Origin of the sequence: Bradyrhizobium niftali (assembly GCF_004571025.1) — a bacterium.
GTDB classification, from domain to species: domain Bacteria; phylum Pseudomonadota; class Alphaproteobacteria; order Rhizobiales; family Xanthobacteraceae; genus Bradyrhizobium; species Bradyrhizobium niftali.
Genome location: NZ_SPQT01000002.1, coordinates 616,123 through 673,793, shown reverse-complemented (window position 1 = coordinate 673,793; position 57,671 = coordinate 616,123). Strand labels below are relative to the sequence as shown.

Genomic DNA, 57,671 nt, shown 5'->3' with positions numbered 1-57,671 from the left:
CCGGGATCGGCAAGTGGAGCGCGGACGACTTCTACAAGACCATGCACAACGGCCGCTTCCCGGATGGCGGGCTGATCTATCCGGCGATGCCGTTTGCGTCCTACACAAAGGTCACGCGCGCCGACAGCGACGCGATTTTCGCCTATCTGCGCTCGATCCCGCCGGTCAGCCAGAAGAACAGGCCGCACGAGCTGCGCTTTCCCTATGACAACCGTCAGCTGATCCTCGGCTGGCGCACGCTGTTCTTCAGCGAGGGCGAGTTCAAGCCGGACCCCAAGAAATCGGCGGAATGGAATCGTGGCGCCTACCTGGTCGAGGGGCTCGGCCATTGCGGCATGTGCCATTCGCCGATCAACGCGCTCGGCGGCACCTCGCAATCGGACGCCTTCAAGGGCGGCCTGATCCCGATGCAGAACTGGTACGCACCCTCGCTCACGTCCAACCGCGAGGCAGGTCTCGGCGACTGGAGCATCAAAGACATCACTGATCTGCTCCAGACCGGCGTTTCGGCGCGCGGTGTCGTCTACGGCCCGATGGCCGAAGTCGTGCACAACAGCCTGCAATATCTTGATGATGCGGACACCAAGGCTATGGCGGTGTACCTCAAGGGCATCTCGGAGCCCTCCCCTCCGCCGCCAGCGAGCTCGGCGCTGCCGACCACCGAGAGCAGCCTGCTGATCAGCCTCGGCAAGACCGTCTACGACAAGAACTGCGCGAGCTGTCACGGCACGCAGGGCGAAGGCAAGCCGCCGCACTGGCCGCCGCTCGCCAACAACCAGTCGATCGAGATGCAATCGGCGGTCAACCCGATCCGCATGGTGCTCAACGGCGGCTATCCGCCGGGCACCAAGGGCAATCCGATGCCATATGGGATGCCGCCGTTCGCCGGCCTGCTCTCCGACAACGAGGTCGCCGCCGTCGTCTCCTACATCCGCACCGCCTGGGGCAATCGCGGCACGCCGGTCTCGGCCCGCGAGGCCAACGAGCTGCGCTCCGCACCGCTGAACTGAGGACGCCAGAGATCCGTCATGATCAATTCCGATCCGCCGACCAGCCCAGCCGCCGCCGACCAGGCCGTCGAGGAGGTCGTCGCGCAAGGCCCGTCCGGCGCGATCGTGCTCGCCGGTATCGCCACGGCCTGCGTGGTCGCGATGTGGCTCGCCTTCTATCTGTTCGTCTTCCTGCCGCGCGGATCGCTGCAATGAGCGCAGAGGACACCCATGGCAGCGCCGAGGTCGCAGCCCGCGTCGAGCGGCGCTGGGCGACTATTGCCGTGATCATCATCGTGGGCATGGCGCTGCTGGCGGCCTTCGCCGGCATCCATCGCGCAACCATGCCGCAGCCGCGCGTCGAGACCACCGATCCCTCGCGCATTCATCTTTCGGGCGAATTCGTCGAAAGCAATCTCGGCAGCGTGCTCGAGGCCAACGGCAACGTCACGGTACGCGCGATCGGCCAGCAATATTCCTTCACGCCGGCCTGCATCGTGGTGCCCGTGGATACGCCGATCACGCTCCGCGCCACCAGCGCCGACGTCGTGCACGGCATCCTGGTCCAGGGCACCAACGTCAACACCATGCTGGTGCCGGGCTACATCTCCGAGCAGCTGATGCGCTTTACCAGGACCGGCGACTATCTGATGCCCTGCCAGGAGTTCTGCTCCTTTGGCCATGAGGGCATGTGGGGCAAGGTCCAGGTGATCGACAAGACCGACTTTGCCAATCGTGCGAAGGGCGGCGGGAGGCTGAGCTGTGTTGGCCAATAGGAAGCTCATCCTCGCCCATTTCTGGTTCGCCTTCGCCGTGTTCGGCGTCGCGCTCACGCTCGGCGCCTGGCAGATGTTCATCCGCAGCCCGATCGGCACCTGGCTCTCCAACCCCGAGCTCTATTATCGCTCGCTGACCGCGCACGGCACGGTGATGGGCTACGTGTTCCCGACCCTGGTCGCGATGGGCTTTGGCTACGCCATCAGCGAGTCCGCGCTGGAGCAGCGCCTGGTCGGCGTGCGCTGGGCCTGGGCCGGATTCTGGCTGATCGTTGCCGGCAGCATCATGGCCGTGATCCCGATCGCGCTCGGGCGCGCCTCGGTGCTCTACACGTTCTATCCGCCGCTGATCGGCAACGTCTTCTACTATCTCGGCGTCGTCCTGGTCGTGGTCGGCTCGTGGGTCTGGGTCGCGCTGATGGCGGTCAATCTGCGCGTCTGGCGAAAGGCCCATCCCGGCGCGCCGGTGCCGCTCGCCATGTTCGCCAATGTCGCCGGCTCCTATTTGTGGGCGTGGACCGCGGTCGGCGCGGCGCTCGAGCTGCTGCTCCAGATCATTCCGGTTGCGGCGGGGCTGAAGGCGACGATCGACGCCGGTCTTGCCCGTGTCTTCTTCTCCTGGACGCTGCACGCCATCGTCTATTTCTGGCTGATGCCGACCTACATTGCCTACTACGCTATCGTGCCGCGCGCGATCGGCGGCCGGGTCTATTCCGACACCATGGCGCGGATCTCATTCATCCTGTTCCTGGTGGTGGCGATGCCGATCGGCATGCACCACACCTTCGCCGATCCGCAAGTCGGCGCCGGCTTCAAGTTCATCCATTCGGCCTTCACCGCGCTGGTCGCGCTGCCGACGCTGCTGACCGTGTTCACGATCTGCGCCTCGGTCGAAATCGCCGCGCGGCTGCGCGGCGGGCGCGGCCTGTTCGGCTGGATCAGGGCGCTGCCCTGGGACAACCCGATGATGCTGGCGCTCGCCTTCTCGTTCGTCATGCTCGGCTTCGGCGGTGCCGGCGGCCTCATCAACATGAGCTATCAGCTCGACGCATCGATCCACAACACGCAGTGGATCACGGGCCACTTCCACCTGATCTTCGGCGGCGCCATCGTGATCATGTATTTCGCGATCGCCTATGATCTGTGGCCGCACCTCACCGGGCGCGAGCTGACCGACCTTCGCCTGATCCGCACCCAGCTCTGGCTGTGGTTCGTCGGCATGATCGTCACCACATTCCCCTGGCACTGGGTCGGCATCCTGGGCATGCCGCGCCGAATGGCCTATTTCGACTTCGGCGATCCCGCGATCGCGCCGCAGGCGCTCTCCGTCACGTTCTCCGCGATTGGCGGTTTCATCCTGCTGACCTCAGGCATCATATTCCTGGTCATTCTGGCCCGAGGGATGCGTGCGCCACAGGCTGACGCCGGCCCCTATCGCTTTGCGCTGGCCGTGCACCAGCCGGCGACGGTGCCGGTCGCGCTCAACACCCACGCGCTGTGGGTGGCGCTGATGATCGCGCTGACCATCACCAATTACGGCTATCCGATCCTGACGCTGGCACTGACCGAGGGCACGTCGGTGCCGGCCGTCTATGTGGGAGCGCAGTGATGAGCACGCGCGACCTCTTCACCTTCCGTAACGGCCATTTCAAGATTGGCGTCGGCATCACTGCTGTGATGCTCGTCGTGACGGCGATTGCCGGATTCATCGTGCTGCCCTTCGCGCAGCCCTGGGTGCAGTTCGCCAATGTCTGGGATGCGATCTGTAGCGCCGCCGGCGTGCCGCGGCGCGCGGCAAGCGTGACGGCGCCCGAGCAGAGCAAGCGTCTTTCGGATGTCGTGCTCACCTCGCACACGCTGTCGCGTCCGAGCCAGGAGGCGATTGGCCGCGGCGCCACGCTCGCGCAGCGCTGCGCGATCTGCCACGGCCCGACCGGCATCAGTCGCGCGGACTCGCCCAACCTCGCCGGTCAGTATGCGGCCGTGATCTACAAGGAGCTGCACGATTTCCGTTCCGGCGCGCGCACCAATGCCGTGATGTCGCCATTCGCCGTCAACCTGACCGACCAGGAGATCGCCGACCTCTCGAACTACTACGCCTATCTGCCGCGGCTGCCGGCCTATCACCCGACGCCGCTTCTGCCGAAACCCAACATCGTCATCTACGGCGCGCCGATCCGCGGCATCGCGCCGTGCGGCGCCTGCCATGGCAGCCTCGACAACAAGACCGGCAGCCCATGGCTCGAAGGCCAGTCCGAGGCCTACATGAAGGCCCAGCTCCAGGCCTTCGCCTCAGGCGAACGGCGCAACGACATCAGCCAGCAGATGCGCAACATCGCGCGCGCAATGACGCCACAGGAGATCGAGCAGGCCGCGGCCTACTACGCCTCGCAGCCGCCGGATGTTGTCAAAGCGGTGGATTGAGCCCCACTGTCATTGCGAGCGCAGCGAAGCAATCCAGAATCCCTCCGCGGAATGACTCTGGATTGCTTCGTCGCAAGGGCTCCTCGCAATGACGGCGGAAAGAGTGTGCCCAGCCTAGGCTACGTCGACGCCAGCTTCGGCCGTCCGTAGATCGCATCCGCGCGTTTCTCGAATGCAGTGGAGAAGCGTGCGAAGGCGGCATCGAACATCGATCCCATCAGCATCGCCAGCATGCGGCTCTTGAACTCGTAGGCGAGGAAGAAGCCGACGTCGCAGACGCCCTCACCCTTGGGCTCGAACGTCCAGCGGTTTTCCAGATTACGGAACGGGCCTTGCAGATACTCGACCAGAATTTTCAGGTTGGCGCGGTCGAGCGTCACGCGGCTGGTGAAGGACTCCTTGACCAGCTTGAACGACACCGTCATGTCGGCGACCAGCACCTCGGTGCCGTCGGGCTTCGCCATCCGCTGCCGCACCTTCAGCGCGCTGCACAGCGGCACGAATTCCGGATAGCGCTCGACATCGGCGACCAGATCAAACATCTCGGACGCACTGTGGTTGACGCGGTGCTTGCTCGAAACTCGATGCATGGTACGTCAGCGGGCTTGAGCTGCCCGCGCAGCCTTCAGTCTCGCGAAATCCTCGCCGGCATGATGCGACGAGCGGGTGAGCGGGCTCGCCGACACCATCAGGAAGCCCTTGGTGTAGGCGACCTTTTCATAGGACGAAAACTCGTCCGGCGGCACGTAGCGCATGACCGCGTGATGCTTGCGGGTCGGCTGGAGATATTGCCCGATGGTCAGGAAGTCGACGTCAGCCGAGCGCAGATCATCCATCACCTGCTGCACCTCGTGACGCTCTTCACCCAGGCCCACCATGATGCCGGACTTGCTGAAGATGGACGCATCGAGCTCCTTGACCCGCTGCAACAGCCGGATCGAATGGAAGTAGCGCGCGCCGGGCCGCACCGTGAGATAGCGCGACGGCACGGTCTCGAGATTGTGGTTGAACACGTCGGGCCTGGCCGCGACGACGATCTCGAGCGCTCCGTCCTTGCGCAGGAAGTCGGGCGTCAGGATCTCGATCGTGGTCGAAGGGCACGCGGCCCGGATCGCACGGATGGTCTGGGCGAAATGCTCGGCGCCACCATCGGCAAGATCGTCCCGGTCGACGGAGGTGATGACGACGTGGGCAAGACCGAGCTTGGCAACGGCCTCGGCAACGTTCTGCGGCTCGGCCGCATCCAGCGCGTTGGGCAGGCCGGTCTTGACGTTGCAGAAGGCGCAGGCTCGGGTGCAGGTGTCACCCATGATCATGAAGGTCGCGTGCTTCTTGTCCCAGCACTCGCCGATGTTCGGGCAGCCCGCCTCCTCGCACACCGTGTGCAGGCCGTTGGCGCGCACGATGTTGCGGGTGTCGGCATAGCCGCGCGTGTTGGGCGCGCGCACGCGGATCCAGTCCGGCTTCGGCGGCGAAGCGGAATCGGGGCGATTCACCTTTTCGGGGTGGCGCGGGCGCAGCGGGTTCGAGATGGTATCGACAATAACGACCATGGGGTGTCCGGTCTGTTCAGGTCCTACCTAGTCGGTCTCGCCCGGCATCGCAACCCGGCTCGCACCGCTTCAGGGAACATGGCAGATATGGGCAATATCCTGCTCAGTTCTCAGGCGATTCTCACCTCGAATGGCTCCAACCTCGAAGACTTCTACGCCGCGGCTCGGCAAGGCCCTGAAGCGCGCCTTTTTTGGCCGCAACGTCCGCGAGGTCGCCCATGACCTGATCGGTGCCACCATGCTGCTGGACGGCGTCGGCGGCCGCATCGTCGAGGTCGAGGCCTATCATCATACCGAGCCGGCGGCGCACTCCTACAATGGCCCGACGCCGCGGAACCAGGTCATGTTCGGCCCGCCGGGCTTTGCCTATGTCTACCGCTCCTACGGCATCCACTGGTGCGTCAATTTCGTCTGCGAGGCGGAAGGCTCGGCCGCCGCTGTGCTGATCCGCGCGCTGGAGCCGACACACGGCATCGCCGCCATGCGCCGCCGCCGTCATCTCCAGGACGTGCACGCGCTGTGCTCGGGCCCGGGCAAGCTGACCGAGGCGCTCGGCATCACCATCGCGCACAACGCCCTGCCGCTGGACCGGCCGCCGATCGCGCTGCATGCGCGGACGGAGGATTTCGAGGTGGCGACAGGCATCCGGATCGGCATCACAAAGGCCGTCGAGCTGCCCTGGCGCTATGGCGTCAGGGGCTCGAAGTTTCTGAGCAAGCCGTTTCCGAAATGACTGTCATTCCGGGATGGTCCGAAGGACCAGACCGCAGGTGCGCAATTGCGCACCGGGGAATCTCGCGATTCCGGGTTCGATGCTACGCATCGCCCCGGAATGACGGGCGTCTCACGACGCCAGCTTCAGCCGCTCCAGCGCCTCGAGCAGCTTGGCCTTGCGGGCCAGCGCCGCCTCGCGCTTTTCGCGCTCCTCCTCGACGACCTCCTCGGCCGCGTTGGCGACGAATTTCTCGTTCGCCAGCTTGGACTCGGCGCGCTTGATGTCCGCGTCGGCCTTCCCGATCTCCTTGTCGAGGCGCGTGCGCTCGGCGGCGACGTCGATCACGCCCTTCAGCGGCAGCGCGGCCACTTCGCCGCGCACCAGCAGCTGAACCGCGCCGTCAGGTGCGCGATCGGCGAAGGAGATGTCAGAGAGCCGCGCCATGCGCTTGATGACGTCGGTCCAGCGCGGCGCGCGTTCCCTGGTCTCGGCCGAGGCGCCGACGAGCACCAGGGCGGTCAGCGTCGCCGGCGCAATGTTCATCTCGGCGCGCACCGAGCGGATCTGCGTGATCAGGTCGATCACCCAGCCGATCTCGGCTTCCGCCTTGGGATCGGTGAAGTCGGCATGGTCGAAGATCGGCATGATCAGGGCCGGCGAGATCAACGGATCGGTCGGACCGGCGGCTGCCGCGAGCATCACGAGTTGCTCCGGTGTCGGGGCGGAGGGCTTCAGCGGCCATTGCGCCAGTGCAAGCAGGCCGTCGCGCTTGGCCGTCACCTCCCACAACTCTTCGGTGATGAAGGGCATGAAGGGGTGGAGCAGCTTCAAAATCTCGTCGCGCGCCCAGGCGACCATGGCGCGGGTCTCGTCCTTGGCGGGGCTGTCCGGGCCGAGCAGCACGGGCTTTGCGAGCTCGACATACCAGTCGCAATAGACGTTCCAGACGAAGCGGTAGATCGCGCCGGCGGCATCGTTGAAGCGATAGGCCTCGATCGCCTCGGTCACCTCGCGCGTGGTGTGCGCGCTCTCATGCGCGATCCAGCGATTCAGCGTCTCCTTGGCCTTTGCCGGTTCGAAACCGTCGGGCACGGCGCAGTGGTTCATCTCCGCGAAGCGGGACGCATTCCAGAGCTTGGTCGCGAAATTGCGGTAGCCCTCGACGCGGCTGGTGGCGAGCTTGATGTCGCGCCCCTGCGCCGCCATCGCGGCCAGCGTGAAGCGCAGCGCATCCGCACCGTATTCGTCGATCAGGTTGAGCGGATCGATGACGTTGCCCTTCGACTTCGACATCTTGGCCCCCTTCTCGTCGCGGACGAGGGCGTGGATGTAGATCGTCGAGAACGGCACCTCCTTCATGAAGTGCAGGCCCATCATCATCATGCGGGCGACCCAGAAGAAGATGATGTCGAAGCCGGTCACCAGCGCGTTGGTCGGGTAATAGCGCCGCACCTCGGGTGCATCTTCGGGCCAGCCGAGCGTCGAGAACGGCCACAGCGCCGAGGAGAACCAGGTGTCGAGCACGTCTTCATCACGCGTGATGAAGCCTTCGCGCTTGTTGCGGTCGAGCGCCATCTCGCGCCCCTGCTCGGCCGTGATGACCTCCTGCTCGACGTAGTAGCCGAGCGCGTGGCTGACGGCCTCCTCCTCGGTCTCGGCGACGAACACCTTCCCGTCAGGCCCGTACCAGGCGGGGATCTGGTGGCCCCACCAGAGCTGGCGCGAGATGCACCAGGGCTGGATGTTCTCCATCCACTCGTAATAGGTCTTTTCCCAGTTTTTCGGCACGAAGCTGGTTTCGCCCGAACGCACCGCCGCGATCGCGGGTTTTGCGAGTGTCTTGGCGTCGACGTACCACTGGTCGGTGAGATAGGGCTCGATCACGCTGTTCGAGCGGTCGCCGTGCGGCACCATGTGGGTGTGCGGCTCGATCCGCTCGACGAAGCCGAACGATTCCAGCCGGTCGACGATGCGCTTGCGCGCAACGAAGCGATCGACCTTGTTGAACTCCTCGGCGAATTGCGAGGCGCCTTCCGGCAGGTCGCGCAGATAGTCCTCGTTGTCGAGGAGATCGAGGCAACCTTCCTTGTCGAGCACGCTGATCCGGCGCAGGCCGTGGCGATTGCCGACCTCGAAGTCGTTGAAGTCGTGCGCCGGCGTCACCTTCACCGCGCCCGAGCCCTTCTCCGGATCGGAATAGTCGTCGGCGACGATCTGGATCTTGCGGCCGACCAGCGGCAGGATGACGTTCTTGCCGACCAGCTTCTGATAGCGCTCGTCATCGGGATGCACGGCGACACCGGTATCGCCGAGCATGGTCTCCGGGCGCGTCGTGGCGACGACGATGAAGCTCGAGGGATCCTCAGGGCTGAACGTCTTGCCCTCGATCGGATAGCGCAGATACCAGAGGCTGCCCTTGACCTCGGTCTGCTGCACTTCGAGATCGGAGATCGCGGTCAAGAGCTTGGTGTCCCAGTTCACCAGCCGCTTGTCCTTGTAGATCAGGCCGTCGCGGTGCAGCTCGACGAACACCTTGATGACAGCCTTGGACAGGCCCTCATCCATGGTGAAGCGTTCGCGCGACCAGTCGCAGGACGCGCCGAGCCGCTTGAGCTGGTTGATGATGGTGTCGCCGCTCTCGGCCTTCCACTGCCAGACCCGCTCCAGGAACTTCTCGCGGCCCATCTCGCGGCGGCCGGGCTGCTGGCGCTCCATCAGCTGCCGCTCGACCACCATCTGGGTGGCGATGCCGGCGTGGTCGGTGCCGGGCTGCCACAGCACGTCGCGGCCGCGCATGCGCTCGAACCGGCACAGGATGTCCTGGAGCGTGTTGTTGAGGGCGTGGCCCATGTGCAGCGAGCCCGTCACGTTCGGCGGGGGGATCACGATGGTAAAGGGCACTGCGTCGCGGCGGTCCGGGCGGCCGGCCTTGAAGGCACGGCTGTCCTCCCACACCACGGACATGCGGGTTTCGATATCGGCGGGCTGGTAATTTTTCTCGATCATGGGGCTGCTAGAAAGCCGCGCGCGGGGGGCAAGTCAACGAAAAGGTCAACGAAAGCTCAGCGGCAAACGGGCTTTCCGGCCCGGTCGGCGGACCGAATGTGACGCACAAGCGGGGCTTTATCAGGGCTCCGCGGCCTGCTCTACCGGCCGCCGCGCGAGACCCGCTCGATTTCGGCCTTCACGATGCGCTCAACCAGGCCCGGCAGGTTGTCGTCGAGCCAGGACTTCAGCATCGGGCGCAGCATCTCCTTGACCAGGTCCTCCAGCGTCCGCGCGTTGCTGCTGAGCACCGTATGGGCCAGGGAATTGAAGGCGGATTCGACCGCGGAGACCGTCGATTGCGCGAGGATCGGCTGCTGCGGCGGCAGCGGCGGGGCATCGAAATCCGCGGGCGCGTAGGACGGCGACGGGCGCGGCGGCGGCGATTCGGCGAATTCGAGATCGTCGCGCGGCTCGACCTTGCGGAAGCTCGGCGGCGGCGGAGGCGGTGTCGGCTCCGGGTCCATCGCCATGTCGTCGGTTAATTCGAGCACGTCGGGCTCGGGCTCCGGCTCCGGCTCGGGTTCCGGAGCACGGACCTCAGGCGCTGACGTGGCTGTGTCGAGCCCCGCCAGCAGCGCGTCGATATCGTCCTGGCTGTTTGGAGAGGCAGCCGCCGCAGGTGCAGGCGGCGGCGCCGGCTTTGCAGCCGGAGGCGGTGCGGGCTTCTCGGCGGCAGGTTTGGCGGGGGCGACCTTGGAGGGCGGAATGTCGTTCATCGCCTGCGGCTTTGCTGCGGGCGCCGCAGGCGCCGCGGCCTTCCCGGGATTCGCGATCTCTGCCGGCGGCGGCTTGGCCTCATCGTCGGCAATGATGCGCCGGATCGAGGCCAGAATCTCCTCCATCGAGGGTTCTGTGACCTTTGCAGGCTGCGTCATCTCCGACTCCACATCATCAACGCCCTCGCATGCGTTGTTTTACACCAAGCACGACAGGATTGGCCGGTTCCGCAACGGACGCCCCGACATTTTCGTCACGGCGGCCCGACTTGTCCCCAGATCACGGCTCAACGTGCGGCGGTGCGCCCCTGCCCTCGGCACTCAAGCTTTACGCACACGACATCGAATGCGGGGCGAATCGACCCGCATCTTCTTGGCAAGGCTATGTCAGGGATTTTGATGATTGCAAGCAAAGCACCGGTCGGCGTCGGCTGTTCGCGAGGCCGACCGGACACTTACGGGACTTCCGGGACTTCAGCGCCCGTCAGGCGTGCGAACACCGGCCCAGCTGTCGCGGACCTGGTGGTAGTGAACGGTGGGATCGTAAACCGTGGTCGCAAGGCCGAGGACCTGCGGCGACAGCCGGCCGATAGCGGCGAGAACGTTATAAGATGCAACGACCCGGTCATGCTGCGCGGTAACCAAGGCGACTCGCGCATTGACCAGCGCCTGCTGCGCGTTGAGCACGTCGAGGGTGGTGCGCTGACCGGCCTTTGCTTCTTCACGCACACCGTTCAGCGCGATCTCGGACGCCGTGACCTGCGCCTGCGCCGACTGCACCTGCGCTTTGCCGGCCTGCAACGTCCCCCAGAACTGCACCACGTTCGCACGAGTCTGGTCGCGCGTCGTCTCGAGGTTGAGACGCTGCTGCGCCAGGTTTTCCTTGGACTGGCGGATCAGCGCATACGAATTGCCACCATCATAGAGCTGCCAATTGGCCGAAGCGATCGCGGACGCGCTGGTTGCCCTGTATTGAATCAAGGACTGTTCGTTCGCCTGTTGGGCGGCAACCTGCACCGTGACCGTCGGCAGCAGCGCGCCTTCGGCGACCTTGACCTGCAGAAAATTGACGTCGATGCCGAACATTGCGGCCGTGACGTTGGGATGCTCGACCAAGCCGAGCTCGACCGCTGCGGCAAGCGTTGCGGGCAGGAAGCGATCGACAGGTGAGCCGGGCGCAAGATTCGTCGGCTCGTTACCGATGATGCGGCGGAAGTTCGCGCGCGTCGTGGTGAGATTTGCTTCGGCGGTAAGCGCCTGCGTCCTGCCGGCCGCAAGCTGTGCTTCCGATTGCGCAACGTCGGTGCGTGTCACTTCGCCGACGTTGAAGCGATCGCGCGTCTGCTTCAACGTCTGCTCGAGCACGCGCACGTTGCTGCGCTGGACTTCGAGCGTGGCGGCGTCACGCAGATAGTCCATGTAGGTGGTGGCGCCCTGGAGCAGCACGGTCTGATCGAGACTGCGCAGCGCTTCGCGGGATCCGGAGACCTGGCTCTCCGCCGCGCGCGTTCTGTTTGCGGTGATGTTGCCGTTATAGAGCGTCTGGTTGACGGTCACGCCGACGGCGCGGGGCGCCGTGGCCCCGAAGAACGGGTTGCTGCCCAGCGCGCTTTGCTGATCCTGATATTGATAGCCGCCGCTCGCAGTCAGCGCGACCTTGGGACGGTAGCCCGACAAGGCCTGCGGCACGTTCTCGTCGGTCGAGCGCACCTGGGCACGCTGCGCGTTGAGCTGCGGATTGTTCTGATAGGCGCGCACCAAGGCGGCCTCGATCGTGTCCGCCAAGGCAGGCGTCGGCCCGGCAAGCGCCAGCACCAAGACCGAAACCGCCGCTCCGGTGAAGAGCTTCACCCCATGCATCCCAAAAATTCCGTTCATTCTAACGTCCGGCTCGTGCCCGCGAGCTGGGTTACGTCAACCGAGTGGAGTCGTTGCCCCGTCGCAACATAGGCCGCGGATCGACGCGACGGAACTACCTCAAGGTAGTTCTCGGTGGAAACTCTTCACGTGCAGCATCCCGGCCACACTTCTGATTCAGAACGGGATTTTAACGGGCTTTGGACCGTCAGAAGACGAATGCGGCGGCCCGTTCCAGCCCGGGGAGGACCGGGGCACCGGCATCGAACAGCGCCCGATGGCCGAATTCGCCGTGGGTATGGGTCACAATCATGGCCCGCGGCGGCCGGGATTCGGCAGACACCCCCACCAGACGCCCGCCTTCCCTAAGCTGCCCGAGCAGCCCTTCCGGCGTCACCTCGACAGCGCCATTGAGGATAATCACGTCGTAGGGCGCGCCAGAGGGGTCCCCCTCGGTGCAGGAAGCGGCCTTGCAGGTGACATTGGCGAGCCCGAGGGCGGCGAAAGCGTCCTTGGCCTTCGCGACCAGGGCCGAATCGTATTCCGTCGCGGTGACCTGACGCGCCAGCTTGGCGGCCAACGCGGCGAGGTAGCCGGTGGCGCAGCCGACGACCAGCACGTTGTCACCCTCGCCGATCTCGGCGGCCTGGAGCAGCTTGCCGGTCAGCTGCGGCTTGATCAGGAACCGCTTGCCGCCGCCCTCGCTCACATCGAGGTCGAGGTCGAGATAGGCCAGGGCCTGCCGGCTGGCCGGCACGAAGGCCTCGCGCGGAACCGTGAGCATGGCGTCGAGGACACGGCGATCAGTGACGTCATTGGTGCGCACCTGGCCATCGACCATTTTGAGGCGCGCGGTCGAAAAACCGGACATTTGCGGACCCTGAAATGCGGACGATGCCGCGGACGAAAGTTGCCGGCATCTTTGGAACATGCCCGGCGAAAACGCAACATGGGCGTTGGCCGCCGCCGGCCAACGCTTCAGCGACTCACCGCATCAGGGGGTGATGGACTATTCGATCGTTACCGCGAGGCGGCCGATCAGGGCGGCGACCTCGTCCAGCCGTGCCGAATCGGGCGTCTCGACCGCGCGCGCCAGGCAGGCGATGCATTCGTCGTCGCTGAGCTCGGGAATGTCGGCCGGCAGAATCGAGGGAGCCAGTGGGGCACGGTCGATCTGGATGTCGGGCATGGGAATCAGCTCCGTAAGGGTCCGGCCCGGCGAAGCTCGATTTGAATTAAGTCGATTTGGTGCCAGCCCTGCGGGCGCGAAGCCGCGGTCAGGACACGTTTGCTTGAACACGATTCTGCATCGCAAGCGGGCCCGCAACCGTGTTGAGAGACGGCCCGAGCAACGTCGCGCGCCGCATCAAAGCACGGGTGCAAGTTACTGAAATTGCGGTGAAATTTGGCTCCCCGGGCTGGATTCGAACCAGCGACCATCCGATTAACAGTCGGATGCTCTACCGCTGAGCTACCGAGGAAAAGGGCGAACCGTTCGTTCGCGCGCGGCTGCGTATAACAAAGCCGGTTGCGCTTGCAAAGGACGAATTCGTCATCTTCCGCAACGCGCCTGAGGAAGGGCCGGACGGCCCCTCCTCCGGGCCTGTCAGGCGGAAAACTATTCGGCGACGAAGGACGTGGTCTTGGTGCCGGCGTCGTAGCGCAGCCGCAGCGCGGTGAACTTGCAGAGATTGACGTTCTTCCAGAGCACGGCCTCGTCGTAATTCTGCCAGTCGACGCGGATGTTCCAGACACATCCCTCGTCGTCATCGTCGAACTCGACATAGGTGCTCGCCTGGTTCTGCAAAACCTTGTCGAGCTCGTTGTCCCATTCGTCCAGGCCATCGTCCGGCGCGTTGAAGCCCAGGAATTTGATGGCATAGCCGGTCTCGTTGACGACGGTGACGTTGCGGGCGTCAGCTGCAAACGACGGTGTGGCGGCAATCGAAAGACCGATCGCAATCAGTGCAGACAGAAAATACTTCATGTGAAATTCCCTGGATCGAAACAAGCTTTAAGCGCCTGACGTCGATCGGCGCAGGCGCCGCGGCAACAAATGGCGTTGCCTCCAACGATTCGGCCGGAGCCTGATCGAAACGTTCAACACGCTTCGATCAGCACTCCGGAGCTGTGCACGACGCGCAGGGGGATTTCTTATCGATTCGAATTCTCCGCAGCAATGAACGGGCATTCATAGATCGGCGGAGTTTGTCTTCTCCGGCGCGGGCGCCGGCACCGCGGCACCATTGCTCTTGCCCGTCACGGCACCGACCAGCGCCTGCACGGGATCGTCGCCCGGCGCAAAGCCGCTCTGGCGCAGGATCTCGTCGATCATCGGACGCAGCGCGTGCACCTTGAGCAGCTCGCCCGCGAGCCCTTCGCCGAAACCGACATTGCCGCCGGCGCCGTTACCGCCGAACGCGCCGCCGGTGTGCAGGATGCGGACGTCCTTGAGGTTGGCGATCGGCCTGACCATCTCGGCGAGGGCCGAGGGCATGGTCTCGATCCGCTTCTTGGCGATCTCGAAGTCGATGACGTTGGCGCCGAGCTTGTTCTGCGCCTCGTTCTTGAGCGTGATGATTGCGGCCTCGGCCTCGCCGATATTCCTGACGCCGACAGCCTTGATCTTGTTGGACTCGGCTTCCGCGGTGGCCAGTGTCTTGACGGCCTCGGCGCGATCGAGCGAGGCCTTCTTTTCGGCTTCGGCCGCGACGATCAGCTCGGTCGACTTGCGCTCGGCCTCGGTGCGCGCGGCAAGCACCTGGGTGAGACGGGCACGATCGGCCACCTCGACCGCGCGTGCGGTCACGACCTTTTCCTCCGCGGAGACGGCGATCGCCTCGGCCGTCTTGGCTTCGGCCACAGCTTCCGAGGTCTGCTTGCTCTTGGCCGCGATCTGGATCTCGTTCTCCTGGGTCGCGATCTGGATCTCGCGCTGCGCGTCGGTCTTGCGCTTGTTGATCGCGAGATCCGACTCGATCACCGCCGTTTCCTTGACCTGCTTGGCGCCCGCCTCCTTCTCGGCGACCGCCCGGTCGGTGTCGATGCGGGCGTTCTCCTCGGTCAGGCGCGCGGTCTGGGTTGCGGTCGCGACTTCGGCGCGGGTGCTCGCGGTCTTGTTGGCGATGTCGCGCTCCTGGGAAAGCTCGGCCTCCTTCTTGGTGCGCTCGATGGTCAGGGTCTGCTGCCGCGCCTCGAGGTCCTTTTGCGCAATCGCCACCTCGTTGTCGCGCACGATCGAGTTGCGGTCGCGCCGGCGCGTCTCGGTAACGGTCTTGAGCTGGGTCAGACCTTCGGCGTCAAAGAAGTTTTCCGGATTGAAGAATTTCACATCGGTCTGGTCGAGCTTGGTCAGCGACACCGATTCGAGCTCGAGACCGTTGGATTTGACGTCCGACTCCACGGTCGCTTGCACGTGCTTGACGAAGTCGCTGCGCTTTTCCTGCAACTCCAGGATGGACATGGTGGCCGCCACCGAACGCAGACCGTCGACGAATTTCGCCTCGACCTGGTTACGCAGGGCTTCGGCGTCATTGGTCAGCGCGCCCAGAGTCTGGCTGGCGAGCGCGATGCTCTCGTCGTCGGGGCGGACGCGCACGTAGAACTCGGCGACGATGTCGACGCGGAGGCGATCCTTGGTGATCAGGGATTCCCGCTCCTTGCGCTCGACGGTGAGCCGCAGCGTCTTCAGATTGACGCTGGCATAGGAATGGAAGATCGGCAGGATCATGGCGCCGCCGTCGAGCACGACCTTCTTGCCGCCGAGGCCGGTGCGCACGAAGGCCTCGTCGCGCGTGGCGCGCTTGTAGAGGATGGTGAAGACGATCCCCAGGACGACGATTAGCGCGACGCCGATCATGGCCGGGACTGCAATGTCAAACATGACTTTCTCCGCTAATGAGCTTTGGCTGGCTAACTGCTTAGAGTCGGCTTGGACGGCTTCAGTTCATCGTCGGCCTTGACCGCCACGAAGCGGGTGCCGACGCGATCGACCAGGAGGACCATGGTTCCCTGCTCCAATGGTCCCGATGCGGGCGCCGCGACCGCCCAGACGAAGTGCCTGTTGCCGTGGACGTCGGCGACGCTGACGCGGCCGGGCGGCCCCTGATCGAGCGGACCGATGACGACCTCGCCGACGCGGCCGACGAGGTCGCCGAGACCGACGGCATAGCTTTCATCTTTGGGAATGGCCCGCGCGATGGCGCGGCTGGTGACGCGGACCAGCGGAACCGAGGCCGCGACGGCCCCGATCGAAGCGATCGTTGCCGGCAAGGGACCGGCGACCAGCCGGGCGATGTCCTGGATCAGGAATCCGGTGATCGAGAAGGCGCCGAGCATCAGCAGCAGGAAGATCAGCAGCGGCACGCCGCCGACATTGATCCACGAAATGGCGTTGAGCACGCCGTTGTCGCTGGGGTGACTGAAATCGATGCCGGTGCCGAGCATCTCACTCAAGGAGGCTCCGACCAGCATCGTGATCACCTCGAGCGAGCCGACGATGACGATCATGGCCGCCGCGATCGCGAACGGCCTGACCTCCGGCGCCATGACGTGTTCGAGCAGTGCCCTCATGACACATTACTCAGGAGCGCGACTTCAACCGCGCCAGCCTCGCTGCAATCTCCTTGTCGCGATGCAACGTGCTGAGCTCGTCGATGTCACTTGAAAACGGGATGGCTGCGGGAACGCCGGTGGCGCGCGCCACCGCCCTGCCCGCACGTAGCGCCTTCGCCGCTGCCGAGGCACCGCCGGGCTTCCCGGGCGAGGTCGAGGCCTGGTGGCTTGCGACCGCCTCGCTCTTTGCGAGATCGGCGCGGCGCTGCTCGGCATCCTGCAATGCCGACAGCACGGCGCGCAGCGACGTCACGCATTGCTCGATCTTCTCATTGTTCTCGTCGATGGCGCGGGAGAGCACCTCGAACTGTGCCTCCAGGTCCATCTGCCGCGCGATGCCGGCGCGCGCGAGATCGTCGCGGCTATCAGCGATCACGCTCTCGATCTTGGCAGTGAGATCGGTCATTTCGCGCTCGATCTCGGTGCGGCGCGCGTTGAGGCGGTATTCCTCGGCGCGCGCAGCCGCGAGCGCGTCGCGTGCCTCGCTCTCGGCACGCTCGATCTCGCGGATGGCCTGACCGACCACTTTCAGCTTGTTCTTGCCTTCCGCCTGCTCGATCGCGTCATAGGCGATCGCGGCGATCAGGCGCCCGACCCGGGACAGGAAATTGTCGGGGGCGGCAGCGATGGTATCCATGGCGTTCTCCTCCTCTGGCAGACTGTTCGGCGTGACGCCGTAGTGAACTTCAAAGCCGTCGTCGGTGCGGATCAGGTGTGCGGGCGCGCTCTGCCCCCAGCCCTCGGCATAACCGGCGTAGTCGAAGGGCACGCTGAAGCGCCCTTGCACGGTCGCAATCGAAATGGTGGCGGGACCCTTGATCTTGGCGAGCTTGTCGTCGAGCGGCAGGCGGCGCCCTTGGGCGACGCGATAGTCGGCGCGGTCACGCAAGCCCAGCGTCACCAGCCGCGACGGCAGTGCGGTTGCTTTCCGGATCGGCTCATAGGCATGGGCGTGCAGCAGGACCACGTTGGAACCCACATTATGGGTCCGAGCGACCTCATCCAGGATCTCCATCATCCGGTCATAGGCCCTAAACGTCGCCTCCATGGCGGCCTTGGCGGCCGGATCAGGGGCAAGCCTGTAACGCAGCGCGGACGGCGCGTTTCGGGGTGATTGGATCATGGAAAGCACTAAAGCACCATTTTGGTGCTTTAGGAAGGGGAAGCTCGATCACGTTCCACTGATCCTTGGGCACTCCATGGGTTAGTCGCTGGCGGTCTCTCGTGCGTTCAAGGCTGGCAATCATGCTCGCCCATCTCTCGTATCCCGGACAAGCGTAGCGAAGCGGAGCGCAGAGCCGGGACCCAGGAGGCCGCACGGCACGCTGCTGCATGGGCCCCGGCTCTGCAGCGCACCGCCGAAGTGGACGATGCTTCGCATCGCCAGGGAAGCGCTGCGCTGCGTCCGGGGCACGAGACCGAAGTTCAAGCGCACGTTTCCTCCACGCCGTCATTGCGAGGAGCTCTTGCGACGAAGCAATCCAGAGTCTTTCCATGGAGGGATTCTGGATTGCTTCGCTGCGCTCGCAATGACGGAGCAAGGGGCGCCGTCGCGCTTGCTCAACACGCATCTCAGTTCGCAGACACACCTACGCATCCTCGCGACCTGCTTCGCCCGAGCTTTGCTTCGTCGCGACACCCTCCGATGTCAGAGGGCGCAGGGAAGACCGGGTGCCGGCCGGGCACCCACGGTCCACTGTGCGAAAGGCGGCAACAAAAATCTGCACAGCGGCATACAGGTGAAGCCCAACACACGGCCTTCCCTGCGCAGTGGTTTGACGGCTTATGCCGAGTTCTCCCCGGGGAGCGATGCACTGTTGCCCCCGTCGCCTTGCCGATCGCTGATGCGCGTGCCCGGTCGGGCCGCCACATCACCGCAAGACTTGGCGCACAGACCCCGGGCGCCAGGACGACACGGTTTTGCCGTACGCTGATCACACCGGTCGTGTGCGCGACATCCTTCGCTCACGGTTGCCCGCCCTGCGATGCCTATCGCGCCGATGTGACTAGCGTCCACCGCAGCTCACCCCGCATGTCGTGACGATCGCGATACGCCCCTCTGACCGGGATGAGGTGGTGAGACAATGCGACAAATCAGAAATTCTGTAAAGGCGAATATTTTGGTAGGCATGGATTGCCCCATGCCTAGCGTGTCTTGCCCGACGGGCAGCGCAAGGAGTTGTGGGTGCGTAGGGTGGATTAGCGAAGCGTAATCCACCACGTCTGCCGCCGCGGAGACTGAAGAGGTGGATTACGCCGCGGACCGCGCTACGCGCAGCCGCGGGCTAATCCACCCTACGGACCTACGGCCTCACGGCCGCCGACACACCAGATCGATCTCGATCAGCGCGTCATAGGCAAGCCCGGTGACACCGACGCAGGTGCGGGCCGGCAGCCGGCCGGGCGCAAAGTACGTGCGGTAGGTCTCGTTCATAGCCGTATAGTCTTCCTTGAAACGCGTGAGGTAGATCCGCGTCATCACGACGTGCTCGAGGCCGAGATCGAGACCTGAGAGGACCACCTTCAGGTTCTCCATGACGGCTCGCGTCTGGGCCACGATTCCCTCGGGCAGCATGCCCGGCGTTTGCGGCGTGTCCGGCATCTGGCCGGTGACGAAGACAAAGCCGTCGGTCTCGACGGCGTGGCTGAAGGGCGCGACCGGCTTCGGTCCGCCGCTGATCATGTGGAATTTCACCGGGATTGTCCTTGTTACGGTGCGCTCTCGAACAGGCGCTTGCTGAGGATGGCGTGTACCCCCCAATTGCCGTCGACGACCTGCGTGACGCCGAAATCGACGGCGGCCGACATCAGCGCGATCGCCTCGTCCTCGCTGAGACCTTTCACGTTCATCAGGAAGCGTCGCATCTTGCGGAAGGCATCCTTCATGGCAAGGTCGAGCGAGGATTTTGCGTAGACCTCGCTCTGCCCCTGCGCGCCGAACTCGGCGAGATAGTTGGGATGGCTGAAGCCGGTCAGCACCCAGTCGGTCGCGGTCTCGATCAGGGGATAGGAGAGATCGGCGAAAGGCTGGCCGGCAAGGTCGGCCTTCTTGTGCAGGATCACCTCGAAGGTGCCGGTCATCGAGCATTCGATCGCAGTGCCGCTCAACTCGCCGTCGCCCTGCGCCGCGTGGGGATCGCCGACCGACAGCAGCGCGCCGGGAACGGAGACCGGAAGAAAGACGGCCGCCCCCTTCCCCAGCCGCCAATTGTCCAGATTGCCGCCGAAATAGGACGGCGGCACGGAGTCGATGAAATCGACCTCGCGCGGCGCCACCGCGATCACGCCGAAATGTGGCCGCAAGGGAATGCGGATGCCGTCAAGCACCGCATGGCGCCGCTTCACGGTGCCGGGCGCGACGGGAACGCCGGGATAATCGTAGGTGGGGTGCACGACGCCGAACGGATCGGTCTGCGGCTCCCAGCGATAGGAATACAGCGCGCGGGCATGCGGCGCATCGGCATCGTCGAAGATCTCGTAGATCGTCACCGCCTCGCGCGGCTTCGGTCCTGACAGGAACTCGTCGTAATGATAGCCCCACCAGGCCGCGACCGAGGAGCCGAACACGCGGCCCGCATGTTTCGGATGGCGGCTCGCGCGCGGCACGATGTCGAGGATCCGCACCTCCAGCACGTCGCCGGGCTGGGCATCCTTCACCGCCACGGGGCCGGTGCAGATGTGTACGCCGAAGCCTTCGCCGGCGCCGCGACCGAACACGCTGGCGTCCATCGGGCCGGCGCCGCGACGATCCACGTTCTTCTTCTGCCTGGTCCAGCCGAACACGCTTTCGGCGGCGGCATCGCCCGCGATCATCAGCTCGGGGTCGTCGGAGGCGTGCTGGGTCAGCGTCTCGATGGTGATGGTATCGCCCGAGGCGATCTCGAGCTGCGGCGAGAGCGAGCGGCTGAAATAGCCCCAATGAACACGATTGGCCTCGATCGGTAGATGATGGTGCTTGCGTCCAGCCGTTCTCGGTTCATCGGAGGCTGCACGCAGCACATTGCTGCGCACCTCCGCACCCACCTGATGCGCGCGGAGCTGCGCCAGCGCCTCCTGCGGCCAGCCGCGCTGGCCGGTGATCCCGTGCTGCGACGTCGCGCGCTCCGCCTCCTGTTGGCGGAACTCGCGCGGCGGCAGGCCGAAGCGGTGGCGGAAGGCGCGGCTGAAATGCGCGGAATCGCCAAAGCCATAGGCGTAGGCGATCTCGGAGATCGAGCGATGCGCCTCCGTCGGATTGGACAGGTCGGCCCAGGCGCGCTGGAGCCGGCGCTCGCGGACGTAGTGGGTGAAATTGTCGCCGACCGTCTCGAACAGCTTCTGCAAGTAGCGCTCGGAAATCCCCTCGACCTGCGCGACGCGCGCGGGCACCAGCTCGGGATCGTCGAGCCGGCGTTCGATGGTCTGGCAGATCCGGTGCAGCAGCGCGGCCTGTGTCGCGCTCGATCCGGCATCGGATGTCGAGGCCGCCAGTTGATGCGCGAGCGTCAGCAGGAGATCGACGAGGCTCTGCGCGACCGCATTCCATTCGGCATCGCTCAGGGTGTCGAGCGTGCGCGCGGTCGCATCCAGCAAGCGCGAGAACACATCGGCAAAGCCGCTGGGCGGAACGACCCGGGGCTCGCCGAGCCGCGGCTTGCCCGAGAGGCGTCCGTGCAGCGCTTCCGAGGTCACCGACAACACGATGGCCCGCATGTCGCGCTGGAACACGATGCTCCAGTCCCCGCTGCGCGGCAGCAGCACGAGATGGCCGACGGGAACGATGCGGTGGCCGCGGGCGCTCTTGAGCACCATGCCGTCCTCAACCGGTATCAGCGCGATCGGAAGCTCTTCATTCGCTTGCGCGAGGGGCGCGATGCTTTGCGCGCCCGCGGCCATGCGCGTCAGCGCGACGCCCGAGGCCTGCCGATGTGACGCCGTTGCGTGCCCATCGAGGAAGGGATGGCCGGTCGCGGGTTGCAGGCCGACGGCAGCCAGCACGTCCCGCCAGGCTTCGGGGCGGTCGTCTTGCGCATAGGACTCGCTTGTGAACGGCCGGAAGCTCATCGGATCGACCCAGACTGCCGTCGATCGAAGCAACCTCCGTGCCAGACGCACGCGATCCTCCGTCGCCGCGACGGGCCGCAGATGAGGTTCGTTGGTCACGCGTGCATCCTGAAAATCGGCTTACCTTCAACGTGTTAGAGCCTCGCCCCGGAATGACGAGGCGGAGAGCCTCAGTCGCACCGGAAGATGTTCTTGCGGATCGTGCCGTGCACGCCCCAATTGGCGTCGACCACCTGGGTGACGCCGAAATCGGCGCCGACCGACATCAGCGAGATCGCCTCGTCCTCACTGAGGCGATGCACCGTCATCAGGAACCGGCGCAGCTTGCGGAACGCATCGCGCATCGCACGGTCGAGACTGCTGTGATTGGCAATCTCGGTTTGTGCGTCTGCGCCAAGCGCGGCGAGATAGTTCGGATAGGTGAAGCCGTAGAACGACCAGGCCTGATCGGTCTCGAGCATGGGATGGTCGAGGCCTTCCAGATTGGTGCCGGCGAGATCGGCCTTCTTGTGCAGGATGAATTCGAAATCGCCGGTCAGCGAGGTCTCGATCGCGGTGCCCCCGAGCTCGCTGTCGCCCTGCGCGGCATGGGGATCACCGACCGAGAAATAGGCGCCGGGAACCGCAACCGGATAGAACATCCGCGCGCCCTTGCCGATGCGCCAGTCGTCGATGTTGCCGCCGGTGTAGCTCGGCGGGATCGAGCTGACGAAATCGGCTTCCGATGGCGCAAGGCCCATGGTGCCGAAATGCAATCGTGCGGGCACCTTCACGCTTGCGAGAATGTTCTCGCGCTTCTTGATGGTTGCGTGATCGACGCGGACGCCGGGATAGTCGATGGTTGGATGCACGATGCCGTCGGGGTCGGTCTGCGGCGTCCAGACGTAGTTGTAGACCGCCTTGGCGTAGGGCTCGCCCGACGTGTCGAGCTCGAAGATGGTGACGACCTCGCGCGGCTTCGGCTCCTCGATCAGATCGTGATAGTGAAAGCCCCAGTTCGCCGCGACGTTGGAGCCGAAGCAGCGGCCGGCATGGCAGGCGCTGCAGCTCGGCCGCGGCCGGACGTCGAGGATGCGAACCTCCAGGATGTCGCCGGGCTCGGCACCCTCGATCGCGACCGGCCCGGTGAGGAGATGCACGCCGATCCCCTCGCCTGCGCCGCGGATGAAGGGACCTTCGACCGGACCCGAGCCGCGGCGCGCGACCGCCTTGTGCTCGCGCGTCCACTGGAACACGCTTTCGGCGCCGGGATCGCCCGCGATCATGCGCTCGTAATCGTCGTTGGCATGATGGGTCAGCGTCTCGATGGTGGCGCGGTCGCCGGAGCGCAGCGTCAGGGCCGGAGCGACCTTCCTGGAGAAATAGCCCCAGTGGACGGTTCTCGGTGAAACCGGCAGCGTGAAATGCTTCATGAGGTGGCCTCTTCGGGGGGCTTGGACCTTGTGGCGACGGCGTTCATCGCACCGCCTCCGGAATCTTGTCGGCTTCCATCACGCTGAGGAAACGCGCGGTCAGCGGATTGCGGGGGTTGGTGAGAACCTCGTGCGCCGGCCCCTCCTCGATGATCGCGCCGCCGCTCAGGAAGGCGACGCGGTCGGCGACTTCATCGGCGAAGCGGATCTGGTGCGTCGAGATGATCATGGTGAGGCCGTCGTCGATGGCGAGCCGCCGGATCACCTCCAGCACCTCGCTGACGAGCTCGGGATCGAGCGCGGAGGTCGGCTCGTCCAGCAGCAGCACGCTCGGGTTCGGTGCAAGCGCGCGGGCGATGGCGACGCGCTGCTGCTGGCCGCCGGACAGATGCCGAGGCAGCGCATCGGCGCGATGCGACAGCCCGACCCGGTCGAGCAGCTCGGTGGCGCGGCGCTCGGCATCGATCCGGGTCATGCCGTGGACCCAGCGCAAGGGGCCGGCGATGTTCTCCCTGGCCGAGAGATGCGCGAACAAGTTGAACTGCTGGAACACCATGCCGACGCCAACGCTGGCCCGTTCGTTGGCGAGGTCGCGGGGTGACAGCGGCTTGCCGTTCTCGCCGAAGCCGAGGCGCCGGCCGCCGACGCGCACGGTGCCGGCGTCCCAGTTTTCGAGATGATTGATGCAGCGGAGCAGCGTGCTCTTGCCGGAGCCGCTGGGCCCGAGCAGCGCCACCACCTCGCCGACACGGACCGTCAGGTCCAGACCGTCGAGCACCTTTTGGGCGCCATAGCGCTTGGTGAGGTCCCTGGCCTCGACCGCGATGTTGTTGCGCGCGATGGTCGCGGCGCGGCGGGTGCGCTCCTCGCGGGTCAGCGCCAGCGGCGGCGTGGCGGTCAGCTCTGCCGGTGCGGGCTCCGGATCATCAACGGCGATCGCGGCAAGTTCGAGCTTGGTGCCGAGATCGACGCGGCGCCACGGCAGGTAATCGGCAAGCTTGCGCTGGCGCCCCTTCGCCCGATCGAGGTCGAGCAGCCATTCGACGAAGAGCTGGATGGCACTGATGGCAAAGGTCAGCACGAGATACAGAAGGCCGGAGGCGAAGAAGATCGAGAAGAAGTCGAAGGTCGAGGACGCCAGCTGCGTCGAGCGCAAGGTCAGCTCCTGGACCGCGACGACGGAGGCCAGCGAGGAGTTCTTCAGCGCGCTGACGGCCTCGTTGCCGAAAGCCGGGATCATGGTGCGGATCGCCTGCGGCGCGATCACCCGCCACATCAGGATCCGCGGCGTCATGCCGAGCGCCTGCCCGGCCGTCACCTGGCCGCGATCGACGCCGAGCACGCCGGCCCGCAGCATCTCGGCGATGAACGGCGCCTCGTTGCAGGCGAGCGCGAGGCCGGCCGCCAGCACCGCCGGCAGCTTGATGCCGATATGCGGCAGCGCGTCGTAGGCGAACACCATCTGCAGGATCAGCGGCGTGCCGCGGAAGATCACGGTGTAGGCCCTGGCGATCGCCGCCAGCAGCCAGAAGCGGGAGAGCTGCATGCCGGCGAGGATCAATCCGAGGATCAGTCCGCCGCCGAGCCCGAGGGCGGTCACCTCGAGGGTGAGCTCGATGCCCTCGAGCAGATACGGCATGCTCAGGTAATGGAAGAACAGCGACATCAGTCGACCGTCATCGGAGCGGGGCGATTCTTGTTGAAGAAGGACATTCAGGGCACGCGCTTCACCTCTCCCCGCCGGGGAGAAGTGAAGTCGGCAGCGGCCGCCCGCTGCTCTAGTCGGCCGTCAGGATGTCCGGCTCCTTGAAGTTGTTCACGTCGAGCCCATGCTTCTTCAGAAGCTCCATATGCGTGCCGGCCTTCTGCACCTCGATCAGCGCGGCGAGCACGGCGTCACGGAATTTCGGCTTGTCCTTGGGAACGGCGATGCCGACCGAATACGGGATCGTCACCGCGATCGCCTTCTCCAGCTTGTCCGGATAGGCCTTCACCGCGCTGTCGACGGTGTTGACGTCGTTGACATAGGTGTCGGCGCGGCCGGCGAGGATCGCCTGGATGCAGTTGGCGTTGTTGTCGTAGAGCTGGACGGTCGGCTCGGGCTTGCCGGCCTTCTTGCACTCCGGCATCAGGGCCTGGATCAGGGGCACCTCGACATAACCGGTGTTTTCGGCGGCAGCCGCGCCGCACATCGACATGTTGATGCCGTTGATGCCCTTCGGATTGCCCTTGGCGACCAACACGCCGTCGAACACCTTTGAATAGGTGATGAAGTCGGCGGCCTTGGCGCGCTCCTTGGTGGCGTAGATGTCGGAGATGACGATGTCGGCTTGTCCGGCGGCGAGCGTGGTGAGGAGTGCCGCGAACGTCACCGGCTTGTAGGTCAGCTTGAAACCGAGGCATTCGCCGATGGCCTCGCCGAGATCGATGTCGAAGCCGATATATTTGCTGGGGTCCTTGGGATCGATCGTCTCATAGCCCGGCGTGTGCGGGTTGATGGCGTTGACGAGCGTCTTGCCCTTCCAGTCCGGATATTTCTCCTGGAGCGCGGCGCAGGCGGCGGGCGCTGCGGCCTGCGCGCTCAGCGGTGCAGCGGCGAGAACGCCGAGAGCGATGGCGGCGCCGAGCGCGACCTTCCGCCACGGCAACGCTGCGCGTGCGATCCCCCGCCGCACGTTCCGCCGTATTTGGGGCAATACCCGTCTCTCCATCTCCAGCTCCTTCGAATTGTCATGGCACTGGCCATGTTCCAGATCTCGGGAGCGAGCCTAGGTGGAGTGCGCCGGGGAAAGCTTGTCCGCGGGCGTACAAAAAATTGGACGGTGGGGGCCCGCGATTTGGGCAAGCCGCTGCACAAAAACTGTTCGCAGGCTTTGGGTGCGGCGATACGCGATTCCGAATTCGGGAGAACCAAATGATTTCGTATTACGCCGTGGTCTGCACGATCAGAGAATCATTCGGTTGGGTTACTTGACAGAGATATGACGCGTTACGGACGCATCTACGTACGAGGCCCGAAGCAGATCGTCCTCCTCCACAGCCTATCCGCAGCATATCCACAGGATGACTATGCCGGATTCGCGAGCCCGCACGAGCCACTTGCTGCGCACAAACTCACAGACCCGGTATGTCAGCCGCCGGCCTGATCGAACACGTTGCGGCAAGCCTCGCTCAAGCTTGAGCGGTTACGGCGCAGGCAGGCCGTGATGGCGCGGACATTGGGGATTTCGCCGGCGCAGAGCCGGTAGACGTCGGGGGTGCAGGCCCGGCGCTGCTCGGGCGTTCCCTGCTGCGCGTGAGCCGCGGAAGCAAACAGCGTCAGGAACAGCCCGACCGTCGAGGCGCGGCGCGCCCGGCTCCTCACACCCGCAAGCCGCAAGAACCTTGCCTTCATGACGAAGTCTCCTGTCTGCCCTGCCCGCACCGGCCCGCGTTGGCCGGTGTGCGAAGGGGTAGGAGAAATAAACCGCCGAGAATGTGATCTCATTCACACTGGCGGCCGGCCCGGGATGCCTAAGTTCCCGCGGGGATTTTTCAGGAATCGCTAACCATACGGGACCCGATCGCCGGATCGTTAAAATGCGAGCGATCGGGTCAATCGGGAAACAAACCGGCTTTGCGACATTGCGCCATCCGCGTTCCGGAGGGTGCGATGAGCGAAGCCGAATTCAACTTGCTGCTGGATGCCGTCCGCGACGCCATCGTCCATGACGATTTTGCGTCCGCGCCGGAGGAGGAATTCGTGCCCCGCTCGTGGAGCTTCGACGCACCGCCCAAAGCCGCCAACGACAATGAGGGCGCCTGGCCCATCCTGCCGTTTCCGGACGGCTGGTACGCGGCCTGCTGAGGCCAGCTTCAACGTGAACGGATGCGCCCGCCTGCTGGGCGGTTCGGCATCGCCACGCGCCGGGACCCGGCGCGGCCACGATCAATTCTTGACGCGCTCCTCGCCGTCCTGCGGCACCCGGTCGGGTGCGGCCGGCGGAAAGATGCTGTCATAGATCGCGCGCGCCTCGCGGATGAGGCGAGCCCGCTCCAGCTCGGATTTCGGGACAAATCGAACGACGTCGCTCACTTGCTCTCCAGCTTTCAGTTCCTGATGCATCACTTCGCAGATGCGAAGTCTATGCCATCGGGCCTGAATCGCTGGTTCCCGCCAAGCCCCGGGCAAACCCGGTGGTGGCGTCCCGCCTCACCCCGGCAGCCGGCGGTGAGCGGCATCGGCGGAACTGGCGCTGAATTTGATTTTTGCTGAAAAATCAGAAGCTTGTGATGGAGGCCACGACCAGAATTGAACTGGTGTACACGGTTTTGCAGACCGTTGCGTAACCACTCCGCCACGTGGCCCCGTAAGGGCGGACCAATATAGGGGATCAATGGCTTAGGCAACCGCCTTCGTCCGACTTTGGCGGCGACGGCCTCTCTTCCGATGTGGACCGAAGTCAGGCTCGCTTGCCGCGCCGGACACCGCGCCGGCGGTCCTTGACCACCGGCTTGGGCGCCAGCTCGGGCATCTCGGCCTGGACCTCGCGATAGCGCGCCAGCATCCGCTCGAAACTCGCATGCAGCGTCTCGGCGATGTCGGGACGCCGTTCGAGACCGGCAAGCATCGTCGCGGCCGCCTCGATGGTCGACAGCCCGTCCTTGCGCGGCTCCTTGCGCAGCCGTCCGTAGCGCGAGGGGCGCGACGGGTTGAGGATCACGCGCTGGCATTTCAGCATCCAGGGATTGCGCCACCACAGCGCCTTGGCCTGGCTCCAGGTGCCGTCGAGCAGCACGATTCCTTCGAGCTTGCCGAGGATCGCGCGCTGGTTCTCGGCGACCTCGCCCTTGCGGGTCAGCGCCACGATCTCGGCCTCGGCCTCAAGATCGGCGGCACGGGCCGAGCCGAGATAGAGCACGGCCCAATGGGAGGCATTCTCGACCGGCTGCCCCAGCGCCTTGGACAGGCTCGGCCAGGACAGGCCGACGCGCACCACGGCCTTGGGGAAGTGTTTCGCGGTCAACCGCGCGGTGCCGAGCGCCCTGTCCTGCTCCTGCGGGTGCTGGAGGATCAGGAGGCCAAGGCGATTCTCAACGGGCGTGACACTGTCGCAGATGCACAGCGGCATCGGCTTCTGGCAGTGCGGGCATTCGGGGATCGGGTCGGCCGGCGCGGCGGCAGTGAGGTTCGACATGGCCGCCGCTATACGCTTTGCACGGTGGTTCAACAACCTATTCCGCCGGTGCGGGTAGCGGACGCGGCCCTGATCGCCGCCGCAGGCGGTCGATCAAGAGATAGATCACGGGCGTGGTGTAGAGCGTCAGGATCTGCGAGACGAACAGCCCGCCGATGATGGTGATGCCGAGCGGACGGCGGAGCTCGGTGCCGGGCCCGGTCGCGACGACCAGCGGAATGCCGGCGAACAGCGCCGCCATCGTCGTCATCAGGATGGGGCGGAACCGCGCCTGGCAGGCCTCGAAGATCGCCGCCGCCGAGGACAGGCCGCGCTGGCGCTCGGCGTCGAGCGCGAAGTCCACCATCATGATGCCGTTCTTCTTGACGATGCCGATCAAGAGGATGATGCCGACGAAGGCGATCACCGTCAGCGGCGTATTGGTGATTTGCAAGGCCAGCAGCGCGCCGAGGCCGGCCGAGGGCAGCGTCGAGATGATCGTGAGCGGATGGGCGAGGCTCTCATAGAGCACGCCGAGCACGATATACATCGCCACCAGCGCGCCGAGGATCAGCAGCGGCTGGCGGCCGCTGGTCCTGGCGAAATCGCCGGCATTGCCGTCAAAGCTGCCGCGGATGCCTTCCGGCATGTGCAGCTCCTCCACCGCGCGCTGGATGTTCTGCGTCGCGGCCTGGAGCGGCACGTCGGGCAACAGGTTGAACGACACCGTGGTCGAAGGGAACGACTGCGAATGATAGACCGCGAGCGCGGCAAGACCGCGCGTCGCGCGCACCACGGCCGACAGCGGCACCTGCACGTCGCCCGCGCCGGCGACATAGATGCGCTCGAGGTTGGAGGGATCGACCTGGAATTTCGGATCGATCTCCAGCACGGTCATGTACTGGTTGCGCTGGGTGTAGATGATCGAGATCTGCCGCTGCGAGAACGCGTTGTTCAGCGCGTTGTCGATGTCCTGAACCCTGACGCCGAGCGCCGAGGCCTTCTGGCGGTCGATGCTGAGCGTCAGCTGAAGCCCGCCGGGATCGCGATCGCTGGAAATGTCCGTGATGCCTTCGACGCTCTCCATGCGCTTGGCGACGATCGGCGCCCATTTCTGCAACAGGTCGAGATCGGTCGAGGAGAGCGTGTACTGGTAGTCGGAATCGCTCTGCCGTCCGCCGGCACGCACGTCCTGGGCGGCGAACATGAAGAGGCGGATGCCGGGCACCGGGAACAGCGCGCGCCTGAGACGGTCGATCACGACCTGCGTCGAGACGTGGTCGCGTTCCTCCGGCGGCTTCAGGCTGATGAACATGGTGCCGCGGTTCGAGGTCGCCGCTCCCGGGCCCCCGCCTCCGCTGCCGACGGTCGAGCCGATGCCGGCCACGGCCGGATCCTGCATCACGATGTCGGCGAGCCGCTGCTGGAGGCCGAGCATCGACTGGAACGAGATGTCGGCCGAGGCCCGCGTCGCGCCGATGACGAAACCGGAATCGTCGGTCGGGAAATAGCCCTTGGGCACCTTGATGTAGAGCGTCACGGTGAGACCGATGGTGGCGAAGAACACCAGCAGCGTCAGCAGCGGATATTCCAGCACGGTGCGCAGGGTGCGGGTGTAGAAGGCGACGATGCGCGACAGCGAGCCCTCGATCAGGCGATCGAACAGGGTCGCGGTGCCGGAGGTGGTCTGCCGGATGTAATGGGCGCAGATCATCGGCGTCACCGTCAGCGAGACCAGCGTCGAGACCAGGATCGCGAAGGTGAGCGTCAGCGAGAATTCGCGCAGCAGGCGGCCGACGATGCCGTCCATGAAGATCAGCGGGGTGAAGGCGGCGATCAGCGACAGGCTGATCGACACCACGGTGAAGCCGATCTGCTTGGCGCCCTCCAGCGCCGCCTGGAACGGCCGCATGCCGTGTTCGAGATTGCGGAACATGTTCTCGATCATGACGATGGCGTCGTCGACCACGAAGCCGACGGAGATGGCGAGCGCCATCAGCGACAGATTGTCGATCGAGAAGCCCGCGACCCACATCCCGGCGCAGGTACCGGCCAGCGCCAGCGGGACCGAGATGCCGGCCGCGATCGTCGGCGTCAGCCGCCGCAGGAACACGAACACGACGACCATCACGAGGATGGCGGTTGCCAGCAGCGTCCACTGCATGTCCCGGACGCTAGCGCGGATCGTGCTGGTGCGATCGACCAGGGTGGAAATGTCCACGCCGGCCGGGATCCATTGCTTCAGCTCGGGGATCAGCGCCTTCACGCGGTCGACGGTATCGATGACGTTGGCATCGCCCTGCTTGGTGATCTGGATCAGCACCGCCGGCTGCTTGTTGAACCAGGCGATCGAGCGGGCGTTGCGGACAGAGTCCTCGATGTCGGCGACGTCGGAGAGCCGGACGAAATTGCCGTTGGAGCTCTTGATGACGATGTCGCGAAACTCTTTCGCCGTGCGCATCTGCTTGTTCAGCGACAGCGTCTCGCTCTGGCGCTCGCCGTTGAAGATACCGACGGGACCAAGCGGATTGGCGTTGACGATTGCGGTCCGCACGTCGTCGGTGGCGATGCCGGCGTTCGACAGCGCAACGGGATTGAGCTGCACCCGCACGGCCGGCTGGTCGGCGCCGCTGACCGTCACGTCGCCGACGCCTGGCACCTGCGAGATGCGCTGCGCCAGCACCGTATCGGCGACGTCGTAGATCGCGCTCGCCGACAATGTCTTCGAGGTCAGCGCCAGCACGAAGACGGGCGCGCCGGCCGTGTTCGCCTTCCGGAATCTTGGCAGCGTCGGCAGGTCGCTCGGCAGGTCCACCAGCGAGGCGTTGATCGCGGCCTGCACGTCGCGCGCGGCCTTGTCGATATTGCGGCCGATGTCGAACTGGAGCTGGATGTTGGAGACGCCGAGCGACGACGTCGAGGTGATCTGGTTGATGCCGGATATCTCACCTAACCGCCGCTCCAGCGGCGAGGCCACGGTCGCCGCCATCACGGACGGGTCGGCGCCGGGCCGGCTGGCCGAGACGAAGATGGCGGGGAAGTCGACGTTCGGGACCGAGGCGACGGGCAGGAACTCGTAGGCGACGACACCCAGCAGGAACAACCCGATCGACAGCAGCGTGGTCGCGACCGGGCGGCGGATGAAGGGCTCCGAGATCGATGCCATCACTGCATCCCCTCGGTCGCGCCCGCGACCGGCGGGCCGCCGGGTTCGGCCGGCGGCAGCGCCTGCTCGAGGCGGCGGTTGATGCGGTCGAGCGCCAGGTAGATCACGGGCGTGGTGTAGAGCGTCAGCAGCTGGCTCAGCAGCAGGCCGCCGATGATGGAGATGCCGAGCGGAAAGCGCAGCTCGGCGCCGGTGCCGCTCTCGATCGCCAGCGGCAGCGCGCCGAACAGCGCCGCCAGCGTCGTCATCATGATCGGACGGAAGCGCAGCAGGCAGGCCTGCACGATCGCCTCGTTCGGCGACATCCCCTGCCGGCGCTCGGCCTCGAGCGCGAAGTCGATCATCATGATCGCGTTCTTCTTGACGATGCCCATCAACAGGATGATGCCGATCAGGCCGATGACCGAGAGATCCTGCCCGCACAGGACCAGCGCCAGGATCGCGCCGACGCCTGCCGACGGCAGCGTCGACAGGATGGTGATCGGGTGGATGTAGCTCTCGTAGAGCACGCCGAGCACGATGTAGATCGTGATCACGGCGGCGAGCAGCAGCCAGGGCTGGCCCGCGAGTGCCTTGGCGAATTCGGCGGCATCGCCCGCATAGACCCCGACGATGCTGTTGGGCATTTCGATCCGGGTCTCGATCGTCTTCACGGCTTCGACGGCATCGCCGAGGGCCGCGCCCGGCGCGAGGTTGAAGCTGAGCGAGATCGCCGGGAACTGCGCCTGATGCGAGATCGCAAGCGGCGCGGTGGTGCGCTTCAGCGTCGCCACCGCCGACAGCGGCACCTGGGCGTTGGGCGCGCCGACGGTAGTGCTCGCGGCGCCCGGCAGATAGAGCTTCGACAGGATCGAGGGATCGCGCTGGTACATCGGCAGCGCCTCCAGCACAACGCGGTACTGGTTGGCCTGTCCGTAGATGGTCGAGATCTGCCGCTGCGCAAAGGCATCGTTCAGCGTGTCGGTGATTCCTTGCAGGCTCACGCCGAGCTGGCCCGCCCGCGTTCGATCCACATCGAGCTGCGCCCGCAGGCCGCCTTCCTGCGCCTCCGAGGAGACGTCGCGGAACAAGGAATCGCGCCGCATTTCCGCAACCAGCTTGCGCGCCCATTCCGACACCAGCGCCGCATCGGTGCCGGTCAGCGTGTACTGGTATTGCGAGCGGCTCGACTGGGTCGAGATCTGCACGTCCTGCACCGGCTGGAAATAGACGGTCATGCCGGGGATGCCCGACACCCTCTCCTTCAGCCGGGTCACGACCACGCTGACGTCGTCGCGCCGCTCGCCGCGTGGTTTCAAGGTCATGACGAGACGGCCGACATTGGTGGTCGGATTGACCGAGCCGGCGCCGATCACCGAGACGACGCCGACCACGTCAGGATCGGCCTTGATGGCGTCGGCCGCCTCGGCCTGCCGCTTCTGCATCTCCGCGAACGAGACGTCGGGTCCGGCCTCCGTCACCGCCGTGATCGAGGCGGTGTCCTGAAGCGGCAGGAAGCCTTTTGGCGCCACGACGTAGAGAGCGAGGGTGGCGATCAGCGTGGCGAAGGTCACGACCAGCGTGGCGCGCTGGCGCTCCAGAACCCAGAGCAGCGTGCGGTGATAGAACTCGACGGTGCGGTCGATGAAGCGGCTGACCGCAGCGAGGCCCGGCACCGCCAGTTCCTCATGGGCGTGCCGCAGCAGGCGCGAGCACATCATCGGCGTCAGCGTCAGCGAGACCACGGCCGAGGTCACGACCGCGATCGTCAGCGTCAGCGCGAATTCGCGGAACATGCGTCCGACGAGGCCCGACATGAACAAGAGCGGGATGAACACCGCGATCAGCGATACCGTCAGCGAGATCACCGTGAAGCCGATTTCGCTGGCGCCCTTCAGCGAGGCTTCCATCGGGCCGTCACCGTTCTCCATGTGGCGGACGATGTTCTCGATCATCACGATGGCGTCGTCGACCACGAAACCGGTGCCGATCGTCAGCGCCATGAGCGACAGATTGTCGAGACTGAAGCCGGCAAAATACATGATGCCGAAGCTCGTGATCAGCGACAGCGGCAGCGCGACGCCCGCGATCAGCGTGGCCCTGAGCGAGCGCAGGAACAACAGCACCACCAGCGTCACCAGCACGACGCTGAGGATCAGCGTGAACTGCACGTCGCGCACCGATGCGCGGATGGTGACGGTGCGGTCGGAGACGATGGTGAGGTTCACACCGGCCGGAATGGCGCGCTGGACCTTCGGGATTTCGGCGCGGATCTGGCTGACGACGTCGATGACATTGGCGCCGGGCTGGCGCTGGATGTCGATGATGACCGCCGGCGTGCCCTGGTACCAGCCGCCGGTGCGGTCGTTCTCCAGGCCATCGACGATCTGCGCGACGTCGGCGATCGTGACCGGCGAGCCGTTGCGGTAGGCGATGATGACGGGCTTGTAGGCATCGGCAGCGGCGATCTGGTCGTTGGCCGCGATGATGTAGGATTGCTGCGCGCCGTCGAGCGAGCCTTTCGGCCCGGAGACGTTGGCATTGGCGATCGCAGTGCGCAGGTCTTCCATTGCGATGCCATAGGCCGCGAGCCGCGCCAGATCCGCCTGGATGCGCACCGCCGGTTTCAACCCGCCGAGCACGGAGACGCGCCCGACGCCCGAGATCTGGCTCAAACGTTGCGCCAGAAGCGTATCGGCGATGTCGCTCATCGCCCGCAGCGAGATCGTGTCCGAACGCAGCGCCAGCGTCATCACCGGCGCATCCGCCGGGTTCACCTTGGCGTAGGTCGGCGGATAAGGCAGCGTCTTGGGCAGCACGCCGGCGGCCGCATTGATCGCGGCCTGCACGTCCTGGGTCGCGCCGTCGATGTCGCGGTTGAGGTCGAACTGGAGCGAGATCTGGCTGACGCCGAACGAGCTCGTCGAGTTCATCGCCGACAGCGACGGGATCTGGCCGAGCTGCCGCTCCAGCGGCGCGGTGATCAGCGAGGCGATCACGTCGGGGCTGGCGCCCGGCAGCTGCGTCGTCACCTGCACGGTCGGGAAGTCGACCTGCGGCAGCGCCGAGACCGGGAGCGAGAAATAGCCCAGCAACCCGCCGATCAGGAGCGCGATGCCGAGCAGCGAGGTCGCGATGGGACGGCGGATGAAGGGTTCGGAGACTCCCATGGGATGCGCCTGCCGCTCAGGCGGCTGTTGTCGGGATCATGGCTGCTTGGCTCCACTTCCCGTTGCCCCAGGTCCTGGTGCCGGCCCGGTCTGCCCTTTCTGGTCGCCTTCGGTGCTGCTCCGCTTGGCGCGGGGCTCGCCGTCCTTACCCTGTCCGTCTTTGGCGCCATCCTTTTTCTGAGCGTCCGGCCCGCGCGAGCGCTTGCGCGGCGCGAGGTCGGCCGACGGCGTCTGGTCGTCGCGTCCGACGACGACCTTGGAGCCATCGGACAGATTGGCAAAGCCTGTCGTCACGACGCGGTCGTTCGGCGACAGGCCGCTGGCGATCACCGCGTCATGCTCGTTCTGCTGCGTTACCGTCACGGGCTTGGCCGAAGCGACGTTGTCTTCGCCGATGACATAGCTGAAGGTGCCGATCGGACCGCGCTGCACCGCCGATGTCGGCACGACCAGCGCCTGCATCAAGGTCTCGACCTTGAGGCGGACATTGACGAACTGGCCCGGCCAGAGCTGGTAATTGGCGTTGGGGAACTCAGCCTTGAGCCTGAGCGTGCCGGTGGTCTGGTCGACCTGGTTGTCGATGCCGGTCAGCTTGCCGGTGTCGATCACGGTGACGCCGTCATTGCCGAACACGTCGACTGCGAGCGCGCCCTTGGCGGCGGCCGCGTTGACCCGCATGATCTGCTGCTGCGGCAGGCTGAACCACACCGCGATCGGCTGCAATTGCGTGATCACCACGAGACCCGTGGTGTCGGACGCGTGGATGATGTTGCCCTGGTCGACCTGGCGCAGGCCGGCGCGCCCGGAGATCGGCGCAACGATCTTGGTATAGCTCAGCGTCGCCGCCGCATTGTCGATCGCGGCCTGGTCGGCCTTGACCAGCGCCTCGGTCTGGGCGACCAGCGCGCGCTGGGTGTCGGCCTGCTGCTTGGAGCCGGCGTTGGAGGCGGCGAGCTGCTCGTAGCGCGTCAAATCGATGCGCTGGTTGGCGAGCTGGGCCTGGTCCTGCGCTTTCTTGGCGACCGCCTGATCGTAGGTCGCCTGATAGAGCGCGGGATCGATCTCGCCGACCACGTCGCCCTTCTTGACGTCCTGGCCTTCGGTGAAATTGACCGCGATGAGCTTGCCGTCGACTTGCGAGCGCACGGTCACGGTGTTGAGCGCGCGGATCGCGCCGACGCCGTCGAGATAGACCGGGACATCCAGGATGCGGGGCGTTGCCGCCAGCACCGGCACCGGCAGGTCGGGGCGCTGGTTGCGGCCGTTCGCCTGCTGCGGCTGCTGATGCCACACGGTCCAGCCGAGATAGCCGAGGCCGCCGAGGATCGCGAGCGTGACCAGAGTCAAGATGAAGCCGCCGCGCGACGATTTCCTCACCGTCCCCGCCTTCGCGTCATCCTTCTTATCCGGCTTAAAGAGCATTGACCGGTTTCTCCATCCTCGGTTCCCAGCCGCCGCCGAGCGCCTGATACAGGCTGACGATGGCGAGAAGCCGTGCGAGTTGGGCCTGCGACAGCGCGTCTTCCGCCTGGAACAGGGTCAGCTGGGTGTTGAGCACGGTCACGATGTCGGCGGTGCCGGCGCGCAATTGCTGCTCCGACAGATCGAAGGCGCGGCGTGAGGCGGTGACGACATCGCGCTGCAATTGCAGCTTGATCGTGGTCTGCTTGATCGAGAACAGCGCATTGTCGACGTCGGCGAAGGCCTGAACGATGGTCTTGCGGTAGGTCTGGAGCAGTTCGTCCTGCCGCGCCTTGGCAAATTCGAAATTACCGAGGATCTTGCCGCCGTCGAAGATCGGCTGCGTCGCACTCCCGACGAGCTGGAAGAAGGCCGCATGCGGCTGGAACAGCGATACCAGCGCCGAGCTCTGATAGCCGCCATTGCCGGTGAGCTGGATGGTTGGAAAGAACTGCGCGCGGGCATTGCCGATGTTCGCGGTCGCAGACGCGAGCTGCGCCTCCTGCCGGCGGATGTCCGGCCGCTGCGTCAGCAGCTCCGACGGCAGGCCGGGCGTCACGCGCGGGATCGCAATCCGGTCCAGGGAGCCGCCGAGCACGCGCACGCTCTCCGGCGGCCGCGACACCAGCACGGCGAGTGCGTTGACGTTCTGGTCGAGCGTCTGGCGCAGCGGCGGCACCAGCGCCTTCTGGTTGGCCAGTACGCTCTCCTGCTGGGCGACGTCGAGATCGGTGCCGGTGCCGGCCTTGCGACGCTCCTTGACGGCATCAAGGATGCGCTGCGCGCTCGCGATGTTGCGCTGGGAGGTCCTGATGCGATCCTGCGAGGCCAGCACCTGGAAATAGGCATTGGCGACGCCCGCCAGCGTCGTCAGCGCGACCGTGTCGCGATCGAACCGGTTGGCATTCGCCGTCTCTTCCGCCGTTTGCAGCGCGTCGCGGTTCTGGCCCCAGAAATCGAGCTGGTAGCTCGCGCTGAGCGAGGCCTGGTAATTGACGACCTCACGGCCGCCATTGGTGAGCCCCGAGGCTGATGAACCGGAGGTGCGCGAATAGGTCTCCTGACCAGTGCCCGACAGGCTCGGCAGCAGCGCCGCGCCCGCCTGCCGCGCCTGGGCGTCCGCCTGGACGATGCGCGAGACGGCGGCGGCGATGTCGAGGTTGACGGTCTGCGCTTCCTCCATCAACTGCGTCAGCTCGGCGGAACGGAAGCCGCGCCACCAATCCAGCGACGGCGGCGCATCCCCCTTCCCGGCGTATTTGTACTGCGCGGGAACATCGAGCGCAGGATCCGGAAGATCCTGCGTCAGCATGCAGGCGCCTGAACTGGCGGCGAGGCACAGCACTCCGAGCCAGCGCGCCGCACGGCGCGTCCGGGACGCAGAACCTAGAGACCGCCGCAGGACGATCGCCGGAACATGCTGTGTCACATCCACCCCCCGCCGGGCAGATCGAGCCGCCACCGCACAGCCGGATTAACCGATTCGCGGCGGGACAGTCGGGGGGCTTTCTGCAACTCGTTCACAGGTGATGCTTTCAGCGGAACCTTGAGATTCATCCTAGCCGGGCGCGGAACAGCGGGACAGTCCCGCAGGTGCGAGATGGCGGCCCGAATGCGTCGATATCCGCGCCACGAAAGTGCAAGATATCGCTGTCTTGCAGAGACTTCTCGTATTTTCCTGCCGTCACGAAGCGGATTCAAGCTTACCAAGATTTCATGTGATATCGGCGCCACACCCGCTCGGATCCGTTTGATCCGGCTGCGCATTGGCCGGCAACAAGCTCTATGCGGCTTAAGCTCCACCTCAAAGCGTGGCGAGCCATTCTCACCAAGCCGTCAACGATCGAGAAGGAATACGCAGCTGTTGCGCAGGTGGTCGTCCCCATCCCCCGGCCGGCGGAAATTTGGCGCGAGGGTTGGCCGCAACGACCATTATCTTCCATACCCTGACAGTTGTCCGACAAATCATGCCACCGAGATGCGGCACCGCAGCTCCTCGCTGATCTTTCCCCAAAATATGATTGCCTGAGCGGTCACTTCCACCCGTTTCGCCGCAGCGCAAAAGCCTTTCCCTTTGGTCTCCCAGGCACTAGGTTCTGGCCAACCTGATCAACCCCTTGCCAGCGATTTCCCCCTGACATGACCATTCGAAACGACGTTGTCGAAGCCATTGGCAATACCCCGCTGATCAAGCTCAAGCGCGCCTCGGAGGCGACCGGCTGCACCATTCTGGGGAAGGCCGAGTTCATGAATCCCGGCCAGTCGGTGAAGGACCGCGCCGGCAAGTGGATGATCCTGGAGGCCGAGAAGCGCGGCGAGCTCAAGCCCGGCGGTCTCGTGGTGGAAGCAACCGCCGGCAACACCGGCATCGGGCTCGCGGTCGTGGCGAGTGCCCGCGGCTACCGCACGCTGATCGTGATCCCGGAGACGCAGAGCCAGGAGAAGAAGGACTTTCTCAAGCTGTGCGGCGCCGAGCTGATCGAGGTGCCGGCCCTTCCTTACGCCAATCCCAACAGCTACCAGCATGTCGGCCGCCGGCTCGCCGACGAGCTGCGCAAGACCGAGCCCAATGGCGTGCTGTTCGCCGACCAGTGGAACAACCTCGACAATGCGAAAGCGCATTACGAGTCCACGGGGCCGGAGATCTGGGAGCAGACCGGCGGCAAGGTCGACGGGTTCGTCTGCTCGGTCGGCAGCGGCGGCACGCTCGCCGGCGTCAGCCGCTTTCTGAAGGAAAAGAACAAGAACGTCCGGATCGCCTGTGCCGACCCGCATGGCGCTGGCATGTTCGAGTACTTCAGGACCGGCGAAGCCAAGGCGACGCCGGGCGGTTCGATCACCGAGGGTATCGGCCTCAACCGGGCGACCGCGATCGTCGAGAGCGCGAAGGTCGATGACGCCTATCTCATTGCCGACACCGACGCCGTCACGGTGATCTACGACCTGCTCCAGCACGAGGGCCTGTGCCTCGGCGGCTCGACCGGGATCAACATCGCCGGCGCGATGCGGCTGGCCAAGCAGCTCGGGCCTGGCAAGACCATCGTCACCGTGCTCTGCGATTCCGGCAGCCGCTATCAGTCGAAACTGTTCAATGCGGACTTCATGCGCGCCAAGAACCTTCCGGTGCCGGAATGGCTGGAGAAGCGCAGCAACATCAAGCCGCCGTTCGTCTGATCGTCGCGGTTCGGCCGGGTCACGCCACGTCGCCGCGTTCCGAAGCCGCGGCACAATAGTCGCTCCAGAACTGGCGGTAACCCGCTTCGAGCTCTCGCGTGTAGATCTCGACATTGCCGGCGCGCGAGGCCGCGATCTGAGCCGGCAGCTCCGCGCGCAACTTCGCCAGATGGGCGGGCTGCGCTGCATATTTGCAGGCGATCGCGGCGTAACCCTCGTCATCCTCGGCGACCCAGTCGTTAAGGCCGACGGCGGTCACGATGGAGGCACCGGCGCGCGAGGAGGCGCCGTTGCCGAGCTTGGCGACGACCGGAACGCCCGCATAGAGGGATTCCCAGGTGCTGACGCCGCCATTTTGCGGGAATGGATCGAGGGATATGTCGACGTCCGCAAAGGCCAACAAGTGCTCGTGGCGCGGCGTCGAGCCCATGCAGATGACGTTCTCTTCGGCAATGCCCTCTGCCACGCACCGCGCGATCAGGCGGTCACGCAGCAATGGATCGTCAAGCAGGGTATGCTTGATGATGATCTTCGATCCGGTCACCTCTCGCATCGCTTTCGACCACACGCGGATTGCCTCGTCCGAGATCTTGGAGATCCGGTTGAAGACGCCAAAGGTCACGTAGCCGTTGCGGAGCATGGGGAGCTCCGAGGGCGGCACATCCAGGATGGGATCGGTCGTGATCAGGCACGGCAGGTCATGGACCTTTTCGGCAAGCAGATGGCGCGCCGATTCTGGAATGAAGATCGGATCCGCGAGCACGTAATCCATGGCCTGAAGGCCGGTACCGGTGGCATGTCCGAAACCCGTGACCTGGATCGGAGCCGGCTTCCGGGCGAAGACAGGGAGCCGGTTGCCGGTCGAATGCCCGGACACATCGATCAGGATATCGACCTTGTCGGCCTGAATACGATCGGCCAGTTCGTCGTCCGAAAGCTGCCAGGCGTCGACCCAGACGTCCGCTATCGACTTGAATTGGGCGGTCATCTCGTCCCGTAACGGCGAGCACGAATAGCAGACGATCTCGAACTTGGCGTGATCGTGATTGCGGAGCACCGGCACCAGGCCGAACGCCGCCGAGTGGTACCAGAATTCGGCAGCGACATAGCCGATCACGATCCGCCTGTCGGGATCGAGCTGCCGCGGCGCCAGCGTCCTTTGCGGCACTCTGGCGCCGATCGTTTCACCCCAATATTTTCGCGCCGCCTGCTGAACCGCGAAATCGGCATCTGAGAGAAAGTCCAGAAAGTGGATCTTCCGCGCGATCAAGTCCAGATCCGGCGAGATTGCCAACGCCGCGTCGAGATGTTCGATCGCGGTTGCGATCTCTCCCTGGTTTGCAAAGCAGGCGCTCAGCAGCGCTAACGCGATCGCGGAGCGTGGATTTTCCTCGAGCAACGTCTTGCACGCCAGGATCGCCTGCGCCGTATTCCCCATGCCGAGCGAAACTTCCGCCTTTCCCCGCAAGGCCACCTCGAGCTTGGGCGAAAGCGCAAGCGCGGCATCGAAATCCGCTGCCGCCTGCTCCGGCCGCGATAGCGCAAGATTGAGCCGCCCGCGTTGCGCCAGTATCTTCGCCGAACCGGGCCTGATCGCGAGCGCCGCTGCGAGCGCGGCTTCCGCCTCGTCGTAGTGCTTGAGCTCGATACTGGCCACGCCCTTGCCGACGAGCGCTTCGGCGTGACGCGGCTGAAACAACAAAGCGCGATCGAAACTTTGCCTGGCGCGGTCAAATTGGCCCAGCGCCAGCTCGGCCATGCCACGATTGCAGAGCGCATCGGCATGGTCGGGCTTCAGCCTGATCGCGCGATCGTACAGCTCGATGGCCTGTTCGGGCAGGTTCATGTGGAGCAAGGTATTGCCGAGGCCGGTCAGAGCCGGCGGAAAATTCGGCTTCAGCGCGATCGCCTTCTCCTGACAGGTGCGGGCGGCCTCAAATTTCTGAAGGACGAAGTGCACAGCCGCGAGATTGTTGTAGGCCTCGTGCGAACGCGGATCGATCGCGACCGCGCGCTCGAGCAGCTGTTGCGCCTCCTCCAGGCGCCCGCCCTGTTGCACGCTCAGGCCGAGCAGGTGCGTGGCGTCGAAATGATCCGGAACAGCTTGCAGGATCTGGCGGCAGAGCGCCTCGGTCTCCGCGTATCTGCCCTGGCCATAGGCGCTCGACGCGGCGGAGATGACGGCGTCCGCCTGCTTCTTCAATTTCTTCTGCAATCGCGCATTCTGGAATGCGCGCGCGCCGGCGCTGCTCTGCAAGGTGTCTCTCCGGAAATGGCTCGGGGAGAGCCTAACTGATTCGCGTGCCCGCCCGGCCGGTCAGCGGGACCGGCAACAGCTCGGGCATATCCCGGGGCTCGACGCGGGATCTAGCTCAGGAACCGCCTGGTGCGCCCGACCTGCCTACGCAGCGTCGTCGCTTTCCGAGGCGGCAGCACAATAGTCGCGCCAGAACCGGCGATAACCCGCTTCGAGCTCACGCGTGTAGATCTCAACATTGCCGGCGGGCGAGGCTGCAATCTGAGCCGGCAGACTTGCGCGCAACTCGGCCAAAACCGCCGGCTGCGAGGCAAATTTCCGGGCGATCTCGACATACCCCTCGTCATCCTCGGCGACCCAATCGCCGAGACCGACAGCAGCCACGATGGAGGCGCCGGCGCGCGAGGAGGCACCGTTGCCGAGCTTGGCCACCACGGGAACACCCGTATAGAGCGATTCCCAGGTGCTGATGCCGCCATTTTGCGGGAACGTATCCAGGGAAATATCGACCTTGCCAAAGGCCAACAGGTGATCGTTGCGCGAGGTGGTGCCCAGGCACGTGATGTTCTCCTCGGCAATGCCCTGCGCCACGAAGCGTGCGACCAGGCCATCGCGCAACAGGGGATCATCGAGCAAACCATGCTTGAGGATGATCCGCGATCCCGGCAGCTCCCGCATCAAGCGCGACCACACACGGATCGCATCATCCGATATCTTGTAGATGCGGTTGAATACACCGAAGGTGACGTAGCCGTTGCGGAGCATCGGCAGCTCGGAAGGCGGCAGATCCGAAACGGGCTCCATCGTGATCAGGCACGGCAGATCGTGGATTTTTTCGGCAAACAAGTGCCGGACCGGCGGTGGAATGAAAATGGGATCCGCGAGCACATAGTCCATGGTCTGCATGCCCGTGCCCGTCGCGTGTCCGAAGCCGGTGGCCTGGATCGGGGCCGGCTTCCGCGCGAAACACTGCAGCCTGTTGCCGGTTGTGTGTCCCGATACGTCGATCAGGATGTCGACATTGTCAGCCTGAATGCGATCGGCGAGCTCGTCGTCCGAAAGGTCCCAGGCGTCAACCCAGACGTCCGCGAACGACTTGAACATGGCGGTGTACTCGTCCGCTCCAGGCCAAGAGTAGTAGCAGACGATCTTGAACTTGGCGTGATCATGATGGCGCAGCACTGGCAGCAGGGTGAGCCCCGCCGAGTGTTGCCGGAATTCGGCCGCGACATAGCCGACCGTAATCTGTTTGTCCGGATCGAGCGGCCGCTTCGGCAGCTCCCTTCGCGGCACCTTGGAGCCGATCTGATCCCACCAGGATTTGCGCACCGCCTGCTGGACCACGAAATCGGCCTCGGCGCGGTAGTCCTCCAGGAAGATCTTTCCCCTGATCGCGTCCCCATAGTTCGGCCGGATCGCTAGCGCGCGATCGAGATATTCGATCGCGGCGTCCATCTCTCCCTGGTTCGAATACGCGAAGCCCATCAGCGCCAGTCCCATCTCGGAGCGCGGATTTTGCTCGATCAAGGCCGTTGCGGCCGCCATCGCCTGCGCGGTCCTTCCCATCACGAGGCAGGCCTGAGCCTTGCCCCGGAGAGCCAGTTCGAGCTTGGGCGAGATCGCAAGCGCCGCCTCGAAATCCGCAAGCGCCGGCTCCAGGCGCTGCAACTCGTAACTGAGCCGCCCACGCTGGGCCAGGATCCTCGGCGAGCCGGGCTTGATCGCGAGCGCCATGGCGAGCTTGGCTGCCGCCTCCTCGTGGTGACGGAGCTCCATGCTGACCATGCTGTTGCCGACGATGGCCTCGGCGTGACGCGGCTGAAACAGCAGGGCGCGATCGAAACTTTCCTTGGCGCGCATGATCTGTCCCAGCAATATCTCGACCATGCCGCGATTGCAGAACGCATCGGCGTAATCCGGCTTGATCTTGATTGCGCGCTCGTGCAGCTCGAGCGCCTGCTCGTACTGCCCCAGATGCATCAGCGTATTGCCGAGGTTGGTCAGCGCCACCGCGAAATTCGGCTTCAGCGCGATGGCCCTCTCCTGGCACCGCCGCGCCTCCTGGAAATCGCCGAGGTCGAAATGCACGGTCGCGAGGTTGTTATGGGCATCGTGCAGCCGCGGATCGAGCGCAATCACGCGCTCAAGCAGCTGTTGCGCCTCCTCCAGGCGGCGGCCGTCATGCGCGCACATGCCGAGCAGGTGCATGGCGTCGACATGATCCGGAAGCGCTTTCAGGATTTCACGGCATAGCGCCTCCGTCTCGGCATATTTGCCCTGGCCATAGGCGGCGGCCGCGGCGGAGATGACAGCATCGGCCTGCTTCATCAATTTCTTCTGCAATCGCGCATTCTGGAATGCGCGCGCGCCGCCGCTGTTCTGCAAGGTTGCTCTCCGGAGGATGGCCTTGGTGAGAGTCTAACTGATTCGCAGCCGAGGCCGGCCGGTCAGCCGGAGCGGCAACCCATCCGGGATTTCCCGGGGCTTTGAACGTCCCGGTCCGGCGCGGCTGACCTGCCTACGCAACGTCGCAGGTTTCCGAGGCCGCGGCACAATAGTCGCGCCAGAACTGGCGATAGCCCGCCTCGACCTCACGCGTGTAGATCTCGATGTTGCCGGCGGGTGAATTGGTGATCTGAGCCGGCAGATCCGCGCGCAGCTTCGCCAGATGGGCGGGCTGGGCGGCATATTTGCACGCGATCGCGGCATAGCCCTCGTCGTCATCGGCGACCCAGTCGCCAAGACCGACGGCCGCTACGATCGATCCGCCGGCGCGCGATGAGGAGCCGTTGCCGAGCTTGGCGACGACCGGAACGCCCGCATAGAGGGATTCCCAGGTGCTGATGCCGCCGTTCTGCGGGAAAGTATCGAGCGAAATGTCCACATTCGCAAAGGCCCGCAGATGGTCGGTGCGCGGGGTCGTACCCATGCAGATGACGTTCTCCTCGGCGATGCCCTGTGCCACGAATCGCGCAACCAGGCGGTCGCGCAGCATTGGATCGTCGAGCAGTCCGTTCTTGATGATGATCTTCGATCCCGTCACCTCGCGCATCACTTTCGACCACACTCGCATGGCCTCGTCGGAAATCTTGAAGATGCGGTTGAACACGCCGAAGGTCACATAGCCATTCCGGAGCATGGGAAGCTCCGACGGCGGCACATCCAGGATGGGGTCGATCGTGATCAGGCTCGGCAGGTCATAGACCTTTTCGGCCAGCAGATGACGCGCCGATTGCGGAATGAAGATCGGATCCGCGAGCACGTAGTCCATCGTCTGAAGACCCGTACCTGTGGCGTGACCGAAACCCGTGACCTGGATGGGGGCCGGCTTGCGGGCGAAGACATGGAGCCTGCTGCCGGTCGTATGTCCGGACACATCGATCAGAATATCGATCCCGTCGGCCTGGATACGATCGGCCAGTTCGTCGTCCGAAAACTGCGCGGCCTCGACCCAGACATCTGCGCAAGCCTTGAAATTCTCGGTCATCCCATCCTGCAACGGCCAGCAGGAATAGCAGACGATCTTGAACTTGGCGTGATCGTGATGGCGCATCACCGGCAACAGGGAGTACGCCGCCGAATGCTGCCTGAATTCGGAAGCGACATATCCGATCACGATCTGTCGGTCCGGATCGAGCTTGCGCGGCGACAGCGCCCTTTGCGGGAGTTTGGCGCCGATCTGATCCCACCAGTATTTCCGCGCCGCCTGCTGGACCACGAAATCGGCCTCGGGCAGGTAATCCAGCACGAAGATCTTGTACCCGATGGCCTCCGGAAAGTCCGGCGCGATCGCCAGCGCCGCATCGAGATGTTTGAGCGCCGTCGCGATGTCTCCCTGGTTCGCATAGCAAGAGGCCAGGAGCGCCATTCCCGCCTCGGATTGCGGATTGACCTCGAGCAGCGTCTTGACGCCCGCCATCGCCCCCGCCGTGTTCCTCACCATGATGTCGACTTGCGCCCTCCAGCACAGCGCGAGCTCGTTCCGTGGCGATTGCGCCAGCGCGGCGTCGAAATCCGCCGCCGCCTGCTGCAGGCGGGACAGAGTCAGATAGAGCCGTCCACGCTGCACCAGAATCCGCGGTGAACCCGGCTTGAGCGCGAGCGCTGTGTCGAGAGCGGCTTCCGCCGCCTCGAAATGCCGGAGCTCGAGGCTCACCATGCCCTTGCCGGCGATCGCTTCCGCATGGCTCGGCTGAAGCGACAGGGCGCGATCGAAGTTCTCCCCGGCGCGTTCGAACTCGCCGATCATCAGCTGCGCCATGCCACGATTGCAGAATGCATCGGCAAAGTCCGGCTTCAGCCTGATGGCGCGTTCGTGCAGTCCGATCGCTTCCTTGGCGAGGCCGAGGTGCAGCATCGTATTGCCGAGATTGGTCAGGGTGATCGGACAATTCGGCTTCAGCGCAATGGCCTTCTCCTGGCATGCGCGGGCGTCCTTGAATTTCTGGAGATCGAAATACACGGCCCCGAGATTGCTATGGGCGTCCGGCGAACGCGGATCGAGCGCAACCGCGCGCTCGAGCAGGAATTCCGCGTCATCGAGCCGCCGGCCATCAAACGCGCGGAGGCCGAGCAGGTGCGTGGCGTGGAAATGATCCGGCACCTCCTTCAAGATCTCGCGGCAGAGTATCTCGACCTCGTCAAATCGGCCCTGCCCGAGCGCCTCGATCGCGAAGGACATGACGGCGTCCGCCTGCTTCCTCAACTTCTTTTCCAAACGCGCATTCTGGTATGCGCGCGCGCCGACACTGCTCTGCAAGGTCTCTCTCCGGAGGATGGTCCGAAAAGAGGCAAGCTGATTCGCATGGTGCGAAGCTGGTGGGTCGGTCAGGCCGGCGAGGCCTCCGGATTGCGGGTGCTCACCGCAAAATCTGGCTCAGGAACAGTTTTGTGCGGGCGTGCTGGGGGGCCGCAAAGAACTCGTTCGGGGTGTTGGCCTCGATGATCTGGCCGGCGTCCATGAACACGACGCGGTTGGCGACCTCGCGGGCAAATCCCATCTCGTGGGTGACGACCAGCATGGTCATGCCCTCCTCGGCGAGGTCGACCATGGTGTCGAGCACCTCCTTGACCATCTCGGGGTCGAGCGCCGAAGTCGGCTCATCGAACAGCATCACCTTGGGATTCATCGTCAGCGCCCGCGCGATCGCAACGCGCTGCTGCTGGCCGCCGGACATCTGGCCCGGAAACTTGTTGGCCTGGTGCGGGATCTTGACCCGCTCCAGGAATTTCATCGCGGTCGCCTCGGCATCCCTCTTGGGGATGTTGCGGACCCAGATCGGCGCCAGTGTGCAATTGTCCAGAACCGTCAGATGCGGGAACAGGTTGAAGCTCTGGAACACCATGCCGACCTCGCGGCGCACGGCGTCGACATGCTTGAGGTTCGGCCCGAGCTCGATGCCATCGACGACGATCTCGCCCTCCTGGAATTCCTCCAGCGCATTGATGCAGCGAATCAGCGTGGACTTGCCGGAGCCCGAGGGCCCGCAGATCACGATGCGCTCGCCCTTCTTCACCTCGAGGTCGATATCGCGCAGGACGTGAAATTCGCCGTACCATTTGTTCAGGCCGGAAATCTTGACGATGGGGTCGGACATGGTGGCCTCGATCAGGTGCGGCGGTGGGCGTTGAGGCGGTGCTCGACGAACAGCGAGTAGCGCGACATTCCGAAGCAGAACAGAAAATAGATGATCCCCGCGAAGGCAAAGCCCGTGAACGCGGTGGACGGCGTCGACCATTTCGGATCCGAGAACGAGGCCCTGAGCGAGCCCAGGAGGTCGAACAGCGCCACGATCGAGACCAGCGAGGTGTCCTTGAACAGCGAGATGAAGCTGTTGACGAGGTTCGGAATGACGTGGCGCAGCGCCTGCGGCAGCACGATCAGCGAGGTCGTCTTCCACCAGGACAGACCCAGGGCGGCCGCGGCCTCGCCCTGCCCGCGCGGGATAGCAGCGAGCCCGCCTCGGACGTTCTCGGCCTGATAGGCGCCCGTGAACAGCGCGATGCCGACCAGCGCGCGCACCAGGCCGTCGACCGTGAAATTGCCGGGCAGGAACAGAGGCAGCATGTAGGTGGCGAAGAACAGCACGGTGATCAGCGGCACGCCGCGCCAGAACTCGATGAAGGCGATCGAGAAGATCCGGATCAGCGGAATGGTGGAGCGGCGGCCGAGCGCCAATGCGATGCCGATCGGCAGCGAGGTGACGATGCCGGTGACGGAGACCACCAGCGTCACCAGCAGGCCGCCCCACAGGCCTGTCTGCACGATCGGCAGCCCGCCATGATCGAGCCCCATCAGCTTGATCACGATCGCGATGGCGACGAAGGTGGCAAAGCTCGATGCGAGCGCGCGCCAGCCGGTACGTACGCCGCCGCCGAGGACAAAGGCGATCAGCGAGACGATCACGGCGGTGATGGCGAAATCGGCCCAGACCGACTGGCCCGTGCCCTGGAGCTGATCGCGCAGCGAGGTCAGCGGAAAGATCAGCCAGTAGATCGCCGTGCCGACAAGGACGACGAGGTTGCCGATGACCCACAGCAGCGGGGCCATGGCCGACGTCTTGCTGAGATTGAGCAGGACCTGCCCTGCCCCGATGATGCTGTCGTCGAACAATTGCAGGATGCCGGCCGTCCAGCTCAGGCCGAAGCCCGAGATGCCGCCGCCATGCAGCAAGAAGAATGCAACCACCGGAAAGGCGAAGAAGAACAGGCCGGCGTTCAGCCCTTTCGACGGCAGGCGCGGAACCAGCAGCGGCACCAGCAGAGCCGCCGCCAGGAAGAGCGTGAGGTTGACCCGCCAGCGCTCGGCCTCTGGGTAGAAGCCGTAGATCAGTTGCGGCAGCTTGGCCTGGATGTAGGGCCAGCAGGCGCCGACCACAAATCCGGCATTCTCGGTCAGGCAGGCCGTGCGATCCGTGCCGGCCCAGACCGCATCGACCAGCAGGAACCTGACCGAGGGAATGATGGTGAACCAGAGCAGCAAGGCGCCCACGATCGTGAGCAGAATGTTGGTCGGCGAGTTGAACAGGCGCGTGCGCATCAGGCCGACGAAGCCCGTGGTCTTCACCGGCGCGGGACGCTCGGTGAGCAGGTTCCGGCGGACGAAGGTGGACGAGGTGATGTCGGTCATGCGCCCAGACTCCGGCTGACGCGCCAACCGTAGACGCTCATGACGGCGCTGGTGACGAGCGAGATCAAGAGATAGACGCCCATCGTCATGGCGATGATCTCGATCGCCTGTCCAGTCTGGCTCAGCGAGGTGCCGGCGAACACCGACACCAGGTCAGGATAGCCGATGGCGACGGCAAGCGAGGAGTTCTTGGTGAGGTTGAGATACTGGTTGGTCAGCGGCGGCACGATCACGCGCATCGCCTGCGGCACGACGATCAGCCGGAGCGTGGTGCCGCGGCTGAGGCCCAGCGATGACCCCGCCTCCATCTGTCCCTTGTGCACGGACAGGATGCCGGCGCGCACGATCTCGGCGATGAAGGCGGCGGTATAGGTCGACAAGGCGACTGTCAGCGCCACGAACTCCGGGATGATCCGCGAGCCGCCGGCAAAATTGAAGCCCTTGAGCTGCGGCAGCTCGAAGGTGAAGGGCAGACCGAAGATCAGCATCGTGACCAGCGGCAGTCCGAACAGCAGGCCCAGCACATAAGGCCAGATCCGGATCACCTGCCCGCGCTGGAACAGTGCGCGCCGCGCATGGAAGCGCAATGCCAGCGATGCGACGATGCCGAGGACCAGCATCGCCAGGAACGGCTCGAACCCGCTCTCGCCGATCGGACGGGGAATGACGAGGCCGCGGTTGCTGACGAAGGCGATGCCGAGCAGCGAAATGCTCTGCCGCGGATTTGGCAGCGCCGCGAGCACCGCCAGGTACCAGAACAGGATCTGGAACAGCAGCGGCAGGTTGCGGATGATCTCGACATAGAGCTCGCCGATGCGCGACAGCAGCCAGTTGGGCGACAGCCGGCACAGCGCGACGACGAAGCCGATCAGGGTGGCGAAGACGATGCCGACCACCGAGACCACGAGCGTGTTCAAGAGCCCGACCACGAACACGCGCAGGAATGTGTCCGAGCCGGTGTAGGGGATCAGGGTCTGGTTGACGTCGAAGCCGGCATTGTTCCTGAGGAAGCCGAAGCCGGCGGCAATGTGCTGGTTTTCGAGATTGGCGCGGGCGTTGGAGACGATCTCATAGCCGATCCAGCCCAGGATCGCCGCAAAGGCAAACTGGACGGCGACGCCGTTCCAGCCTGCCTTGCCGCCCAGGATGCGCCTGATCTTTAGCGCGATCTGGGCCGGCGGTTTTCGAGCCTCGGTGCTCATCGCCGCGTACCGCCGATCAAGCGGGATCAGCGAATCGGCGGCGCGTACTGGAGACCGCCCTTGTTCCAGAGATTGTTGAAACCGCGGTTGATGGCGAGCGGCGAGCCCGCGCCGACGTTGCGATCGAACACCTCGCCGTAATTGCCGACCGCCTTCACGATCCGGATCACCCAGTCCTTGGTCAGGCCGAGCTGTTCGCCGAAATTGCCGTCGCTGCCGAGCACGCGCTTCAGCTCCGGGCTTTCCAGCTTCGCCTTCTCGTCGACGTTCTTCGAGGTCACGCCGAGCTCTTCGGTGGTGACGAGGGCGAACAGCGTCCATTTCACGATGTCGAACCACTGGTCGTCGCCGTGGCGCACCATCGGGCCGAGCGGCTCCTTCGAGATGATCTCGGGCAGCACCATGTGGTCATTGGGATTGGCGAGCTTGAGGCGGTTGGCGTAGAGGCCCGACTGGTCGGTGGTGAAGACGTCGCAGCGGCCGGCCTCATAGGCCTTGACCGTTTCGTCGTTGGTGCCGAACGCGATCACCTCGTATTTCATGTTGTTGGCCTTGAAGTAGTCGGCCAGATTCTGCTCGGTGGTGGTGCCGGTCTGCACGCAGACTGAGGCGCTGTTGAGCTCGAGCGCGGAATTCACCTTGAGCGACTTCTTCACCATGAAGCCCTGCCCGTCATAATAGGTCACGCCGGTGAAGTTGGCGCCCAGCGAGGTGTCGCGCGAGATGGTCCAGGTGGTGTTGCGCGAGAGCACGTCGATTTCGCCGGATTGCAGCGCCGTGAAACGGTCCTTGGCCGAGGTCGGCACGTACTTGACCTTGGTCGGGTCATTGAAGATGGCCGCCGCGATCGCACGGCAGATGTCGACGTCGAGCCCGGTCCAGTTGCCCTTGTCGTCGGGCGCGGAGAAGCCCGGCAGGCCCTGGCTGACGCCGCAGGACAGCGTGCCCCGGTCCTTGACGGTCTTGAGTGTTTGCGCATCGGCGGCTTGGGCAGTCAGGCCGGCGGCCAGAGCAAGGGTGAGAGCCAGGGTTACGCGTTTCATGGGGTGAAGGCCTTTCAAGGTCGTCTCAAGGTCAGGAATGTTGTCTCAGGATCGTCTCTGCCAGGGTGAGCCTTGCAAGAGTCATGCTGGAAAACCTTGCCGAACACTCGCCGATCTCGGGAGGCCATACCTTAATCCCCGCCGCAGGCGCCCGCCATTATGGCTGTGGCGCAAGGTCCGGTCAGACGATGGATCGAAGGTCGCGGCAGGCCCCTCAACATGCGGCGACTGAATAGCACCTGCGCATCACAGAACGACTGGCGAGCCGGGTCAAGGGGTTGACGGGACTCTTCTGTGTTCTGTTATTAACGACAGCGGCCTTTCGGCCGGCCCGCGGGGCGCATCGCGCCTGGCGGAAACGCAGTTTTGAAAGCAGACGCATGGATTCCTCGCCCCCCTCCCAGCAGCAGGCCGAGACCCGGCTGGTGACCTCCGGCCGCGACACCAAGGCGCAGAAGGGGTTCGTCAATCCGCCGGTGTTCCACGGCTCGACCGTGCTCTATCCGACCGCCGAGGACCTGCATGCCCATCGCGGCGAGTTCACCTACGGCCGCCACGGCACCCCGACGACCAGGGCTTTTCAGGACACGCTGATGGCGTTGGAGGGGCCGCAATGCGCCGGCGTCGGCATCGTGCCGTCGGGGCTGTCGGCGATCTCCACCACCCTGCTCTCGGTGCTGAAGACCGGCGACCACATTCTGGTCTGCGACAACGTCTATCGGCCCTCGCGCAATTTCTGCAACGGCATGCTCGCCCGCTACGGCGTCGAGACCACCTATTTCGATCCGCTGATCGGCGCCGGCATCGACAAGCTGTTCAAGCCCAACACCCGCGCGGTGCTGGCGGAGGCGCCGGGCTCGCAATCGTTCGAGATGCCCGACATCCGCGCCATCGCCGAGGTCGCGCATGCCCGCGACGCGCTCGTCATCGACGACAACACCTGGGCCACCCCGCTCTATCACCGCTCGCTCGAGCAGGGTGTCGACATCAGCATGCAGGCGGCGACCAAATATATCGGCGGCCATTCCGACATCATGTTCGGCACCATCTCGGCCAACGCCAAGGCCTGGCCGCAGATTGCCGAGGGCATCCGCCTGCTCGGCGTCTGCGCCGGCCCCGACGACGTCTTCCTGGCGCTGCGCGGCCTGCGCACGCTGTCGGTGCGGCTCGCCCAGCATCATCGTTCCGGCCTCGACATGGCGCGCTGGCTCGCCGCCCGTCCCGAGGTCGCGCGCGTGCTGCATCCCGGGCTCGAGACCGATCCGGGTCACGCCATCTGGAAGCGCGACTTCACCGGCGCCTCGGGCCTGTTCAGCATCGTGCTGAAGCCGGCGCCGCAGCAGGCCGTCGACACCATGCTCAACACGCTCAAGCTGTTCGGCATGGGCTTCTCCTGGGGCGGCTTCGAGAGCCTTGCGATTCCCTTCGACTGCGACGGCTATCGCACCGCGACCAAGTGGGCGCCGGGTGGCCCTACCTTGCGTCTCCACATCGGACTCGAAAGCACCGACGACCTCAAGGCCGATCTCGATCGCGGCTTCGCTGCCCTCAAAGCAGCAATGTGAGCCTGCTCACAAGGCATCGCGCCTGAGGACGCGGCATCCGCGCCTCGGGAACGCGCCGCCATCGCAAACGTTAACGCCGACGCGCCAACAAATGGTTTGAACCTCAAGCATTTGGCGCTAGCTTCACCAATCGACTCTAGTCCGGACACGGAGCATGGGAACGTTGGTTCTGCTCGATCTGATGGGCGGCGTGGCGCTGTTGTTGTGGGGCCTGCACATGGTCCACAGCGGGATCCTGCGCGCCTTCGGCCCGGACCTCCGCCGCCTGCTCGGCAAGGCGCTCGGCAACCGCGTCAGCGCCTTTGCCGCCGGCCTCGGGCTCACCGCGCTGCTCCAGAGCAGCACCGCGACCGCCCTGATCACCAGTTCGTTCACCGCCGAAGGCCTCGTCAGCCTCGCCGCCGCGCTTGCCATCATGCTGGGGGCCAATGTCGGCACGACGCTGATCGTGCAGGTGCTCTCGTTCAACATCGCCGCTGTCGCGCCGGTGCTGTTCGTGCTCGGCCTCGTCGCCTTCCGCTCCGGACCGCGCTCGCGGATCAAGGACATCGGCCGCGTCTGCATCGGCCTCGGATTGATGCTGCTGTCGCTGCACATCCTGCTCGACACGCTGGCGCCGGCCGAGAATGCGCCCGGCGTGCGCGTCGCGATGGCGGCGATCACGGGTGATCCCATTCTGTGCATCGTCGTCGCGGCGCTCGTCACCTGGGCGGTGCATTCGAGCGTGGCCAGCGTGCTGCTGATCATGTCGCTGGCCTATTCGCAGTTCATCACGCCTTATGCAGCGCTGGCATTGGTGCTGGGGGCCAATCTCGGCAGCGCCATCAACCCCGTGTTCGAAGGGGCCAGGCGCGACGATCCCGCGAGCTACCGCCTGCCGGTCGGCAATCTCGTCAACCGCGTGGTCGGGATTGCCCTGGTGCTGCCATTTCTGAACGTGATCGCCGGGCACATGCACGCCTGGCAGCCGGATCTCGCCAGGATGACGGCGGCCTTTCACATCGCCTTCAATGTCGGCACCGCCATCATCTTCATCGGTCTGCTCGACACCATGTCGCGCCTGTTGACCCGCCTCTTGCCCGATCGCGTGCAGGAGACCGACCCGGCCCGGCCGCGCTATCTCGACGAGACCGCGCTGGAGACGCCATCGCTGGCGCTTGCCGACGCCGCCCGCGAGACGCTGCGGATGGGCGACTTCGTCGAGGTGATGCTGCGCAAGGTCATGGCCGCGATGATGACGGGCGACCGGGCCCTGGTGGACCAGGTCTCGAAGATGGACAATGTCGTCGACGGCCTGGATGAAGCCATCAAGCTCTACGTGACGAAACTCATGCGGGGCAGCCTCGACGAGAGCGAGGGGCAGCGCGCGATGGAGATCATCTCCTTCGCCATCAACCTCGAACACATCGGCGACATCATCGACAAGAGCCTGAGCGAGCTTGCGACCAAGAAGATCAAGCGCCGCTTCCAGTTCTCGGCCGAGGGCTCCGAGGAGCTCGCAGCTTTCCACAAGCGCACGATGGAATCGCTGCGGATCGCCTTCGGCGTGTTCATGTCGGGCGATGCGAATGAAGCGCGCAAGCTGCTGGTGGAGAAGACCACGCTGAAGAATACCGAGCTTGCCGCCGTCGAGCGCCATCTCGACCGCCTGCGCGAGGGCCGCCCCGAGACCATCGAGACCACCTCGCTGCACCTCGACGTGCTGCGCGATCTGCGCCGCATCCACTCGCATATCTGCTCGGTCGCCTATCCCGTGCTGGATGCCGCGGGCGAGCCGTATCGCAGGACCGAGACCGAGACAGCCACCCTGCCCGCGTCAGGTGCGGCCTCGGCGCTGCCGCGCTAGCCCGGCACGTAGAATGACCGCGCCGCCCGCCAGGAGCAGGCCCGCGCCGCAAAGCAGGACCGGAGCGATCCACAGCGTCAGGAACGACAGCAGCCGCGCATCCTCGGGCCGGCGGGGATCGTAGGCGATCCTGACCCGTTCACCGTCCGAATAGGGCTGCGCGGTCGATCCCGACGACGACGTGAAGGTCATCGAGCGGCCGTCGCCCGTCACGAATTGAAACGTCGGATAGAGAAACGTCCCGCCATGATTGCCGCCGCTTCGCGCGACAGCGCCGGCGAAACGCGCGTCCGTCTGCTCGGCTCTCGCGAGGAATGCGACGGTTCCGCCAAGCTCGACAAGGCCGAGCCCAAGCAGGACCAGGCCGACCAGAACAACCGACACGAACAGGACTATCGATAATTTGCGCATGCCGATTGGGAAATCCGGATGCCCTGCCGCGCGCAGCCTTTGATCAACGCTCCAGCGACTTCGACGCGCGGCCGCGGTTCTTGATGATCAGCATGATGTTGCGAATGTAGATCACGGTGGCCAGCGCCTGTCCGAGGATGATCACGGGCTCGCGCTTCACGACGCCGTAGACCAGTGTCATCAGGCCGCCGCCCATCGAGCAGAACCAGAACGCCATCGGCACCACGCTGTTGCCGGCGCGCTCGCTCGCGATCCACTGCACCAGGAAGCGCGCGGTGAAGAACAGCTGCGCGACCAGGCCGAATGCGAGCCAGAAGTCGAACTTGGCGACGAAGACGTCGTAGAGATAGTTGCTCAGCGCCTGGCCGTACTGGATGATCATGCCGTCACCTCGGTCACGTCTGGTGTGGGCTTCTTGCGGCGGATCAGCCACCACACGCCGGCGAGATCCATGATCCCGATCCAGAGCCGGTCGAAGAAGCCGTAGTTGGACACGCCGGAGCGGCGCGGCCGGTCGATCACGTCGACATAGGCGATCTCGTAACCCTCACGCCGCACCAGCGCTGGCAGGAAGCGATGCAGCCCGTCGAAATAGGGCAGCGCGAGGAAGACCTCGCGCCGGAACGCCTTCAACCCGCAGCCGGTGTCGCGCGTGCCGTCCTTCAGGATGGAATTGCGGACCTTGTTCGCCACGCGCGACTGGAATTTCTTGAACCCCGTGTCCTTGCGTCCGACGCGCTGGCCGGCCGCGAGCCCGACACGGGCGCCCTTCTCGACCGCCGCGATCAGGTCCGGCAGGAAGGCCGGATTGTTCTGGCCGTCGCCGTCGAGAGTTGCCACGATCGCGCCGCGCGCGGCGCGCACGCCGCTGCGCACGGCGGCGGACTGGCCGCCGGATTTCGCGTGACGGAGCTGACGCAGATTGCCCCGCTGCGCCATGATGGCATTGAGCCGCTCGCCGGTCGTATCGGTCGAACCGTCATTGACGTAGATGATCTCGTAATCCCAGCGGCCGTCGAGCGCCGCTGTGATCTCCTCGATCAGGGGCGCGATGTTGTCGGCTTCGTTGCGCACGGGAACGACGATGGAAACCGAAGGCTGGGACGTCGACAAATGAGGCTCGTGGTTGGAATTGGCCTGCGCCTCGGGGAACCGGCGGCCCCGGCAGGCAGCCGCTTTTATGGGGCGGAGGCTCCGCGGGCAACCCTTTTGAGGCGGCCCGAGACCGGCCCTGCGAGGGGCAAAATGGTGCCGTCGGCACGGATGGCGAAGCCGAGCCGGCGCGCGGCAAACCAGTAGCGAACGGCCATGGCACCGACGATGCCGACCAGGGCCCCGGCGGTGACGTCGCTCGGGTGATGCGCGAGCAGCACGAGCCGTGTCAGCAGGATCACAATCGCGTAAGTGAACATGAACACGCGCAGCCGCGGCCAGAGTGCGGAGACCGCAAACGCCAGCGCGAACGCCGTGATCGCGTGGCCCGACGGCAGGCTGGCATAGGCTCCCGACCCCTCGAACGGGATGAAGTTGAACGGATCAGCCTTGCCGCCAACGAACGGACGCCCGCGGCCGATGAAAAATTTCAGGATCTCACCGACGAACACGGACAGGGCAACGGACAGGAACAGGAACTGGAGCCGCGTACCCAAGCCGAGCAGCAGCGCACGGCGGGTGCCGTGAAGCCCTGCCGCAGCGAATGCCAGCGTCACCAGCGCGACCCCCAGTACCGAGAGCACGTACTCGTCCTTGCCGAAATCGGTGAGGATGCGGATCGGCCACAGGCCGGGCGCGCCCCGTGCCGGCATCAGCTGGATCTCGGTCTGGTCGAACGCGAGCATCAGCGCAATGACCAGGGCTGCGCCTGCCACGCTGAGCCACAGCGAATGCCGCGCCAGCTTTCGAGCGGCCTCGGCACGGCGTGAGTGCGAGGGCGTGCGGACAAGCTGCGCCAGCGCATGCCAGGACACGGCGAGCAATTGTGCCGGATAGCCTGCGTGCGGCGCGATGTTGGTCGAAGCCGGCATCCTATTCGGTGCCTTCCGAGCGGAAGATCGAGATCGAGATCGCGCGTCCTTGCGAGAAATTGTAGCCGTCGATGCGCGCGCCGACCTTGTAGCGCAGCCCGATCGCCTCGGCGCGCTGCACGAAGCTGCGCTCCGAGCGCTGCTCGACCAGCGCGAAGCGGCAGCTGCCCTGCCGCAGGAAGTCCGCCGCGCCCGAGCCGTCGGTGAGCAGCGTCTGGGTGCCCGTCAGGAACACGAGGCTCGGCTCGTGATAGCCGGCAGAGGCCGCCTTCGGCCCGACGCAGGTGACGTTGCGCAGCGCGCGCGCGACCTCGATGCTCGGAAACACCGGCGTCAGCGACGGCAGCACGATGCCGTAGACCACGACCGCCAGCATCAGGGCTGCGACCAGCGCGTTCAGCACCGAGCGCTCGGCGTGGTTGGTGTCGAACAGCCACCAGGCGAACAGGCCGAAGATCAGCGACGCCGCGATGAACGGCCAGGCCACGAAAGCCGGCTGCCGCGTCAGCATCACCGCGCCGACCACCGCGATGATCGAGGCGGCCGCGGGGATCGCGAACCACCAGGCCGAGCCGCGCATCAGCCAGGAGCGCGACAGCACGCGCCGCTCCAGCGCGCCGACGGTGAGGATCGCGATCGCCGGGTACAGCGGCAGCACGTAATGCGGCAGCTTGGTCAGCACCGCCTCGAACACGATCCAGGACGGGATCAGCCAGGCCAGCAGAAACTGCGCACCGGGCTCACGCCGCGCCCGCCACACCGCAGGCGCCGCCATCGCCGCGAGCGGCGCGCCCGGCCAGAAGGTGATCCAGAACAGCGCCAGATACAGTCCGGGCGGCGCGCCATGGGATTCCTGGGCGCCGATCTTGCTCAGCATGTCGCCGCCGACGGAATCGGCGAAGAAGGCATCGCCCGCGCGCCAGAAGATCGCAACGAACCAG

General features: G+C 65.2%; 45 protein-coding genes and 2 tRNA genes (2 of these 47 only partly in view). 10 read left to right on the top strand and 37 right to left on the bottom strand.

What is annotated here, in order from left to right; translation table 11 throughout:
• The 5 genes in view from E4K65_RS08450 to E4K65_RS08435 are tightly spaced (at most 18 nt apart) and all read left to right on the top strand, a layout consistent with a single transcriptional unit that may run on beyond the window.
• Positions 1 to 1,010, top strand: partial view of a cytochrome c gene (locus E4K65_RS08450; RefSeq protein WP_167770625.1) — the 3' portion only. 235 nt of this gene lie to the left of the window's left edge; only the last 1,010 of its 1,245 coding nucleotides appear in the window; its start codon lies off the left edge, out of view; it ends in the stop codon at positions 1,008 to 1,010.
• Between the two features lie 18 nt (positions 1,011 to 1,028).
• The gene (locus tag E4K65_RS47070; RefSeq protein WP_027542758.1) at positions 1,029 to 1,205 is read left to right on the top strand and encodes a hypothetical protein; all 177 of its coding nucleotides are present in this window, start codon (positions 1,029 to 1,031) and stop codon (positions 1,203 to 1,205) included.
• Positions 1,202 to 1,765, top strand: coding sequence for a cupredoxin domain-containing protein (locus E4K65_RS08445; RefSeq protein ID WP_135173717.1), 564 nt, complete (start codon positions 1,202 to 1,204; stop codon positions 1,763 to 1,765). The genes E4K65_RS47070 and E4K65_RS08445 overlap by 4 nt, the downstream gene beginning before the upstream one ends.
• Positions 1,752 to 3,374, top strand: a complete 1,623-nt coding sequence (locus E4K65_RS08440; RefSeq protein ID WP_135173716.1) for a b(o/a)3-type cytochrome-c oxidase subunit 1 — start codon at positions 1,752 to 1,754, stop codon at positions 3,372 to 3,374. Before E4K65_RS08445 ends, E4K65_RS08440 begins: the two co-directional genes overlap by 14 nt.
• Positions 3,374 to 4,189, top strand: coding sequence for a c-type cytochrome (locus E4K65_RS08435; protein ID WP_167770624.1), 816 nt, complete (start codon positions 3,374 to 3,376; stop codon positions 4,187 to 4,189). Before E4K65_RS08440 ends, E4K65_RS08435 begins: the two co-directional genes overlap by 1 nt.
• 119 nt (positions 4,190 to 4,308) lie before the next feature.
• Here the strand turns inward: E4K65_RS08435 and E4K65_RS08430 are convergent, their stop codons facing one another.
• Together E4K65_RS08430 and lipA are read right to left on the bottom strand one after the other, a co-directional pair.
• Positions 4,309 to 4,779, bottom strand: a complete 471-nt coding sequence (locus tag E4K65_RS08430; RefSeq protein WP_027542754.1) for a type II toxin-antitoxin system RatA family toxin — start codon at positions 4,777 to 4,779, stop codon at positions 4,309 to 4,311.
• Between the two features lie 6 nt (positions 4,780 to 4,785).
• Positions 4,786 to 5,742, bottom strand: coding sequence for a lipoyl synthase (lipA, locus tag E4K65_RS08425; protein WP_135173714.1), 957 nt, complete (start codon positions 5,740 to 5,742; stop codon positions 4,786 to 4,788).
• Positions 5,743 to 5,872: 130 nt separating this feature from the next.
• On the opposite strand from lipA, the gene E4K65_RS08420 reads away from it, so the two are divergent.
• Complete coding sequence (locus tag E4K65_RS08420) at positions 5,873 to 6,475, top strand: DNA-3-methyladenine glycosylase (protein ID WP_135173713.1); 603 nt, start codon at positions 5,873 to 5,875, stop codon at positions 6,473 to 6,475.
• A gap of 111 nt (positions 6,476 to 6,586) precedes the next feature.
• Here E4K65_RS08420 and E4K65_RS08410 read toward each other — a convergent pair whose 3' ends face one another.
• From E4K65_RS08410 to E4K65_RS08325, 16 genes are all read right to left on the bottom strand, one after another.
• Positions 6,587 to 9,463: a valine--tRNA ligase gene (locus tag E4K65_RS08410; protein WP_135173712.1), complete on the bottom strand. Its 2,877-nt coding sequence runs from the start codon at positions 9,461 to 9,463 to the stop codon at positions 6,587 to 6,589.
• Positions 9,464 to 9,603: 140 nt separating this feature from the next.
• Entirely contained in the window at positions 9,604 to 10,380 is a 777-nt protein-coding gene (locus E4K65_RS08405) for a PopZ family protein (protein ID WP_167770623.1), read from the bottom strand.
• A gap of 315 nt (positions 10,381 to 10,695) precedes the next feature.
• The gene (locus E4K65_RS08400) at positions 10,696 to 12,081 is read right to left on the bottom strand and encodes a TolC family outer membrane protein (RefSeq protein ID WP_135173797.1); all 1,386 of its coding nucleotides are present in this window, start codon (positions 12,079 to 12,081) and stop codon (positions 10,696 to 10,698) included.
• A 205-nt stretch (positions 12,082 to 12,286) separates the two neighbouring features.
• A complete protein-coding gene (locus E4K65_RS08395; RefSeq protein ID WP_167770622.1) occupies positions 12,287 to 12,949 on the bottom strand; it encodes a protein-L-isoaspartate O-methyltransferase family protein in 663 nt (220 codons plus the stop codon).
• A gap of 138 nt (positions 12,950 to 13,087) precedes the next feature.
• A complete protein-coding gene (locus E4K65_RS08390; protein ID WP_027542747.1) occupies positions 13,088 to 13,267 on the bottom strand; it encodes a hypothetical protein in 180 nt (59 codons plus the stop codon).
• A 217-nt stretch (positions 13,268 to 13,484) separates the two neighbouring features.
• A tRNA-Asn gene (locus E4K65_RS08385) sits at positions 13,485 to 13,559 on the bottom strand.
• A 137-nt stretch (positions 13,560 to 13,696) separates the two neighbouring features.
• A complete protein-coding gene (locus E4K65_RS08380) occupies positions 13,697 to 14,065 on the bottom strand; it encodes a hypothetical protein (protein ID WP_027542746.1) in 369 nt (122 codons plus the stop codon).
• Between the two features lie 204 nt (positions 14,066 to 14,269).
• A complete protein-coding gene (locus E4K65_RS08375; protein WP_135173709.1) occupies positions 14,270 to 15,961 on the bottom strand; it encodes a flotillin family protein in 1,692 nt (563 codons plus the stop codon).
• A gap of 29 nt (positions 15,962 to 15,990) precedes the next feature.
• Complete coding sequence (locus E4K65_RS08370) at positions 15,991 to 16,650, bottom strand: OB-fold-containig protein (protein ID WP_135173708.1); 660 nt, start codon at positions 16,648 to 16,650, stop codon at positions 15,991 to 15,993.
• A gap of 10 nt (positions 16,651 to 16,660) precedes the next feature.
• Complete coding sequence (locus E4K65_RS08365) at positions 16,661 to 17,824, bottom strand: PspA/IM30 family protein (protein WP_135173707.1); 1,164 nt, start codon at positions 17,822 to 17,824, stop codon at positions 16,661 to 16,663.
• 1,179 nt (positions 17,825 to 19,003) lie between these two features.
• Entirely contained in the window at positions 19,004 to 19,387 is a 384-nt protein-coding gene (locus E4K65_RS08350) for a RidA family protein (protein ID WP_135173705.1), read from the bottom strand.
• Positions 19,388 to 19,401: 14 nt separating this feature from the next.
• Positions 19,402 to 21,735, bottom strand: coding sequence for an acetamidase/formamidase family protein (locus E4K65_RS08345; protein ID WP_167770655.1), 2,334 nt, complete (start codon positions 21,733 to 21,735; stop codon positions 19,402 to 19,404).
• 170 nt (positions 21,736 to 21,905) lie between these two features.
• Positions 21,906 to 23,147 carry an acetamidase/formamidase family protein gene (locus E4K65_RS08340; protein WP_135173703.1) on the bottom strand — a complete coding sequence of 414 codons (1,242 nt, stop codon included), beginning with the start codon at positions 23,145 to 23,147 and terminating at the stop codon, positions 21,906 to 21,908.
• A gap of 43 nt (positions 23,148 to 23,190) precedes the next feature.
• Positions 23,191 to 24,813: an amino acid ABC transporter permease/ATP-binding protein gene (locus E4K65_RS08335; RefSeq protein WP_135173702.1), complete on the bottom strand. Its 1,623-nt coding sequence runs from the start codon at positions 24,811 to 24,813 to the stop codon at positions 23,191 to 23,193.
• Positions 24,814 to 24,925: 112 nt separating this feature from the next.
• On the bottom strand, positions 24,926 to 25,858 hold the full coding sequence (locus tag E4K65_RS08330; RefSeq protein ID WP_135173701.1) for an ABC transporter substrate-binding protein: 933 nt from the start codon (positions 25,856 to 25,858) through the stop codon (positions 24,926 to 24,928).
• 419 nt (positions 25,859 to 26,277) lie between these two features.
• A complete protein-coding gene (locus E4K65_RS08325) occupies positions 26,278 to 26,541 on the bottom strand; it encodes a hypothetical protein (protein WP_135173700.1) in 264 nt (87 codons plus the stop codon).
• Between the two features lie 258 nt (positions 26,542 to 26,799).
• Here E4K65_RS08325 and E4K65_RS08320 point away from each other — a divergent pair, with 258 nt between their 5' ends.
• Entirely contained in the window at positions 26,800 to 26,994 is a 195-nt protein-coding gene (locus E4K65_RS08320; RefSeq protein ID WP_135173699.1) for a hypothetical protein, read from the top strand.
• An 81-nt stretch (positions 26,995 to 27,075) separates the two neighbouring features.
• Here E4K65_RS08320 and E4K65_RS47065 read toward each other — a convergent pair whose 3' ends face one another.
• The 7 genes from E4K65_RS47065 to E4K65_RS08285 form a co-directional block, all read right to left on the bottom strand.
• Positions 27,076 to 27,222 carry a hypothetical protein gene (locus E4K65_RS47065; protein ID WP_165448159.1) on the bottom strand — a complete coding sequence of 49 codons (147 nt, stop codon included), beginning with the start codon at positions 27,220 to 27,222 and terminating at the stop codon, positions 27,076 to 27,078.
• 198 nt (positions 27,223 to 27,420) lie between these two features.
• Positions 27,421 to 27,494, bottom strand: a tRNA-Cys gene (locus E4K65_RS08310).
• Between the two features lie 95 nt (positions 27,495 to 27,589).
• Entirely contained in the window at positions 27,590 to 28,324 is a 735-nt protein-coding gene (locus E4K65_RS08305; RefSeq protein ID WP_135173698.1) for a tRNA-uridine aminocarboxypropyltransferase, read from the bottom strand.
• A 37-nt stretch (positions 28,325 to 28,361) separates the two neighbouring features.
• A complete protein-coding gene (locus E4K65_RS08300; protein ID WP_135173697.1) occupies positions 28,362 to 31,469 on the bottom strand; it encodes an efflux RND transporter permease subunit in 3,108 nt (1,035 codons plus the stop codon).
• Positions 31,469 to 34,618 (bottom strand): efflux RND transporter permease subunit, encoded by a 3,150-nt coding sequence (locus tag E4K65_RS08295; RefSeq protein WP_135173696.1) that lies wholly within the window; start codon positions 34,616 to 34,618, stop codon positions 31,469 to 31,471. The genes E4K65_RS08300 and E4K65_RS08295 overlap by 1 nt, the downstream gene beginning before the upstream one ends.
• A gap of 36 nt (positions 34,619 to 34,654) precedes the next feature.
• Positions 34,655 to 36,040, bottom strand: a complete 1,386-nt coding sequence (locus E4K65_RS08290) for an efflux RND transporter periplasmic adaptor subunit (protein ID WP_135173695.1) — start codon at positions 36,038 to 36,040, stop codon at positions 34,655 to 34,657.
• On the bottom strand, positions 36,030 to 37,514 hold the full coding sequence (locus E4K65_RS08285; RefSeq protein WP_135173694.1) for an efflux transporter outer membrane subunit: 1,485 nt from the start codon (positions 37,512 to 37,514) through the stop codon (positions 36,030 to 36,032). Before E4K65_RS08285 ends, E4K65_RS08290 begins: the two co-directional genes overlap by 11 nt.
• 704 nt (positions 37,515 to 38,218) lie before the next feature.
• On the opposite strand from E4K65_RS08285, the gene E4K65_RS08275 reads away from it, so the two are divergent.
• Positions 38,219 to 39,253, top strand: coding sequence for a cysteine synthase A (locus E4K65_RS08275; protein ID WP_135173693.1), 1,035 nt, complete (start codon positions 38,219 to 38,221; stop codon positions 39,251 to 39,253).
• Positions 39,254 to 39,272: 19 nt separating this feature from the next.
• On the opposite strand, the gene E4K65_RS08270 is transcribed toward E4K65_RS08275, so the two are convergent.
• The 7 genes from E4K65_RS08270 to E4K65_RS08240 all read right to left on the bottom strand — a co-directional run bounded on the left by E4K65_RS08270 (position 39,273) and on the right by E4K65_RS08240 (position 50,884).
• On the bottom strand, positions 39,273 to 41,510 hold the full coding sequence (locus E4K65_RS08270; protein ID WP_167770621.1) for an O-linked N-acetylglucosamine transferase, SPINDLY family protein: 2,238 nt from the start codon (positions 41,508 to 41,510) through the stop codon (positions 39,273 to 39,275).
• Between the two features lie 144 nt (positions 41,511 to 41,654).
• A complete protein-coding gene (locus E4K65_RS08265; protein ID WP_167770620.1) occupies positions 41,655 to 43,895 on the bottom strand; it encodes an O-linked N-acetylglucosamine transferase, SPINDLY family protein in 2,241 nt (746 codons plus the stop codon).
• A 133-nt stretch (positions 43,896 to 44,028) separates the two neighbouring features.
• On the bottom strand, positions 44,029 to 46,269 hold the full coding sequence (locus E4K65_RS08260) for an O-linked N-acetylglucosamine transferase family protein (protein WP_167770619.1): 2,241 nt from the start codon (positions 46,267 to 46,269) through the stop codon (positions 44,029 to 44,031).
• Between the two features lie 100 nt (positions 46,270 to 46,369).
• Complete coding sequence (locus E4K65_RS08255; RefSeq protein WP_027542726.1) at positions 46,370 to 47,107, bottom strand: amino acid ABC transporter ATP-binding protein; 738 nt, start codon at positions 47,105 to 47,107, stop codon at positions 46,370 to 46,372.
• 11 nt (positions 47,108 to 47,118) lie between these two features.
• Complete coding sequence (locus E4K65_RS08250) at positions 47,119 to 48,639, bottom strand: amino acid ABC transporter permease (RefSeq protein ID WP_135173692.1); 1,521 nt, start codon at positions 48,637 to 48,639, stop codon at positions 47,119 to 47,121.
• On the bottom strand, positions 48,636 to 49,841 hold the full coding sequence (locus tag E4K65_RS08245) for an amino acid ABC transporter permease (RefSeq protein WP_135173691.1): 1,206 nt from the start codon (positions 49,839 to 49,841) through the stop codon (positions 48,636 to 48,638). Before E4K65_RS08245 ends, E4K65_RS08250 begins: the two co-directional genes overlap by 4 nt.
• 26 nt (positions 49,842 to 49,867) lie before the next feature.
• Positions 49,868 to 50,884 (bottom strand): amino acid ABC transporter substrate-binding protein, encoded by a 1,017-nt coding sequence (locus E4K65_RS08240; RefSeq protein WP_135173690.1) that lies wholly within the window; start codon positions 50,882 to 50,884, stop codon positions 49,868 to 49,870.
• A 380-nt stretch (positions 50,885 to 51,264) separates the two neighbouring features.
• On the opposite strand from E4K65_RS08240, the gene metC reads away from it, so the two are divergent.
• Together metC and E4K65_RS08230 are read left to right on the top strand one after the other, a co-directional pair.
• On the top strand, positions 51,265 to 52,449 hold the full coding sequence (gene metC / locus E4K65_RS08235; protein WP_135173689.1) for a cystathionine beta-lyase: 1,185 nt from the start codon (positions 51,265 to 51,267) through the stop codon (positions 52,447 to 52,449).
• A 154-nt stretch (positions 52,450 to 52,603) separates the two neighbouring features.
• Complete coding sequence (locus E4K65_RS08230; protein ID WP_135173688.1) at positions 52,604 to 54,295, top strand: Na/Pi cotransporter family protein; 1,692 nt, start codon at positions 52,604 to 52,606, stop codon at positions 54,293 to 54,295.
• Here E4K65_RS08230 and E4K65_RS08225 read toward each other — a convergent pair.
• The 5 genes from E4K65_RS08225 to E4K65_RS08205 form a co-directional block, all read right to left on the bottom strand.
• The gene (locus E4K65_RS08225) at positions 54,266 to 54,706 is read right to left on the bottom strand and encodes a DUF3592 domain-containing protein (protein ID WP_135173687.1); all 441 of its coding nucleotides are present in this window, start codon (positions 54,704 to 54,706) and stop codon (positions 54,266 to 54,268) included. The genes E4K65_RS08230 and E4K65_RS08225 overlap by 30 nt on opposite strands.
• Before the next feature lie 43 nt (positions 54,707 to 54,749).
• Positions 54,750 to 55,088, bottom strand: a complete 339-nt coding sequence (locus tag E4K65_RS08220) for a lipid-A-disaccharide synthase N-terminal domain-containing protein (RefSeq protein WP_135173686.1) — start codon at positions 55,086 to 55,088, stop codon at positions 54,750 to 54,752.
• Complete coding sequence (locus E4K65_RS08215) at positions 55,085 to 55,819, bottom strand: glycosyltransferase family 2 protein (protein ID WP_135173685.1); 735 nt, start codon at positions 55,817 to 55,819, stop codon at positions 55,085 to 55,087. The genes E4K65_RS08220 and E4K65_RS08215 overlap by 4 nt, the downstream gene beginning before the upstream one ends.
• 65 nt (positions 55,820 to 55,884) lie before the next feature.
• Positions 55,885 to 56,730: a phosphatase PAP2 family protein gene (locus E4K65_RS08210; RefSeq protein WP_135173684.1), complete on the bottom strand. Its 846-nt coding sequence runs from the start codon at positions 56,728 to 56,730 to the stop codon at positions 55,885 to 55,887.
• Between the two features lies 1 nt (position 56,731).
• Positions 56,732 to 57,671, bottom strand: the 3' portion of a protein-coding gene (locus tag E4K65_RS08205; protein ID WP_135173683.1) for an ArnT family glycosyltransferase. It continues 803 nt past the right edge of the window; only the last 940 of its 1,743 coding nucleotides appear in the window; its start codon lies beyond the right edge, outside the window; it ends in the stop codon at positions 56,732 to 56,734.

Bases quoted from the DNA above. Each gene is read 5' to 3' on its own strand.
- E4K65_RS47070 (WP_027542758.1), top strand. From the start codon at position 1,029: ATGATCAATTCCGATCCGCCGACCAGCCCAGCCGCCGCCGACCAGGCC.
- E4K65_RS08445 (WP_135173717.1), top strand. From the start codon at position 1,202: ATGAGCGCAGAGGACACCCATGGCAGCGCCGAGGTCGCAGCCCGCGTC.
- E4K65_RS08435 (WP_167770624.1), top strand. From the start codon at position 3,374: ATGAGCACGCGCGACCTCTTCACCTTCCGTAACGGCCATTTCAAGATT.
- E4K65_RS08430 (WP_027542754.1), bottom strand. From the start codon at position 4,779: ATGCATCGAGTTTCGAGCAAGCACCGCGTCAACCACAGTGCGTCCGAG.
- lipA (WP_135173714.1), bottom strand. From the start codon at position 5,742: ATGGTCGTTATTGTCGATACCATCTCGAACCCGCTGCGCCCGCGCCAC.
- E4K65_RS08420 (WP_135173713.1), top strand. From the start codon at position 5,873: ATGGCTCCAACCTCGAAGACTTCTACGCCGCGGCTCGGCAAGGCCCTG.
- E4K65_RS08410 (WP_135173712.1), bottom strand. From the start codon at position 9,463: ATGATCGAGAAAAATTACCAGCCCGCCGATATCGAAACCCGCATGTCC.
- E4K65_RS08405 (WP_167770623.1), bottom strand. From the start codon at position 10,380: ATGACGCAGCCTGCAAAGGTCACAGAACCCTCGATGGAGGAGATTCTG.
- E4K65_RS08400 (WP_135173797.1), bottom strand. From the start codon at position 12,081: ATGCATGGGGTGAAGCTCTTCACCGGAGCGGCGGTTTCGGTCTTGGTG.
- E4K65_RS08395 (WP_167770622.1), bottom strand. From the start codon at position 12,949: ATGTCCGGTTTTTCGACCGCGCGCCTCAAAATGGTCGATGGCCAGGTG.
- E4K65_RS08390 (WP_027542747.1), bottom strand. From the start codon at position 13,267: ATGCCCGACATCCAGATCGACCGTGCCCCACTGGCTCCCTCGATTCTG.
- E4K65_RS08380 (WP_027542746.1), bottom strand. From the start codon at position 14,065: ATGAAGTATTTTCTGTCTGCACTGATTGCGATCGGTCTTTCGATTGCC.
- E4K65_RS08375 (WP_135173709.1), bottom strand. From the start codon at position 15,961: ATGTTTGACATTGCAGTCCCGGCCATGATCGGCGTCGCGCTAATCGTC.
- E4K65_RS08370 (WP_135173708.1), bottom strand. From the start codon at position 16,650: ATGAGGGCACTGCTCGAACACGTCATGGCGCCGGAGGTCAGGCCGTTC.
- E4K65_RS08345 (WP_167770655.1), bottom strand. From the start codon at position 21,735: ATGAGCTTCCGGCCGTTCACAAGCGAGTCCTATGCGCAAGACGACCGC.
- E4K65_RS08340 (WP_135173703.1), bottom strand. From the start codon at position 23,147: ATGAAGCATTTCACGCTGCCGGTTTCACCGAGAACCGTCCACTGGGGC.
- E4K65_RS08335 (WP_135173702.1), bottom strand. From the start codon at position 24,813: ATGTCGCTGTTCTTCCATTACCTGAGCATGCCGTATCTGCTCGAGGGC.
- E4K65_RS08330 (WP_135173701.1), bottom strand. From the start codon at position 25,858: ATGGAGAGACGGGTATTGCCCCAAATACGGCGGAACGTGCGGCGGGGG.
- E4K65_RS08325 (WP_135173700.1), bottom strand. From the start codon at position 26,541: ATGAAGGCAAGGTTCTTGCGGCTTGCGGGTGTGAGGAGCCGGGCGCGC.
- E4K65_RS08320 (WP_135173699.1), top strand. From the start codon at position 26,800: ATGAGCGAAGCCGAATTCAACTTGCTGCTGGATGCCGTCCGCGACGCC.
- E4K65_RS08305 (WP_135173698.1), bottom strand. From the start codon at position 28,324: ATGTCGAACCTCACTGCCGCCGCGCCGGCCGACCCGATCCCCGAATGC.
- E4K65_RS08300 (WP_135173697.1), bottom strand. From the start codon at position 31,469: ATGGCATCGATCTCGGAGCCCTTCATCCGCCGCCCGGTCGCGACCACG.
- E4K65_RS08295 (WP_135173696.1), bottom strand. From the start codon at position 34,618: ATGGGAGTCTCCGAACCCTTCATCCGCCGTCCCATCGCGACCTCGCTG.
- E4K65_RS08290 (WP_135173695.1), bottom strand. From the start codon at position 36,040: ATGCTCTTTAAGCCGGATAAGAAGGATGACGCGAAGGCGGGGACGGTG.
- E4K65_RS08275 (WP_135173693.1), top strand. From the start codon at position 38,219: ATGACCATTCGAAACGACGTTGTCGAAGCCATTGGCAATACCCCGCTG.
- E4K65_RS08255 (WP_027542726.1), bottom strand. From the start codon at position 47,107: ATGTCCGACCCCATCGTCAAGATTTCCGGCCTGAACAAATGGTACGGC.
- E4K65_RS08250 (WP_135173692.1), bottom strand. From the start codon at position 48,639: ATGACCGACATCACCTCGTCCACCTTCGTCCGCCGGAACCTGCTCACC.
- E4K65_RS08245 (WP_135173691.1), bottom strand. From the start codon at position 49,841: ATGAGCACCGAGGCTCGAAAACCGCCGGCCCAGATCGCGCTAAAGATC.
- E4K65_RS08240 (WP_135173690.1), bottom strand. From the start codon at position 50,884: ATGAAACGCGTAACCCTGGCTCTCACCCTTGCTCTGGCCGCCGGCCTG.
- metC (WP_135173689.1), top strand. From the start codon at position 51,265: ATGGATTCCTCGCCCCCCTCCCAGCAGCAGGCCGAGACCCGGCTGGTG.
- E4K65_RS08230 (WP_135173688.1), top strand. From the start codon at position 52,604: ATGGGAACGTTGGTTCTGCTCGATCTGATGGGCGGCGTGGCGCTGTTG.
- E4K65_RS08225 (WP_135173687.1), bottom strand. From the start codon at position 54,706: ATGCGCAAATTATCGATAGTCCTGTTCGTGTCGGTTGTTCTGGTCGGC.
- E4K65_RS08220 (WP_135173686.1), bottom strand. From the start codon at position 55,088: ATGATCATCCAGTACGGCCAGGCGCTGAGCAACTATCTCTACGACGTC.
- E4K65_RS08210 (WP_135173684.1), bottom strand. From the start codon at position 56,730: ATGCCGGCTTCGACCAACATCGCGCCGCACGCAGGCTATCCGGCACAA.